This is a genomic window from Vibrio kagoshimensis (assembly GCF_050337535.1).
Lineage (GTDB): Bacteria > Pseudomonadota > Gammaproteobacteria > Enterobacterales > Vibrionaceae > Vibrio > Vibrio gallaecicus.
In genome coordinates, this window is record NZ_JAKJSZ010000011.1 from 115,343 (window position 1) to 173,013 (window position 57,671).

General features: G+C 40.2%; 57 protein-coding genes (2 of these 57 running past the window's edge). 30 read left to right on the forward strand and 27 right to left on the reverse strand.

Annotated elements, in window-relative coordinates:
* Positions 1-153, forward strand: partial view of a transporter gene (locus tag L4C37_RS12250; protein ID WP_137372675.1) — the 3' end only. The gene continues 225 nt to the left of window position 1, outside the view; only the last 153 of its 378 coding nucleotides appear in the window; the start codon falls outside the window, past its left edge; the stop codon is at positions 151-153.
* 126 nt (positions 154-279) lie between these two features.
* On the opposite strand, the gene L4C37_RS12255 is transcribed toward L4C37_RS12250, so the two are convergent.
* The 7 genes from L4C37_RS12255 to L4C37_RS12285 all read right to left on the reverse strand — a co-directional run bounded on the left by L4C37_RS12255 (position 280) and on the right by L4C37_RS12285 (position 6,380).
* Complete coding sequence (locus L4C37_RS12255) at positions 280-1,383, reverse strand: phosphoribosylaminoimidazolesuccinocarboxamide synthase (RefSeq protein WP_137372676.1); 1,104 nt, start codon at positions 1,381-1,383, stop codon at positions 280-282.
* Positions 1,384-1,581: 198 nt separating this feature from the next.
* Positions 1,582-1,986 (reverse strand): hypothetical protein, encoded by a 405-nt coding sequence (locus L4C37_RS12260; protein ID WP_137372677.1) that lies wholly within the window; start codon positions 1,984-1,986, stop codon positions 1,582-1,584.
* A 421-nt stretch (positions 1,987-2,407) separates the two neighbouring features.
* On the reverse strand, positions 2,408-2,596 hold the full coding sequence (locus L4C37_RS12265; RefSeq protein ID WP_137372678.1) for a hypothetical protein: 189 nt from the start codon (positions 2,594-2,596) through the stop codon (positions 2,408-2,410).
* Between the two features lie 168 nt (positions 2,597-2,764).
* Positions 2,765-3,769 (reverse strand): tetratricopeptide repeat protein, encoded by a 1,005-nt coding sequence (locus L4C37_RS12270; RefSeq protein WP_429768746.1) that lies wholly within the window; start codon positions 3,767-3,769, stop codon positions 2,765-2,767.
* 58 nt (positions 3,770-3,827) lie between these two features.
* On the reverse strand, positions 3,828-4,496 hold the full coding sequence (locus L4C37_RS12275) for a YiaD family glycine zipper/OmpA-like lipoprotein (protein ID WP_171736243.1): 669 nt from the start codon (positions 4,494-4,496) through the stop codon (positions 3,828-3,830).
* Positions 4,497-4,622: 126 nt separating this feature from the next.
* On the reverse strand, positions 4,623-5,312 hold the full coding sequence (locus L4C37_RS12280; protein ID WP_137372681.1) for a DUF2786 domain-containing protein: 690 nt from the start codon (positions 5,310-5,312) through the stop codon (positions 4,623-4,625).
* Positions 5,313-5,690: 378 nt separating this feature from the next.
* Positions 5,691-6,380: a DUF3334 family protein gene (locus tag L4C37_RS12285; protein WP_137372682.1), complete on the reverse strand. Its 690-nt coding sequence runs from the start codon at positions 6,378-6,380 to the stop codon at positions 5,691-5,693.
* A 226-nt stretch (positions 6,381-6,606) separates the two neighbouring features.
* Between L4C37_RS12285 and ydiJ the strand changes: the two genes are divergently transcribed.
* The 3 genes from ydiJ (at position 6,607) to L4C37_RS12300 (ending at position 11,965) form a co-directional block, all read left to right on the forward strand.
* The gene (ydiJ, locus tag L4C37_RS12290) at positions 6,607-9,642 is read left to right on the forward strand and encodes a D-2-hydroxyglutarate dehydrogenase YdiJ (protein WP_429768747.1); all 3,036 of its coding nucleotides are present in this window, start codon (positions 6,607-6,609) and stop codon (positions 9,640-9,642) included.
* A 112-nt stretch (positions 9,643-9,754) separates the two neighbouring features.
* Positions 9,755-10,216, forward strand: a complete 462-nt coding sequence (locus L4C37_RS12295) for a methyltransferase family protein (RefSeq protein ID WP_137372684.1) — start codon at positions 9,755-9,757, stop codon at positions 10,214-10,216.
* A gap of 135 nt (positions 10,217-10,351) precedes the next feature.
* A complete protein-coding gene (locus L4C37_RS12300) occupies positions 10,352-11,965 on the forward strand; it encodes a S1 family peptidase (protein WP_429768748.1) in 1,614 nt (537 codons plus the stop codon).
* 91 nt (positions 11,966-12,056) lie between these two features.
* Here L4C37_RS12300 and L4C37_RS12305 read toward each other — a convergent pair whose 3' ends face one another.
* The 6 genes from L4C37_RS12305 to hutC all read right to left on the reverse strand — a co-directional run bounded on the left by L4C37_RS12305 (position 12,057) and on the right by hutC (position 19,572).
* Complete coding sequence (locus L4C37_RS12305) at positions 12,057-12,782, reverse strand: DUF3581 domain-containing protein (RefSeq protein ID WP_137372686.1); 726 nt, start codon at positions 12,780-12,782, stop codon at positions 12,057-12,059.
* Between the two features lie 290 nt (positions 12,783-13,072).
* Entirely contained in the window at positions 13,073-14,605 is a 1,533-nt protein-coding gene (hutH, locus tag L4C37_RS12310) for a histidine ammonia-lyase (RefSeq protein ID WP_273293430.1), read from the reverse strand.
* Positions 14,606-14,622: 17 nt separating this feature from the next.
* Complete coding sequence (hutU, locus tag L4C37_RS12315) at positions 14,623-16,317, reverse strand: urocanate hydratase (RefSeq protein WP_429768749.1); 1,695 nt, start codon at positions 16,315-16,317, stop codon at positions 14,623-14,625.
* A 104-nt stretch (positions 16,318-16,421) separates the two neighbouring features.
* On the reverse strand, positions 16,422-17,531 hold the full coding sequence (locus tag L4C37_RS12320) for an arginase family protein (protein WP_429768750.1): 1,110 nt from the start codon (positions 17,529-17,531) through the stop codon (positions 16,422-16,424).
* A complete protein-coding gene (hutI, locus tag L4C37_RS12325) occupies positions 17,524-18,744 on the reverse strand; it encodes an imidazolonepropionase (protein ID WP_429768751.1) in 1,221 nt (406 codons plus the stop codon). The genes L4C37_RS12320 and hutI overlap by 8 nt, the downstream gene beginning before the upstream one ends.
* A gap of 114 nt (positions 18,745-18,858) precedes the next feature.
* Positions 18,859-19,572: a histidine utilization transcriptional repressor HutC gene (gene hutC / locus L4C37_RS12330; RefSeq protein WP_273293425.1), complete on the reverse strand. Its 714-nt coding sequence runs from the start codon at positions 19,570-19,572 to the stop codon at positions 18,859-18,861.
* 184 nt (positions 19,573-19,756) lie between these two features.
* On the opposite strand from hutC, the gene L4C37_RS12335 reads away from it, so the two are divergent.
* Complete coding sequence (locus L4C37_RS12335) at positions 19,757-20,500, forward strand: sporulation protein (protein ID WP_429768752.1); 744 nt, start codon at positions 19,757-19,759, stop codon at positions 20,498-20,500.
* A gap of 134 nt (positions 20,501-20,634) precedes the next feature.
* Here L4C37_RS12335 and L4C37_RS12340 read toward each other — a convergent pair whose 3' ends face one another.
* From L4C37_RS12340 to L4C37_RS12350, 3 genes are all read right to left on the reverse strand, one after another.
* Positions 20,635-21,696 carry a DUF3187 family protein gene (locus tag L4C37_RS12340; RefSeq protein WP_429768753.1) on the reverse strand — a complete coding sequence of 354 codons (1,062 nt, stop codon included), beginning with the start codon at positions 21,694-21,696 and terminating at the stop codon, positions 20,635-20,637.
* Positions 21,697-21,940: 244 nt separating this feature from the next.
* Entirely contained in the window at positions 21,941-22,168 is a 228-nt protein-coding gene (locus L4C37_RS12345) for a hypothetical protein (RefSeq protein WP_137372693.1), read from the reverse strand.
* A gap of 155 nt (positions 22,169-22,323) precedes the next feature.
* Complete coding sequence (locus tag L4C37_RS12350) at positions 22,324-23,073, reverse strand: helix-turn-helix domain-containing protein (RefSeq protein WP_137372694.1); 750 nt, start codon at positions 23,071-23,073, stop codon at positions 22,324-22,326.
* A gap of 252 nt (positions 23,074-23,325) precedes the next feature.
* Between L4C37_RS12350 and L4C37_RS12355 the strand changes: the two genes are divergently transcribed.
* The 3 genes from L4C37_RS12355 to L4C37_RS12365 are packed head-to-tail and all read left to right on the forward strand — an operon-like array spanning position 23,326 to position 25,455.
* Positions 23,326-23,799 carry a putative pterin-binding protein gene (locus L4C37_RS12355; protein WP_137372695.1) on the forward strand — a complete coding sequence of 158 codons (474 nt, stop codon included), beginning with the start codon at positions 23,326-23,328 and terminating at the stop codon, positions 23,797-23,799.
* Entirely contained in the window at positions 23,789-24,901 is a 1,113-nt protein-coding gene (locus tag L4C37_RS12360) for a GGDEF domain-containing protein (protein WP_273293420.1), read from the forward strand. Before L4C37_RS12355 ends, L4C37_RS12360 begins: the two co-directional genes overlap by 11 nt.
* A 35-nt stretch (positions 24,902-24,936) precedes the next feature.
* Positions 24,937-25,455, forward strand: coding sequence for a DUF2058 domain-containing protein (locus tag L4C37_RS12365; protein WP_137372697.1), 519 nt, complete (start codon positions 24,937-24,939; stop codon positions 25,453-25,455).
* 198 nt (positions 25,456-25,653) lie between these two features.
* Here L4C37_RS12365 and L4C37_RS12370 read toward each other — a convergent pair whose 3' ends face one another.
* Positions 25,654-26,535, reverse strand: a complete 882-nt coding sequence (locus tag L4C37_RS12370; protein WP_137372698.1) for a LysR family transcriptional regulator — start codon at positions 26,533-26,535, stop codon at positions 25,654-25,656.
* Positions 26,536-26,701: 166 nt separating this feature from the next.
* Here L4C37_RS12370 and L4C37_RS12375 point away from each other — a divergent pair, with 166 nt between their 5' ends.
* Complete coding sequence (locus L4C37_RS12375; RefSeq protein WP_429768754.1) at positions 26,702-27,694, forward strand: aldo/keto reductase; 993 nt, start codon at positions 26,702-26,704, stop codon at positions 27,692-27,694.
* Positions 27,695-27,743: 49 nt separating this feature from the next.
* Entirely contained in the window at positions 27,744-28,136 is a 393-nt protein-coding gene (locus tag L4C37_RS12380; protein WP_429768755.1) for a GlcG/HbpS family heme-binding protein, read from the forward strand.
* Between the two features lie 182 nt (positions 28,137-28,318).
* Here the strand turns inward: L4C37_RS12380 and L4C37_RS12385 are convergent, their stop codons facing one another.
* Both L4C37_RS12385 and L4C37_RS12390 read right to left on the reverse strand, forming a co-directional pair.
* Positions 28,319-29,692 (reverse strand): L-cystine transporter, encoded by a 1,374-nt coding sequence (locus L4C37_RS12385; RefSeq protein WP_429768757.1) that lies wholly within the window; start codon positions 29,690-29,692, stop codon positions 28,319-28,321.
* Positions 29,693-29,876: 184 nt separating this feature from the next.
* On the reverse strand, positions 29,877-30,575 hold the full coding sequence (locus L4C37_RS12390) for an NAD-dependent epimerase/dehydratase family protein (protein WP_273296436.1): 699 nt from the start codon (positions 30,573-30,575) through the stop codon (positions 29,877-29,879).
* Positions 30,576-30,813: 238 nt separating this feature from the next.
* On the opposite strand from L4C37_RS12390, the gene L4C37_RS12395 reads away from it, so the two are divergent.
* The 9 genes from L4C37_RS12395 to btuD all read left to right on the forward strand — a co-directional run bounded on the left by L4C37_RS12395 (position 30,814) and on the right by btuD (position 39,815).
* Positions 30,814-31,425 (forward strand): flavin reductase family protein, encoded by a 612-nt coding sequence (locus L4C37_RS12395; protein WP_429768758.1) that lies wholly within the window; start codon positions 30,814-30,816, stop codon positions 31,423-31,425.
* Positions 31,426-31,477: 52 nt separating this feature from the next.
* On the forward strand, positions 31,478-32,602 hold the full coding sequence (cobT, locus tag L4C37_RS12400) for a nicotinate-nucleotide--dimethylbenzimidazole phosphoribosyltransferase (protein ID WP_429768759.1): 1,125 nt from the start codon (positions 31,478-31,480) through the stop codon (positions 32,600-32,602).
* Positions 32,602-33,396, forward strand: coding sequence for an adenosylcobinamide-GDP ribazoletransferase (locus L4C37_RS12405; protein ID WP_273296431.1), 795 nt, complete (start codon positions 32,602-32,604; stop codon positions 33,394-33,396). Before cobT ends, L4C37_RS12405 begins: the two co-directional genes overlap by 1 nt.
* 12 nt (positions 33,397-33,408) lie before the next feature.
* Positions 33,409-33,951 carry a bifunctional adenosylcobinamide kinase/adenosylcobinamide-phosphate guanylyltransferase gene (cobU, locus tag L4C37_RS12410; protein ID WP_429768760.1) on the forward strand — a complete coding sequence of 181 codons (543 nt, stop codon included), beginning with the start codon at positions 33,409-33,411 and terminating at the stop codon, positions 33,949-33,951.
* Positions 33,952-34,060: 109 nt separating this feature from the next.
* Positions 34,061-34,672, forward strand: a complete 612-nt coding sequence (gene cobC, locus L4C37_RS12415; RefSeq protein ID WP_429768761.1) for an alpha-ribazole phosphatase family protein — start codon at positions 34,061-34,063, stop codon at positions 34,670-34,672.
* 147 nt (positions 34,673-34,819) lie between these two features.
* A complete protein-coding gene (locus L4C37_RS12420) occupies positions 34,820-36,616 on the forward strand; it encodes a M3 family oligoendopeptidase (RefSeq protein WP_429768762.1) in 1,797 nt (598 codons plus the stop codon).
* Between the two features lie 236 nt (positions 36,617-36,852).
* Positions 36,853-37,881 carry a succinylglutamate desuccinylase gene (locus L4C37_RS12425; RefSeq protein ID WP_137372709.1) on the forward strand — a complete coding sequence of 343 codons (1,029 nt, stop codon included), beginning with the start codon at positions 36,853-36,855 and terminating at the stop codon, positions 37,879-37,881.
* Positions 37,882-38,059: 178 nt separating this feature from the next.
* Positions 38,060-39,055 (forward strand): vitamin B12 ABC transporter permease BtuC, encoded by a 996-nt coding sequence (gene btuC, locus L4C37_RS12430; RefSeq protein WP_137372710.1) that lies wholly within the window; start codon positions 38,060-38,062, stop codon positions 39,053-39,055.
* A complete protein-coding gene (gene btuD, locus L4C37_RS12435; RefSeq protein WP_429768763.1) occupies positions 39,042-39,815 on the forward strand; it encodes a vitamin B12 ABC transporter ATP-binding protein BtuD in 774 nt (257 codons plus the stop codon). The genes btuC and btuD overlap by 14 nt, the downstream gene beginning before the upstream one ends.
* Positions 39,816-40,012: 197 nt before the next feature.
* Here btuD and L4C37_RS12440 read toward each other — a convergent pair whose 3' ends face one another.
* A complete protein-coding gene (locus L4C37_RS12440) occupies positions 40,013-40,588 on the reverse strand; it encodes a nucleoside triphosphate pyrophosphohydrolase family protein (RefSeq protein ID WP_372266365.1) in 576 nt (191 codons plus the stop codon).
* 225 nt (positions 40,589-40,813) lie between these two features.
* Between L4C37_RS12440 and L4C37_RS12445 the strand changes: the two genes are divergently transcribed.
* A complete protein-coding gene (locus L4C37_RS12445; RefSeq protein WP_429768764.1) occupies positions 40,814-41,884 on the forward strand; it encodes a sensor domain-containing diguanylate cyclase in 1,071 nt (356 codons plus the stop codon).
* Between the two features lie 120 nt (positions 41,885-42,004).
* Here the strand turns inward: L4C37_RS12445 and L4C37_RS12450 are convergent, their stop codons facing one another.
* Positions 42,005-42,574, reverse strand: coding sequence for a DUF1415 domain-containing protein (locus tag L4C37_RS12450; RefSeq protein WP_137372714.1), 570 nt, complete (start codon positions 42,572-42,574; stop codon positions 42,005-42,007).
* A 72-nt stretch (positions 42,575-42,646) separates the two neighbouring features.
* Complete coding sequence (locus L4C37_RS12455) at positions 42,647-43,858, reverse strand: MFS transporter (protein WP_429768765.1); 1,212 nt, start codon at positions 43,856-43,858, stop codon at positions 42,647-42,649.
* A 108-nt stretch (positions 43,859-43,966) separates the two neighbouring features.
* On the opposite strand from L4C37_RS12455, the gene L4C37_RS12460 reads away from it, so the two are divergent.
* Complete coding sequence (locus L4C37_RS12460; RefSeq protein WP_429768766.1) at positions 43,967-44,839, forward strand: LysR family transcriptional regulator; 873 nt, start codon at positions 43,967-43,969, stop codon at positions 44,837-44,839.
* A 142-nt stretch (positions 44,840-44,981) separates the two neighbouring features.
* Here the strand turns inward: L4C37_RS12460 and L4C37_RS12465 are convergent, their stop codons facing one another.
* Positions 44,982-46,316 (reverse strand): hypothetical protein, encoded by a 1,335-nt coding sequence (locus L4C37_RS12465; protein ID WP_429768767.1) that lies wholly within the window; start codon positions 46,314-46,316, stop codon positions 44,982-44,984.
* Positions 46,317-46,440: 124 nt separating this feature from the next.
* Positions 46,441-46,671 (reverse strand): glutaredoxin family protein, encoded by a 231-nt coding sequence (locus L4C37_RS12470; protein WP_429768768.1) that lies wholly within the window; start codon positions 46,669-46,671, stop codon positions 46,441-46,443.
* A gap of 218 nt (positions 46,672-46,889) precedes the next feature.
* Between L4C37_RS12470 and L4C37_RS12475 the strand changes: the two genes are divergently transcribed.
* From L4C37_RS12475 to L4C37_RS12485, 3 genes are read left to right on the forward strand one after another with little or no spacing between them, the layout of a single operon-like run.
* Positions 46,890-47,387 (forward strand): M48 metallopeptidase family protein, encoded by a 498-nt coding sequence (locus L4C37_RS12475; RefSeq protein ID WP_429768769.1) that lies wholly within the window; start codon positions 46,890-46,892, stop codon positions 47,385-47,387.
* Between the two features lie 4 nt (positions 47,388-47,391).
* Positions 47,392-48,735, forward strand: coding sequence for a 23S rRNA (adenine(1618)-N(6))-methyltransferase RlmF (gene rlmF / locus L4C37_RS12480; protein ID WP_429768770.1), 1,344 nt, complete (start codon positions 47,392-47,394; stop codon positions 48,733-48,735).
* A 35-nt stretch (positions 48,736-48,770) separates the two neighbouring features.
* On the forward strand, positions 48,771-49,031 hold the full coding sequence (locus L4C37_RS12485) for a hypothetical protein (RefSeq protein ID WP_429768771.1): 261 nt from the start codon (positions 48,771-48,773) through the stop codon (positions 49,029-49,031).
* Positions 49,032-49,035: 4 nt separating this feature from the next.
* Here the strand turns inward: L4C37_RS12485 and pilW are convergent, their stop codons facing one another.
* Together pilW and metA are read right to left on the reverse strand one after the other, a co-directional pair.
* Positions 49,036-49,767, reverse strand: a complete 732-nt coding sequence (gene pilW, locus L4C37_RS12490; RefSeq protein ID WP_372266372.1) for a type IV pilus biogenesis/stability protein PilW — start codon at positions 49,765-49,767, stop codon at positions 49,036-49,038.
* A gap of 225 nt (positions 49,768-49,992) precedes the next feature.
* Positions 49,993-50,934, reverse strand: a complete 942-nt coding sequence (metA, locus tag L4C37_RS12495) for a homoserine O-acetyltransferase MetA (RefSeq protein WP_137372722.1) — start codon at positions 50,932-50,934, stop codon at positions 49,993-49,995.
* 263 nt (positions 50,935-51,197) lie between these two features.
* Here metA and L4C37_RS12500 point away from each other — a divergent pair, with 263 nt between their 5' ends.
* Together L4C37_RS12500 and L4C37_RS12505 are read left to right on the forward strand one after the other, a co-directional pair.
* Positions 51,198-51,584 (forward strand): ATP-binding protein, encoded by a 387-nt coding sequence (locus tag L4C37_RS12500; protein ID WP_429768788.1) that lies wholly within the window; start codon positions 51,198-51,200, stop codon positions 51,582-51,584.
* A 30-nt stretch (positions 51,585-51,614) separates the two neighbouring features.
* The gene (locus L4C37_RS12505) at positions 51,615-52,037 is read left to right on the forward strand and encodes a DUF3859 domain-containing protein (protein ID WP_137372723.1); all 423 of its coding nucleotides are present in this window, start codon (positions 51,615-51,617) and stop codon (positions 52,035-52,037) included.
* A gap of 204 nt (positions 52,038-52,241) precedes the next feature.
* Here L4C37_RS12505 and L4C37_RS12510 read toward each other — a convergent pair whose 3' ends face one another.
* Positions 52,242-53,348, reverse strand: a complete 1,107-nt coding sequence (locus tag L4C37_RS12510; protein ID WP_137372724.1) for a M20/M25/M40 family metallo-hydrolase — start codon at positions 53,346-53,348, stop codon at positions 52,242-52,244.
* A gap of 698 nt (positions 53,349-54,046) precedes the next feature.
* Between L4C37_RS12510 and hppD the strand changes: the two genes are divergently transcribed.
* The 4 genes from hppD to maiA all read left to right on the forward strand — a co-directional run.
* Positions 54,047-55,120, forward strand: coding sequence for a 4-hydroxyphenylpyruvate dioxygenase (hppD, locus tag L4C37_RS12515; RefSeq protein WP_429768773.1), 1,074 nt, complete (start codon positions 54,047-54,049; stop codon positions 55,118-55,120).
* Positions 55,113-56,243, forward strand: a complete 1,131-nt coding sequence (locus L4C37_RS12520) for a homogentisate 1,2-dioxygenase (protein ID WP_429768775.1) — start codon at positions 55,113-55,115, stop codon at positions 56,241-56,243. Before hppD ends, L4C37_RS12520 begins: the two co-directional genes overlap by 8 nt.
* Before the next feature lie 79 nt (positions 56,244-56,322).
* Entirely contained in the window at positions 56,323-57,339 is a 1,017-nt protein-coding gene (locus L4C37_RS12525; RefSeq protein WP_273294941.1) for a fumarylacetoacetate hydrolase family protein, read from the forward strand.
* Positions 57,329-57,671 carry the start of a maleylacetoacetate isomerase gene (maiA, locus tag L4C37_RS12530; RefSeq protein WP_429768776.1) on the forward strand. 443 nt of this gene lie beyond the right edge of the window, so 343 of the gene's 786 nt are visible here — the first part of the coding sequence; the start codon lies at positions 57,329-57,331; its stop codon lies beyond the right edge, outside the window. Before L4C37_RS12525 ends, maiA begins: the two co-directional genes overlap by 11 nt.

Here is a 57,671-nt window from a genome sequence, read left to right on the forward strand (position 1 = left end):
ACTTTACTTAAATTGGCGAAGCTGGAAGGGATAAACGAACTTAAAGTAGTGATGCCTTACTCGCTAGAAGATGAGCAGATTGAGTATATTGAATCGAAAAGTCACCTTGTCATTGCTAATAAATCATTAGAAGAGTTTACGATTCGCTTATAAGTATTGTCCTTATAAAGACTTCGCTTATCAATACTTGAAGATAGCCTAATTGAATACTGAAAGGACCTCATAAATGAGGTCCTTTTTTATTTGTTTCTTTCTTTCTAGCACTTAGTCATATGGTGCTTAGTCAATCAAATCGTATTGCGAACGCAGAATATCCACAATCTCTTGCTTCGGATTTTCGCTAAGAACGATCTTATTACCAGTGATTTTTTCTGCAATATCAGTATAAGTTCGAGATACAGACATTAAAGCATCAAGCGGTAATTCATTGTTCTGAGCTAATGCTTCACGTTCTGGCATGCGCTCTTTATTGAGAAGAATATCTGGATCAGGGAAGTAGTTTAGTAGGAACTGACGGAACCCTTCTTTAGAGTTTTCAACAATCTTACCGTTATTATATTCTGAAGTATCCCAAATACGAGATGAGTCAGGTGTACCCACTTCATCCATGTAAATCAGCTTCTCATTGCCTTTAGCATCATTGACATAGCCAAATTCAAACTTTGTATCAACAAATGTTTGTTCAACATTTTCCAGTGCTTGGCTGATAACAGTAAACCCTTCCTTCAGCAGTTTTTCGTAATGCGAAATGTCACTTGCCTTAGTGAAGTTGAATGCTTGATAGTTATCTTCAATGTTTTGACGGGTGATATTAACGTCATCGGCTTCAGGAACACCTGGAATACCTTTGAGAATACCTTTAGTTGATGGAGTGATAAGTAGTTCTGGTAGCTTCTTATCTTTCTCTAAGCCCTCTGGCATTCCAATGCCACAGAACTCTCGTTCGCCATTAGCATAAGCTCGCCACATTGAACCTGTGATGTATTGACGGCAAATCGCTTCAATCATGACTGGACGAGCTTTTTGAACTATCCACACGAACGGGTGAGGAATATCGAGAATGTGGCTATCAGCTAAACCATTATCTTGGAATAATTTAAACCAATGATTCGAAATGGCATTCAGTGCTGCACCTTTCCCAGGGACTCCTTTTAAATTCCCTTCACCTCGCCATATACAATCGAAAGCCGAAATACGATCACTAATTACCATGATAGCTAAGGGTGCATCAGGTGCTACGTCATAACCTTTTTCTTGGATTAGTCTTTGGCTATCTTCTTCGGTTAACCAATAAACAGAACGAACTTTGCCACTATGGACAGGTTTGTTAGTACGAATTGGTAGATCATCATTTACGGCAAGAACTTGATCAGCGAGGCTCATTTAGACATTCCTATCTTTTATCAAACGTCATACAGAGAGTGCGAGTACGCACGAGATTAGACGGGCATTATACCCAAACTAATTTTTGCTGCCACATGAAAAGCAAACGTTTGCTATTGTTTTTTTATAATAAAAAAACTCTATCCGCGATATGCGCGAATAGAGGCTAAAAAGGCAGGTTCTAAAAGTTGAATAAATTTAGTGGATACGGTCTTGTTCAGATGAAACGAAAAACACTTCACATTGGTACTGAGTCGCTAATTTTACTAATTGGGCTTGTTCAAATTGGCTGATGTTATTACTTGCCACAATAGCACTCGCATTTCTTGAAAGGATGGCTCTTTTGACTATTTCCGCTTCAGAGCATACTTGAGATGGCTTCATATGAATGACTCGTTCACAGCAGACGTTGTGCTTTCTTAACTGCGAAGCCTCAGGGCGTGGTGTCTCAGCGGTAAAAAGAAGCCATTGTTGTTGATTAGACAGCAAAGCGATTCTTGAGAAAAGCGAGTGATTGCTTTTATGCGAAGATCGAATTGAAGAAGTTAATGAGCAGTGAAATAGCTGGCTAGGGTTTTGAGTCTTAACGTGTGCTTGAATCATTTTGCTGTCCTTATATACATGCTGTATGTGTATACAGTAGTTTTTGTTGTGTATAAGATCAAGCAGTTTTTGCTGTTAAAATAATCGCTATTTTATGATGGTTAGTGGGTTATCGAATTAAATGTTTGATTTTTAATGGATATTTATTATTAATCGGAAAGGTATGATTAAGGTGAAATGTGATAGAAGGCATACTGCAGATTTAAATCTATACAGTAGTTCGCTTGCTATACAGTACTTTTGGAGGCTGTACAGTAGTTTGAGAAAAGCTATCTAGATTTTTTTGGGAGATAGTGGTTATGCTTGAAATTTATAGTTTGTGTTGAGCTGGCGAGTACAGCACTTAATTCTGAGCCAAAACACAAAAAAGCGCTCAAGGCGCTTTTTTATGTCTTATGGTACTAATGCTTGTTTCGATGACTTATCTTAGATTCACTTGAGAAAGTTTCGATCTCATCTCTAATTCGCCGATATTGAATTGGCGAACGTCCATTGTTGCTAAGTCATTACATTTTTCGCATGAGTGATGGTGTTTTCCATCAAGATAATCATGCTTCATTACTAGGCTTGGCTGCTTACACCAATCACAAATGCCTTCAATTGTGAACATATCAAATCTCCTCACCTGTATATGTCAGGTGTATTTTCGCGGCAGATTATGACACAACTAGACATTAAAAGTTAATTCTTTGTTACTCGTTTTTGAGAGCGATATCGTTTGCTAGGCTAATAAAAATAAGAGTAAAGGAGAAATTGAGTAATTTACCCTATCTTAAATTCACTTTTTGGTAACATTTTGTAATATGGTTTTTAAAGACGCATTCAATCGTTTCATCTCATCATCACTTCCATGCAGATCTGGGTGGTAAATTTTTGATAATTGCTTATATCTAATTTTTATCGACTTAGGAGGTGGAATAGAATTCGCGCTATAGCCAAATAGTGCGCAAGCAATCTTTAGTTTTTGGACATCTTTAGAAGCTTGATATTTTTTGACTTCCCGGAACATTGCTTCTAATTGGCGCTTCTGTTGTTTAATAGTGAAGTTTTTGGATTTGATCTGAGCTTCTAATGCCTGATTTTGTTCATTTTCTTTGTGTGAGCGTTTAGCGCGGACCTTTGTGACAGTGATGGCTAACCCACAAAGTAATATCAATAATGCAGATATTGATAAATAGTCAGAGGTGACCAGCAAGGGGGCTGAAATTGGTGCTCGATTTGGATCAATTAGTTCATCTGATGATTCTTCTTCACTAAAGGCACTATTGAGCTGTTCGATTTCTGATATCTGCTTCTCACGCCTAGCGTTAAACTTCGCTTCTAATACACGGCTGTAGCCGTCTTGAGCCTTGTCATCGTAATAAGTGGCAACTTGATACCATACTTCAGCTAAATCAAGAGGACTTAATGTTGAGGAAGGGTAGTGCTCATAAATCTTTGCGAGTTCTAGTGGTGCTGTGGGGTTACCTCTACTGGCAAGTTGGCTATACCAGCGAATAGCGGCTTGTGGATTTTTCTCTGTTCCTATTCCTGACGCAAGAAAGTTAGCCAGTTTTAACTGAGCTTTTATATGACCATTTTCAGCAGCTTGAGAATACCAGTAAAAAGCATTGTCAGCGTTTGCTTCTACATCAACTCCAAGATCATACGATTGAGCAAGCAAATATTGAGATTGGGGATCTTGCTGTTGCGCTTTTTCAGTCAAACCAGTAATCGTGTCTGCTTGTGTAAAAGAAGCGGAGAAAAAAAATAGAGCGGTGATGATTCGTACTATTATTGACATAATAAATAATTATCTAATTCTAATAAAAAGGCTCAGTAATGATACTGAGCCTTTTTGATTATTTCAGAGGAAGAATCTGAATTTCTACGCGGCGGTTACAAGAACGACCTTGAGAAGTTTTATTATCACATATTGGGTAACGTTCACCATTACCACGTGCAATGGCACGTCCAGGGGCAACATCTTGTGAGATGAAGAATGAACGAACTGATTCAGCGCGACGCTCTGATAAAATTTGGTTTGATGATTCGCTGCCAGTGCTATCTGTATGACCGTCAATGACTAAGCTGGTATCTGGGTATTCAACAAGAATACGAGAAATACCACGAAGGGTTTTGTGAATGCTTGGCTCAAGAGCATAAGAGCCGGACTCAAAGCCAATACCATTTTCTAAGCGAAGCAATAATTGGTTTTCACCGACACGTTCTACTTGCACGCCTGAATCTAATAACTCATTACGTAAAGCTTGTTCTTGCTGGTCGAAGTAATAACCAACACCACCACCAACAGCACCACCAGCAGCAGCACCAATAAGTGCGCGTTTGCGGCGATCTTTAGAGTCATCACCGGTAGCTGCGCCTGCAACCGCGCCGGCAATAGCACCAATTAGAGCCCCTGTTGTTGCTGAGTTTGTTTCAGATTCACCAGTTGTTGCGTTTTGACGCTGAGTAGCCTGACAACCAGTCAAGGCGATGGTAAGGGCAAGTGCGAGAGTGATTTTTTTCAAGTTTTAATCTCCGTATAATAATGCTGTGTCTAGCCATAAATAACCTTTCTTATGGTCAAAATATCATTGCTTATGGCTAACATATTATTCTGTATAACAATGAGGCTAGACATTGTAAAGTTTTGGTTAAGCTTTACTTATGCGTTTAGCGGCTTGCGCCCCTGCAACTGGACGATTAACAGACAGTTTACGCCCTTTTTTTAATCCAACCTCATAATCAGCTGTTAAGTTCTTCATTGCTTCACGTAACTGCTGTTTAAATGTTTCACGATCGATGTTTTTAAATTCTTTATCAATATAGTTATTGATTTTATTATTGGACTCGTCGTCTGGAGTGATAGTGGGTAGCTTTTCAAGTGCGCCTTCAACCCAACCCGAAACAAACGAATTTACACGACGTGTCACTTCCAAGGTGCTGGTTCCAGAACCTGCAAATCCATTTCTAAATTGACCGGTATGTTCATTCAATTCACGGTAGACAATATCAAAAGCAAAAGCGGCAAAAATAGCTCGGTCTGCTTCACCGATAAACTCAACACGCTTTAATCCTTTATGATTGAGCAAAACCGCTTCAACACCAAATTTGGTATTGATGCCGCGGATAACACGCAAAACTGTCGAACTGATATTTGCTGGTAATAAATGGCTAGACTGGGTTTTTCCCATCTTGATGAATTCAATATCGTCTTTCTCAAGACCATATTTAAGCATTAAATTATGGGCCATTTTAATCGCATTGGCCGCTTCATTTACGTTCGCTGAATTACCTAATTCAAGGCATTTAGCAATTTTTTTAAGAGCTTTTTTCTTATCCATCGACTAACTATTCATTTCCGCAAATTTAGAAAAGTCCGACATTTTACCTGTTTTCGTTAATAACAGAAAGCCCTAACTATTGAGAGGTGAAAAGAGTAAACACAAATTTGTACTTATCAGGGATGGAAAGTATAAATGTTGAAGTGCAGGACAAATCGATTAGCTGATGATTTTAAAAGTGATTATATTGTGTGTTAGGTAGGAAGTTTGATTGACAATACAAGGGGTTGAGTAAAAAGTAGAGCCTCAGTCAGGGGGCAAATATAACGCCATCACATGTTGTGGATGGCGTTTTGTAGAATAGTAAATTAATAAAGCGCTTATGCTAAAGAACTAAGAACTAAGAACTAAGAACTTATGAGAAGCTTAGCTTTGGAATTAAATACCAAGCTCATCAAGCAGGTCCGCAGCTGAATCATTCTTGCTTGTTTCCGCTGGTTCCTGTTTATTTGTAGCCTGCATTTGTTTTTGTGTTGCTTCTAAAATGCTGTCTGGACATTCATCTTCAGCAACTTCAAATTCTTCAAGTTGTATAAACTCAGTTTTATCCATTGCAAGTTCAAGGTAGAAGATATTGTTGTTTGCTGTTGAGAATGTTACGCGTCTCGCTTGAGGGCGATCTAGGTTGGTATCAACAGACAAATTTACTTGCTTGTTTAAAGCCAGCATCTTTGGTTGGTTTTGCGTAATGTTGGTTTGTAGTTCTTTACGAATTTTATTGGTGAAATCGCCAACAAGTTGGTTCATTAACTCGCCTAAAACGTCGCCAACTTCATCTGAGGTGTGAAGTACAGCAAGTTCGTCTTCTGGCATGCCCATGTTACGCATGTAGTTTGTGTAAATTTCTAATGCGGCTTTTGATGTGAAATTGATCACCACCAAACCAGAGAAACCACCATCAAATAATACAAAGCAACCAAAGTCTGGCTTAAGGCTAGTTTTGTTAATCTTTTGAACCATAGCTGAATACGATACTTGAGAAGCAGTGGCTGAAGTCAGTACGCCAGATACCGATTGGCAAAGCTTAAGTAGGATATCTTCTGTTGTGACTGTCTTGTTTTTTTTCATTGTTATATGCTCTTGAGGGTTCGTATTAACGAAATGTTATTCAGTATACTTCCTGATAAAATAAGAGGAAAGAGACCATTTCTTTCATTCTTGCATTGAGATTCTTATTTGATCACCTTTTTATATGAACTTATTAGTAGTAAAGTGACGAAATTCAAATAAATATATTAAAAACCACTCATTACCCATTGCTGATAGGATCAGCGAAGTAGGGGGCAGGAAGCAAATGTTACCAAGACTTCAACTCAATATTGATGTCGATCCAGTAGTTGTAAGCTTTTTACAGGAGTTAAAAGCGGCTGGCTTTACTGGCGATATCGAATCTCAATATTCTAGCCGCTTAGCGGTTGCCACTGATAACAGTGTCTATCAACAATTACCTCAAGCAGTTGTTCATCCTCGAACGACTAAAGATGTCACGCTTATTGGTAAGATTAGCTCACAATCCACTTATGAGAGAGTTACTTTTTCTCCGCGTGGCGGTGGGACGGGTACGAATGGACAATCACTGACAAAAGGTGTTGTTGTTGATTTGTCTCGTCATATGAATCAAGTTCTTGAAATTAATGAAAAGGAAGGCTGGGTTCGTGTTCAATCTGGGGTTGTTAAAGACCAGTTGAATGATGCTGTTCGCCCATTCGGTTATTTTTTCTCTCCAGACCTTTCTACCAGTAATCGTGCAACGCTAGGTGGGATGATTAACACAGATGCTTCAGGTCAAGGTTCGTTGAAATACGGCAAAACATCCGATCATGTATTGTCTTTACAAGCGGTTTTTGCTGATGGGTCGTGTTTAGAGTCTGATCTATCGCATGGGTTGCCAAGTGACGGTGAATTTGCTTTCCAAGCTCTAGCTGTAACAGAAACTGTTTGCCGAGAAAAACGAGCGGAAATCCTTAATAAATTCCCTCCACTTAACCGCTTTCTAACGGGTTATGATTTAAAAAATGCCATTGATGAACAAGACGACAGTTTCAACCTAACTCGTGTTCTGTGTGGTGCTGAAGGCTCACTTGCTTTTATTACTGAAGCAAAACTCAATTTAACACCCATTCCTAAAGCCAGAACTTTGGTGAACGTGAAATACAACTCGTTTGACTCAGCATTGCGTAACGCTCCCTTTATGGTCGAAGCGAGTGCACTGTCTGTTGAAACGGTTGATTCAAGAGTTTTAAATTTAGCAAAACAAGATATTGTTTGGCATACCGTAAGTGACTTGCTGACCGACGTTCCTAATAAGGAAATGCTTGGTATCAACATGGTTGAATTTGCGGGGCAAAATGAAGCGGAAGTTGAAGCGCAAGTTAAAGCTTTGACTGTGCAGCTTGAAACTATGCTAGAGACAGAACAAGCCGGTGTCATTGGTTTTCAGGTATGCAGTGACCTCTCCAGTATTGGTCGTATTTATAACATGCGAAAGAAAGCTGTGGGTCTGCTAGGAGCTGCAAAAGGCAGTGCTAAACCTGTGGCTTTTGCTGAAGATACTTGTGTTCCACCAGAGAACCTTGCCGATTTTATTGTTGAGTTCCGAGAGCTACTTGACAATAAATCGCTTAATTACGGCATGTTTGGACATGTTGATGCAGGTGTACTTCATGTTCGTCCCGCTTTAGATCTCTGCGATCCAAAGCAAGAAGCGCTAATGCATGAGATCTCTGATGAAGTGGTCAAGCTGGTGGCGAAATATGGCGGTTTAATGTGGGGGGAGCACGGAAAAGGCTTCCGTTCAGAATATGGTCCTGACTTCTTTGGTGATGAACTGTTTACTGAACTGAGAAGAGTGAAAGCAGCATTCGACCCTCATAATAAGATGAATCCAGGTAAGATTTGTACACCACTTGATAGTGATGCTGAATTGGTAAAAGTTACTGATACTAAGCGTGGGTACTACGACAGACAAATAGATGTAAAAGTACGCGATAGTTTTAAACAAGCCATGGAATGTAATGGCAACGGTTTGTGCTTTAACTATGATACGAGCTCTCCAATGTGTCCTTCAATGAAGGTGACCGCTGATCGCCGTCATTCTCCGAAAGGACGAGCTGGGCTGGTAAGAGAGTGGCTACGCCAATTAACGGAACAAGGTATCGATATACTCGACTTAGAAGCGCAGGCTCTTAAGAACGATACACCGGTTAAAACGATGATCGATCGAATCCGCAATAGCGTAAATAAGCGTCATGAGTATGATTTTTCACACGAAGTGTATGAAGCCATGAATGGCTGCCTAGCTTGTAAGGCTTGTGCGAGTCAGTGTCCTATTAAAGTGGATGTCCCAAGTTTCCGCTCACGCTTTTTGAATATTTATTACTCTCGTTACCAACGTCCTGCAAAAGACTACCTTGTAGCAAATATTGAAACCATGCTTCCATTGATGGCGAAAGCACCCAAAGTGGTGAATACCGTTATTTCACAGAAGTGGGTAGCAAGCTTAACTGCAAGTACGGTTGGTTATATAGATACGCCCTTAATGTCTGTACCGACCTTATCTAAGCGTGTATCGAATAAAAACCTTCAACTGTTCGATTTACAATACCTTGCTGGTTTGTCTTCAGATGAAAAACAGCAGCATGTTTTGATTGTTCAAGACCCATTTACCAGCTTTTACGATGCAGAAGTGGTCGATGATTTTGTCACCTTGGCACAAAAATTAGGTAAAACACCGGTTCTTTTGCCATTTAAACCAAACGGAAAAGCTCAGCATATTAAAGGCTTCTTAAGTCGATTTGCTAAGAATGCAAAAAGTACGGCTGACTTTTTATCAATGGTGGCCGAGTTAGGGGTACCTTTGGTGGGCGTTGACCCTGCTTTAGTTCTTTGTTACCGAGATGAATACTTGGAAGTGCTTGGTGATAAGCGAGGAGAATTTGATGTATTAACGGTGCATGAGTGGCTATACCCAAGATTAGAGGAGTTTGACGTTCAGTCGAGTGACTCAGAAGCTTGGTATTTATTTGCACACTGCACTGAAAAGACAAAAATGCCCAACGCTGAAAAAGAGTGGGGGGCCATATTTACTCATTTCGGCGCAACGCTAAATACAGTACCTGTTGGTTGCTGTGGTATGGCAGGTACCTTCGGTCATGAAGTGGATAAATTTCAGATGTCGAAAGACATCTACGGTTTAAGTTGGAAGCCTCGATTGGAAGACTTACCGAAAGAGCGTTGTCTAGTTACGGGCTATTCTTGCAGAAGCCAAGTCAAACGTTTTGAAGGTGAAAAGCTCGCACACCCGTTGCAAGTGCTTGCTAAACTCATTTAAGATATTTATTAAGCCTAGCTCCTTGCTAGGCTTTTTTATACCGATTGATTAGCCCTGATATGCCTTTGCGTTTCGAGGGTTAGTTTTAAACACATCAAAGCAAGGATGTTAGATGAAGACTCTTGAATTAAAAATTCCCCCGGTAGCTGTATTCTTGTTTATTTTGTTATGTTCATATGGATTTAGCCAATATGTTGAATTCGGTGGTGTAGAACTACCGCTCCCTACTAGCTTATTGCTCGTAGGGATTATTATTAGTGCGGTTATCGGTCTGTCTGGTGTCTGGGAGTTTAGAAAGCATAAGACGACAGTAAATCCAACGAAACCAGATGGGGCTTCTACTATCGTCGATTCAGGTGTTTACGGATACACCCGCAACCCAATGTACTTAGGGCTGTATATTCTTTTGTTTTGTATTGGTTATTATTTTCAAAATCTAGTGAGTATGTCGTTCAGTTTTCTGTTTGTCACATACATGAATCAGTTTCAAATAAAGCCTGAAGAAAAAACGTTAGAGCAACTATTTGGGGCGAGCTATGTTGATTATAAGCAGAAAGTAAGACGGTGGATTTAGAAGGTTTAACCAGTGAATTGATAATAATTGTCATTTATAAAGTATGGATCACATTTATTTATTAGCGAGCTTTTACGTGTTTGTTGTATGAATTAGATTTCACCTGAATTTATAATAAATATATAAGGTTAGGTTATGAAAGGTTTGCAAGCTACATTGCTCGCTCTTAGCATTTCGGTCGCAGGTTTATCGTCAGTATCTGCACAAGATGCTTCTTCAAGAATTATCAATGGTACGGAAGCCGCTGAAGGAAGCTGGCCATTTATAGCTGCGCTTGTTATGAAAGACGCAGACCCGTATCAAGGTCAATTTTGTGGCGCTAGTTTTATTGGTGAACGCTATATTTTGACTGCAGCTCACTGTACTGAAGGCTTGGAGTCACAAGACATTGATGTGGTGGTTGGGTCTTCGGATCTGTCTGCTTCTGATGTTGAAGGTTCGCGTTATGCAGTTAAGCATATTTATACGCATGAGTCCTATGTCTCTGCATCATCTGGTCATGACATTGCGGTAATTGAGCTGTCTGAAGCCGCATCAAAAGTAGCGATTCCCCTAGCTGATCAATTTTTAAGAAGTGATTTACCAACAGGTGAAAGTTTAACTGTGATGGGGTGGGGTAATCAGAATAACCAGTCTGATCAATTTGTCAGTTCTAGTAAACTTCATCAAGTGAATGTTCCCCTTGTCTCTCAAAGCGTTTGTCGTACTGCATCGCACCCTTTATACCGATCCATTGGCGATGACGCATTTTGTGCTGGATTTCCACAAGGTGGGTATGATTCATGCCAGGGTGACAGCGGTGGACCAATCGTTGTAAATCATGGTGGAACGACAAAACAACTTGGCATCGTAAGTTGGGGGATCGGCTGTGCAGATGAAAACGCATACGGCGTTTATACGAACTTGAGCCACTTTACGGATTGGATTGCTACAGCTACTGGTGGTTTTAGTTACAACCAACAAAAAGATTTAGGAGTAAAACCACCGGGTTCAAATACTCATACCTTTGACTATACGAATAATACCGATGTCGCAATTAAGATTAGTAACATTTTTGAAACTTCGGGTTTAGCTGTTCAAAGTTCAAATTGTTCAAATTTACTAGTGGGTGAAACTTGCCAAGTTACGGTTGATTTTAATGTAACGAAGCTTGATTTCGACTCTATTAATATTGAGCTTACAACGGATCATCCTTTGTATTCTAAAGTGAAATCGAAAGCTTCATTTATTGGTGCAACAACGGCGGTGCAAAGTGTAAGCAGCTTAGTTGATATTACGAATTCTGGTGTATTTAATACGGCACAGTGGGAATCTAGAGATGGTTACATTGCTTCTTCAGAAATTGGTGATAATGAGAAAACGGCATTAATTATCGAAGGTGTTCCAAGAGGTAGATTAACAATACAAATCGGTGTATCGACTGAAAGCGGTGCTGATTTTATGAAGCTATATGCAAATGGTACTCAAGTCGCTCAAATGTCGGGGGAACTAGTAGAATCGCAGGATATATACCTTTCTAAAAAGCTAAATACTATTGTGGTTTTTTATGAAAAAGATTTAAGTTTATCTCGAGGAACGGATGACGTTAGGCTTTTAGATTTCCAGCTTACAGAAAGCTCTGATAGCTCACAAGGTGGTGATAACGTAGCAAGAAGCTCAAGTAGCGGCGGTACATTTGGTCTTTATGGCTTGTTTATGATATTTGGTTTTACCGTGTTAAGAAGTATTCGCTCACGTATAACTAAATAAAATTGAGTTAAATGAAAAAGGTCTACTTAGTAAGTAGACCTTTTTTGATTCTATTCTTAAGCATTAAGCATTAAGCATTAAGCATTAAGCATTAAGCAGCGGCAGCGAACTGCGCTAGGAACATTTCTTTACGTTCGTTGAATCGATTCACTAAGTCATCAACAGATGCTTGATCATATGGCTTAAGACCACTTGCAACCATACGCTTAATTCCAGTGCCAACTACTTCACCATCTTCTTTGAAATCAAAGTTCAGTGTTACCACGCCACGTTTCCCATCAACATCGAATGTTGCACCAGAAAAAGTAAGTTCAGGGTTAGTCAGGTCTAGGCGTGAAAATTCAATTTCCATGCTTTCGTAAATAACCAGAGGACGTTGGCAATTGATCATCATTTGTTGTTCTTCCATAAGAGGAACCATGATGTGAGGAAAGTTCATGCCTGAAAATTGCACATAATTTGTTACTACATGCTCTATGAATGCAGGGTCATGGCTCTTTTCACCTTCAGAGCTCATATGAAGGTATTCTTTTCCGTTATTATCGATTAACGCACTTTCAGTATTGCACTTATCATCAACTCTTAAAGCAATCCCATCATTAACCATCCCAGAAAACTTGAAACGCATTTTTTGGCTAATGCCTTCTTTTTTCAGAAGTACAGCGAACAGAAGATCACCCGGTACGCAAAAACGTTTATTGTCTTCGTCGTGTATTGGATTGAAGTCAGCGGCTACTTTTTTTGCAAAGTGGCTTGCTTGTTCACGAGTGAATTGGAATTGGTTGTCTTGAGTCGAAAAATACGGTGTCAGAAACATAGAATCGCTATTAGTAATCAAATCTGCGGCGGATTATATCCAACAATGGTCATTTCAATGGTCTATCCAGTTGGTAAGGTTGCATAAGTGACTATTTAATATGGTGATTTTCTAAATATGTGAGATGCCTATAACGTGTAAAATAATTTTTTAATGATAGCTGGTGTTTATATTTGTTAGAAAGGGCTAAAAATAGCCCTCATATATTATGCTGCCAGGGTATTCGATCATTACTAGATAGTGGTTGAATACCCGCTAGAGGCTAGAGGCTAGAGGCTAGAGGCTAGAGGCTAGAAGCTGCACATCAGTCCCTCAGGCATGAGATGGTTATGGACTGAAAGCTTTAGTAGTAAGTTGGCTTTTTCGATATCCGGAGCGAAGTATCGATCTTTATCATAGAAGCTTACCTTCTCACGTAAAATCTGTTTAGCTTCTTCAATTCGAGCAGAGGACTTATTCGGTGCTCTGAAGTCGATACCTTGAGCTGCCGATAAGTACTCTACCGCTAAAATTCCTCGAGTATTCTCACTCATATCACGTAGACGACGACCTGCGAAAGTTGCCATAGAAACATGATCTTCTTGGTTCGCAGATGTCGGTAAACTGTCAACAGAGGCAGGGTGAGCGAGTGTTTTATTTTCACTAGCAAGCGCCGCCGCAGTTACTTGAGCAATCATAAAGCCTGAATTAACCCCGCCATTATCAACAAGGAAAGGGGGAAGCTTACTTAGAGCACTATCGATAAGCAAAGCCATGCGACGTTCAGAAAGGCTGCCCATTTCTGCAATAGCTAAAGCTAGATTATCCGCCGCCATAGCAACGGGTTCTGCATGGAAATTACCCCCAGAAATAATGTCTCCATCATCTGCAAATACGAGTGGATTATCAGACACAGAATTCGCTTCGACTTGTAGAATGTCGGCGGAATTTCTTATCTGCTGTAAGCAAGCACCCATGACTTGAGGTTGGCACCGTAGTGAGTAAGGGTCTTGCACTTTTTCACAAGCAGTGTGTGATTCACCAATCTCACTGTTTTGATCAAGCATATAGCGGTACGCCATAGCAGCATCCATTTGTCCTCTATGACCACGTACACGGTGGATTCGTGGATCAAATGGACGTCGGCTACCAAGTGCAGCATCAACCGACATTGCACCGCACACGGTTGCCGATGCAAAAAGGTCTTCACTCGCAAACAAACCTTCTAAAGCAAATGCAGTTGAAGCTTGCGTACCATTTAACAGAGCAAGCCCTTCTTTTGGTGCTAGCGTGATCGGTTCTAACCCTGCAATCTGCATGGCTTCTAAACCCGAAATGATTTTCCCATTATGGCGAGCTTCACCTTCACCAAGTAATACAGTGCTCATGTGTGCAAGAGGCGCTAAGTCACCAGATGCGCCAACTGAACCTTTTTGTGGCACACACGGGTAAACCTGTGCGTTAACCAAGTCAATCAAGGCATTAATTACTTTAAGACGAATACCCGAATAGCCGCGTGAAAGGCTATTAATTTTTAGCACCATCATCAGGCGAACGGTTTCGTCTGACATGAGTTTGCCAATGCCTGCAGCATGAGAAAGTACAATGCTTTTTTGCAAGGTTTCTAAATCTTCAGGGGCAATCTTAGTATTAGCCAATAAGCCAAAACCGGTATTAATACCATAAACGGTGCGATCTTCAGCAATGACTTGCTCGACCACTTTCATGCTAGCTTCGATATCTGGAATAGCGGCAGGGTCTAGAGATAGATTGACCGGACTACGGCTAATTTTACGAAGTTCAGGAAGGCCTAGCTGCCCAGGTTTTAGTAGTAAATTCAACATGTTTTCATCTCCAGACATTAAAGGCGGCTTAGTTCTTCGTTTAGCATTGGTAAATCAAGTTTTTGGTCTTTCGCGCATTGTTTTGCAATGTCATAACCGGCATCAGCATGACGCATGACACCTGTTGCTGGGTCATTATGTAAAACACGTGCAATGCGCTGTGAAGCGTCATCGGAGCCATCACAACAAATAACCATTCCTGAGTGTTGAGAGAAGCCCATACCAACTCCACCGCCATGGTGAAGTGATACCCATGTTGCGCCACCCGCTGTGTTAAGAAGGGCATTCAGTAGTGGCCAATCTGATACCGCATCTGAACCGTCCATCATGCCTTCTGTTTCTCGGTTAGGACTTGCAACAGAACCTGAATCTAAATGGTCACGCCCAATCACAACGGGCGCTTTAAGCTCACCATTCTTTACCATTTCATTGAAGGCTTGTCCTAGACGTTCACGATCTTTTAATCCAACCCAACAAATACGAGCCGGTAAGCCTTGGAACTGAATACGTTCACGGGCCATATCTAGCCAGTTATGTAAATGCGGGTTGTCTGGAATGAGTTCTTTCACTTTTTGGTCTGTTTTATAGATATCTTCAGGATCGCCAGATAAAGCAGCCCAACGGAATGGACCAATGCCTTCGCAAAATAAAGGTCTTATATAGGCCGGGACGAAACCTGGGAAATCAAAGGCATTCTCGACACCTTCTTCTAATGCCATTTGGCGAATGTTATTGCCGTAATCAACGGTTGCTGCGCCTTTATATTGAAGATCTAGCATTGCTTGAACTTGAATTGCCATAGATTGCTTTGCCGCTTTAACGACTTTAGCTTCGTCAGCTAAGCGCTCTTGTGCTGCTTTCTCCATTGACCAACCTTGTGGTAGATAACCATTTAGAGGATCATGAGCTGAAGTTTGATCGGTTACCACATCTGGAGTGATATTACGTTCTACAAGTTCAGGGAATACATCAGCCGCATTACCGAGAAGACCAACTGAAATCGGTGTGTCTGACTCTGTAATCATTGCTATTGCTTCATCTAAACTGGTGGCTTTTTTATCCACATAGCCAGTACGAAGTCGGTAATCGATACGAGATTCATCACATTCAACTGCGATCATCGAAAAACCAGCCATCGTTGCTGCTAAAGGTTGAGCACCACCCATGCCACCAAGCCCACCAGTTAGTACCCATTTACCTTGCGCTTGACCTTGGAAGTGCTTTTTAGCAATCGCTACAAATGTTTCATAAGTACCTTGGACAATCCCTTGAGAGCCAATGTAGATCCAGCTTCCCGCGGTCATTTGCCCATACATCATCAAGCCTTCTTTATCTAGCTCATTGAAATGCTCCCAATTTGCCCAGTGCGGCACAAGGTTTGAATTTGCAATGAGTACGCGCGGTGCATTTTTATGTGTTGGATATACACCAACCGGTTTACCTGATTGAACCAGCAGAGTTTGGTCATCTTCTAGTCGCTCAAGTACCTCTACAATTTTGTCGTAACATTTCCAATCTCGAGCAGCGCGACCAATACCGCCGTATACCACAAGAGCGTGTGGGTGTTCTGCTACATCCGGGTCTAAATTGTTCATTAACATACGCAGAGGCGCTTCGGTTAACCACGATTTAGCTCGTAGTTTTGTACCATGTGGTGCTCGGATTTCACGAGTTGTATCGAGGCGAGGGTCACTAGAGTGATGATCCGTCATTTGAAACTCCTTATTTTCACGTATTGGTTTATGTCGTTATTTTTATAAATGATGAATTAACGATGCATTGATGATCGTTTTATAAGTAAATGAAACTTGTAGGTTTATTCTTTGTTTTGCATTGCATTGACGATATCCCAACATAGTCGAGCAGCTAAACGCGCGGTTTGCCCATCTATGTCGAAATTTGGATTGTATTCGGCGATATCTGCGATCAAGAGTTTTGATTTTTCCTGCAATATTCGAGTGAATAGGGGAGCGATACTATCGTAACTGACTCCTCGCGCAGCTGGAGCGCTGACTCCCGGAGCTGTTGCTGCAGGAAACACATCTAAATCAATGGTGAGGTAGATAAGATCACACTCACCAATGAAGTGTTCTAGCTGAGCCAAATGTTTGTTGGTATTTGGGAGTGATAACTCACTATCTTCTAAATACCACACACCAAGGTCATTGGCTTTTTCAAATAATGCGGCGGTGTTGCTAGCTCGGCTTACTCCCAAGCATGCATAGTTAAATGGCCAGCCATGCTGCTGACAGAAATGCTGAATTTGGTTAAATGGAGTGCCTGAGCTCGGCTTTACTTGTGCGATATCACTATCAAAAGCTCTTAGGTCAAAATGAGCATCAAAGTTAATGATACCAATCTTTGGTTGAGTGACTTCTTGGGAACTATTTCTAGCTAGAGTCCCTTGTTTATCAAGTGAGCTTTGCTTGCCCAAAAAGTTTTGTTGACCCAGTATGTATTGCGAAAGCCCTTGAAAGGAAGCCCAAGCAACTTCATGCCCTCCACCGAGAGTAATGACTTTAGTCTTTTCCAGAGCATGAGCGATTACGTTGGCACATTGCTTTTGGCTGGACTCAAGTTCATCTTCTTCACATTCTATGTCCCCTAAATCAAAGATTGGCGAATCTTGATGCCAAGCCATATTGGCTAAAGCTTGACGGATTAAATTTGGTGCTTGTTTTGCACCAATTCTTCCTTTGTTTCTTGCTACGCCAGCATCGCTTGCAAAGCCTAAAATTGAAACTGGCATACTAGCTTGACTGTCTTCATTTTTAGTAAGGTCGGAAACACACTTTATCTGCGTGATGTGGTGAAGACGAGTGCCTTGATCACCATCTTCTGCATCATGGCGACCTTGCCATGTGAAATTGTGTTGTGTTGTCGGTAAATCTATATCTGCTTTGTGTCCGTTAGGTAAATCAGTCATGACAAATCACCCCATTAACAATACGTTTGAAGAGCCTTGGAACACCTACTTGATAGCTTAAGTCAGCAGGGTGTTCGATATCCCAAATAGAAATATCAGCCTCCATTCCTACTTCTAAACGTCCTCTAGTTTGAGGATGACCGATTGCTTTGGCTGCATGGCATGTAACACCGCGAAGCGTTTCTTCTGGGGTGAGACCAAATAAAGTGCAGCCCATATTCATCATCAAAGTAAGGTCGGCGAACGGGGATGTCCCAGGGTTAAAGTCAGTGGCGATAGCCATTGGAATATCTTTCTCGCGGAGTAATTGAATGGGAGGCAGTTGTGTTTCACGCAAAAAGTAAAAAGCACCGGGTAGCAAAGTTGCGACAGTATTACTGTTGGCAAGCGCATTGACACCATCACTATCAAGATACTCAATATGGTCGACGGACAGTGCGTTATAGCTGGCAGCTAATGCACTACCACCTAAGTTAGAAAGCTGCTCAGTGTGTCCTTTAATGGCAAGACCATTGGCTTTAGCGGCACAAAAGACTTTTTCGGTTTGCTCTAAATTAAAGCCAATGGATTCACAAAAAACGTCTACTGAATCTGCAAGGTTTTCTTGAGCTGCTGCTGGAATAATTTCTTGGCAAACATAGTCGATATATTTATCAGGCTTACCTGCGTATTCAGGTGGCAGAGCATGGGCTGCAAGTAAAGTAGTGCTGACTTTAATTCGTTTGTGATCTTCTAGCGCTTTTGCTGCCCTAAGCATTTTGAGTTCATCATCAAGCGTTAGACCATAACCAGATTTTACTTCAACACTGGTGACACCACTTCGAGTTAGACCTTCTAGTCTTGGCAAGGCAAGTTCTATTAACTCACTTTCAGAGGCATTTCGGGTGGCTTTGACGGTTGAAAGAATGCCGCCACCTTGTTTTGCAATAGTTTGATATGGCACTCCGTTAAGGCGCATTTCAAATTCATTTGACCGATTACCAGCAAAAACAAGATGCGTGTGACAGTCAATTAAGCCTGGTGTCAGTACTCTATTTTGGCAGTCAATGACGGGATATTGAGCGTTAAGGTCAGGAATTGATACATCAGCATGACTAGAGATAGATTCAATTTTTCCAGAACTGATAACAACAGTCATTGGCTGCGAAGGAAGGTATCCTTCAGTCCCTTTAGACATTGAAACTATGCGTGCATTTTTTAGTATCAAATTCATTTTTAACCTAAAGTATTTGGATTGTTTAAATGTATATACAAATAAATAGGTTAAAAATGAGTTTGGATCAAGTTGATGTTACGAATATGTGATCAATAAATAGAATGAAATGCTTTAATCGAGCAATACTTTAGAGCTTAATTTGTATTTAGAGCCCGGGTGATAGAGTAATGCAAAGCTAATTAAGCGATCTTTACTCCATGTTCTTCTGTTCAACAGTAAACAAGGTTCTGTGCTAGATAACTGAAGAGTTTCTTTGATTTTTTCATCCGGAATGATCGCCTCAACCGTATGCTCAATTGCCGTCAAAGGGCAAGTTTCTGAGAGATACTGATTGGGTGTTTTCTTGGAAAAATCTTGTGTTAAATAGTCAGGCACTGAATGAATGTTTACCCAGCGAACTTCTAGTTGTATGGGCTTATCATCAGCATAGTGAATTATTTCACTATAAAAAACTTTAGAATTCAGCATGATGCCTAGGCGTGTTGCTGTGGTTTCATCAGCATGTGTTTGTATCTGACTGAGGACTGTATTCTTATATACCTGACCACGAGCCCTTACTTCCTGAGATATATTATTAATATCGAGAAGCGGAGATTCTGCTTTTTCAGTTGGTGAGCAGACAAAGGTTCCAAGCCTTGGCTTCCTTATTAATTTCCCTTCGCTAACTAAATCACGAATGGCTTTGTTTACCGTCATCCGACTTACATTAAATTGCTCCGTCAGTTCTAGTTCGGTTGTGATCTTATGACCAACAGGCCAGTGACCACTCTCAATTTTAGTGTCTATAAAGGATTTGATTTGTAGGTATAACGGTTTATTGGTCATAAGTTAACGCCTAATTGACTATACAATTAGAGTAACTGATTCATTATTAATTACAATATTTTCACTGTTAATGTCAGCCCTGCTCTTATAAATGCTGTAAATAACTTGCTAAGAGTGAATGAGTAAGGATATTTTGTAGCGGATAAAAGTGTTATGAAAAACATAGAATTAGAAAGGAAAAGTTATGCTTAACAAACTGAAAGCGTCATTAGGTATTGGTGCAGCGAAAGTAGACACTGTGTTAGACAGCATTGAAGTATTCCAAGGCGGTGAATTGTCTGGAACCGTCAATATTGTTGGTGGTGATGTGGAGCAGCAGATTGATGCGATTAACATCGTTCTTAATACTGAAGTAAAAGTGGAAACAGAAGACAGCACCAGTTATGAAAATTTTTCGCTTGGCAGAATTCAGGCAGTAGACGCATTTGTTATTCAACCAGGTGAAACAAAGCAAGTACCATTTAGAATGTTGCTTAATGATGAAACACCAGTAACCGCTCTAAATGCATTAAAGAATCAAAGCCATGTTTGGGTAGAAACAACGTTAGACATTGATTTTGCGATTGATCCGAAAGATCGTGATTTTGTTGTAGTGAAACCTTTACCGGTTGTAGCGAAAGTCATCGAAGCGATTGAAGCGTCTGGTATGTCGATGGTAAAAGCTGACGTTGAGAAAGGTTTCCTTAATGGCAATACTTTTGCTTCACGCTCTGGTTGTTACCAAGAAATCGAATTCCGTTCAGGTGGCTTCGTTAACACAAAAGAGATTGAGCTTTCATTTATTGTGGAAGGGCAGGTGATTCATTGTTTAGCTGAAGTTGATCGCTCAATGAGCTTCCGTGGTGATCAATTTATTTCATTCAGCTTGCCTGTTAATGCTTCAGACTCTGATATTCGCAATGCAGTTTCAAGAGTGCTTAGTGTTTAAATATGCCATCGATTTAGAGGGCTGTTCACAGCTCTCTTATTATTTTCAAAGTCATCAAGAGACACACTTATAAAGCTGTACTCTCGCCAACGCTAATATTAAAAGAGTAACTAAAATATCCTAGAAGTCAGGGTTCAGTTACTTCGGAATTGGTATCGATATCCTATTTGAAAGGCAATATCAGTAGAGTTATCCATATTCACGACATTCTCTACAAATAGTAACTCAATCGCCGAATTTCCCATTCGATACCGGTAACCTGCTAGTATTTCATGCACAGCAAAAGATAGATCAGAGATCCCATTTTCTGCTCCTTCATATAAACGATACTCAAGATGAAGTTCGTGATTTTCTATAAACTGAAATTGATAGCCTCCCGCCCAAGAATACCTCAAAGTATTGTGTGGTAAATCTCCAATGGTTTGCGCATCATATTGATATACCACACCCATATTGGTGAACAAACTATGGTCAGCCACTCTGAATTCATAATTTAATTGAAGAGATTGTTCTAGTTGGTGACCTTCAAATGCACCGTTTGGCACTCGGTTATAAAAAATTGATGTCCCAGCAGATAAGCCATGATGTTCAACTGCTATTAGTTGGTACTGCGCATAAAAGGTGAATGCACTACTTATAGTATCCCCTTCAAAATCATCCACCCTGATATTGTACTTTGGTACAGCAATATTGAACTGATGATCATCGACTTGATCCCTGCCATTATGTTGGATGCTAAAGAAGTCATGGAAACCTTCAATTGGACCATCTAAATAATTATTTGAGGCGTAGTTCCAACGGTAGTGGAGGTCTAACTGAAGTTGAGGTGTAGCTTGCCATTTCGTACCGATGAAAAGTTGATTTTGATAATAATCGGCTCGGTAGTCACGAGTTTTTATCCAAATACTTGCAGCTGTTAAAGCTGAATACACCTCAGTTGAACCGTTTTCCATCGAATAACCGGAACGTAGTTGGGGGGTGAGGCTGTTTGTTTGAAGAGGAGCTTGAGCGTAACTGAGTAACGGACCAAAATTTGGTGTTGAATGTGGCTCGGAGGCTGATAGCTCGTCAATCGCAAAACTTTGGCTTGTGTAGAAAAAGGATAGTGCCGCGAAGATGAAATGCCTGATGTGAAGTGTCATCTTGTTTATATCGAGAGTAATCAAATCATAATCCGACTCAACGACTTTTCTCATACTAGCCTCCATGCAAAGCATAATTACTAATATGAAAAGTCTAGTTAGATAAATGATAGATATCTAATTAATTACGTAAACTGTTTCTTAGTATCTATATGTTGCTAGTAGACCGAAATTTGGGGCGTCAATTGAAAGAGGCGTGTAAATAGAGGGTATTTAGAAAGGAGAGTGAGGCAGTTGAAAGTTCTGTTCGATAGCTTTCCCGAGGCGGAAAGCTATCAATAGCTTATTAATTAAATCGTTAATTAGAAAGAACAATCTTAGGTGAAATGACGACAGGTTGCGCCAAAGTGAGAATCACTGGAGTAAGCGCTTTAGTTACATTAGTAAGGGTGTTGATGGTAGGGGCTAAGTTAATGCTTTTGATCGGTGAAGCAATCATCAAATTTGGAGCATATCGTGTACTTGTACATCCAACAGTAGAAGTTAATGCGATAGTAGCTAATAGTAACTTATTAAAAATGTTCATAGTTTCGTCCTTTATCTATGTAATCTATGTAAAGGAGATAAAGTATTTAGAATGCATCTCCTCTGACCTGTGAGGTAACAATGCATCTGTATTAGTTATAATTAAAGCTCAAACATTCAAGTTTATAATGTTGAAACTTGAAGTCGCATATTATGTTACTTGCCGTTGATAGAACCAATAGTATCGAACATATCGAAATGCCAACGCCTTAAAGCGATGACAATTGAGGTGCCATTCCTGTCTTTTATGTCAAGCTTAGAGTCGTCTTGGCATTCTTCATGGAAATCATCAATCAGCTTTTGAATTTTCTTCTGAAATTTTTGGTTGGTATGAGGAGACATAAGCCCAGTTGCCATGACTAATTTTTCATCTTGTCGATCAAAATGGCTATTAAAAAATTGTGGTAAGACTTCGTTAAGGAAGAAAGATTGAATCGGACCGCCTGCAATCCAATTAAAAGTAGGGGAAAGTAACAATCGAATACGATTCTCAGGCAATAATTCAATAATCCCAATGCGATCAAGTTCAGCAAGCTTTTGGATTAACATGCTTTTATTTATATTGTAACGATCCAATATTTCATGAAATTTGAAACCGTTCATTACGCACACAGAGACCATTAGTAATGCTTTATCGTCAACGATGTTCTGTTCTTGAGCGAGAGTTAGTGTTTGCAGCCCCGTTGTCGATAGAGAAGCGAGTCGAAACAGTTCCGCTAAATCGAACTGCATCAGTTCGCAAATTCTGTTTAGCCTAGACAAACTGATATTACTTCCATCAGCCAGAAGACGTTTAACTGAGCCTTCACTTAGATCCAATTGGACGGCAATGTCTTGATATTGAATTTCATGTAGTTTGAGCTGTTTTTTTAGTTCTTTAATGACAAATTTTGTACCGGCAGGCATATCGACTCTATATATTTATAAAACCCATTAAATCAATAAATAGAACTTAACAAGTAACTGAATAAAATAAAACTTTTGATGTGGATGACAAAGCATAAATTTGAGAAACTTTGCTGATTTCTACTTTTAAAGTTAAAGCTAGATCAATGTTTAGGCTCAGTAATACAGTTGTCTTATGCATTTAATTAACGAAACTAACATTTTTATTTATACTATTGTTATTAGATGAAGCAAAAAATTAAGGACTTTTAGATGAAATTGTTGGTTTTTATATTTGCTTTAGCACTATTTCCAATTGCTCAGGCTGAGCCTATGCAAATTATTTGGAAAAACAATCAGCAGCCCCCGATTATTTTGGAGATTAAAGATCTTCAAAAAATGCCCAATACATCTTTTACAACTGACTTACCTTGGCTCAACGGTGAATCCAAATTTACGGGTGTTTCCGTGTCTGATTTGTTCGATGAACTGGATGTTGAGCTTCCTGAAGTCATGACCGTACGAGGTTTGAATGACTATTCAGTTGATGTGCTGAAATCTGATATTGAACAGTATCATCCGATAATTGCTTTTCTGAAAGATGGAAACTTAATGCCTGTTAGGTATAAAGGGCCGTACTGGCTGATTTATTCGTTGAATCAGTATCCTGAATTAGACACTCCTGCTTACCATTCTCAAATGGTATGGCAGATAGAGAAAATTGAACTGATAGGCGATGACGAATAATTTTAAAATAATTCAACCTTTCTTACGTATAGCAAAAGTTATGTTGCTTACCATTTCATGTGTATTGCTACTTGCTAATATCTCTTTAATGAAGGAAACACGTCAGCTTGCAAAGTCGTATTCCGATCACCAAAACCAAGCTACATGGTTTCTTTTTCAATTGACGAAAGAGTTATCTGAACTTGTGGCTGAATCGAACCATATTGGAGACGGTGATGAGCATATGAAGTTTGTATGGTTGAAATATGATTTAGCCTGGAGCCGGTTCGATTTAGTGCTAGAGAGTCGTGAAGCTGATAATTTCCTTTCCAATAACCACACGAAGTCTTTCTTTACGAGTTTATTTGAAGATTACAAAGCACTGGAGCCTATGCTGCATGGAGTGTCAGATACCGACTTGGAAAAAGGGAAGTTATTCAACGAAGCGGTCAATGACCTTTATGTAAATATGATCGACTTTGTGAACCGAAACTTTAGAGTCGCAAGCCCGTTGTATCAAGAGCAACAGAGGAAAGCTAATAGACTTGAATCGTTACAGTGGGTTTTTCTAATTGGCTTTGTCTTTTGTATTTGTTTGATTAGTGGCACTTTCTATTTGGAAGCTAGGCACCATAAATATATTGCAATGTCTGACTCGCTTACTTCATTAGGTAATCGACTTGCTCTGTTTGAAGCCATAGGTAAGCTTAAACAGGATCAAAAAAACTTTACAGTTTATCTGCTAGATATGGATGGCTTCAAAGCTATAAACGACCAATTTGGGCATCAAGAAGGGGACAGAGTGCTTGTGGCTTTCGCAAAGTACTTAAATGGTATTACAGTTCCAAATTGTGAAGCTTATCGGATTGGAGGGGATGAGTTCGCAATTGTTCAAACTTTTAGTAACCCAACTTTGGAAGGCAGCGTGGTTAATTATGTGCGTTATCCTTCACAAGGTAATAACTACTTCAAATATAGCCAGCTCGCAGTCAGTGTTGGGGTATCGCATTACCCAGACGATGCCGAAGAGGTGGATGACCTTTTGGGTATTGCGGATATGAAGATGTATGAGATGAAGTTTTCTAATAAGCAGGATAAACAGAAGCGAAAAAAACAGGTATGATACGGCAGTTTTTTAAATCCTGAGTTGGGAAGGTCATGGCAAAGTTAACATTACAAGAGCAAATGCTAAAAGCTGGCTTAGTAAATGAAAAAAAATTAAAGAAAGCAAAGAAAGGCTCTAAAAAGTCTCGAGTACAAGCAAGAGAAGCAAAAGCTGCAGCTGAAGAAACAAAATTGACGCAGCAAGCGAAAGATAAAGAGTTAAATCAACAGCTAAAAGACAAGCAGTTGAGTAAAGAAATTAAAGCTCAGGTGAAACAACTGATCGAACTTAATAAGTTGGATCTTAAGAGCGGTGAGATCAAATATAACTTCACAGATGGTACTATCGTAAAATACCTTTATGTTGAAGAGTTGACTCGTAAGCAACTGAGCAGTGGTATTTTAAGCATTGCTCGCGAAGGTGAGGGTTATGCCGTTATCCCTACAGGTGTTGCAAACAAAATCGCGATGCGTGATGAAGAATCAATAATTGATACTCAGATAACGGAAGAAGTCTTAGACGAAGATGATCCATATAAAGATTTCGTAATCCCAGACGATCTAATGTGGTAATGCCTTTCATTAGAAAGTTTTAAGACAGTAAAGGCGTGCATAAGAGCTTTTCTTAAACATCTTAGGGCTATGCTGATAACTTAAAATATTCTTATTAAAAATGCAGCGGCTATTGATAAAGTAGCCGCTGCATTTTTGTATCTAGACAAGCAATGAATTGACTAAATGATTGATATAGCATGTCTTAATTCATCAGTGTTACGAGCGGTCTTTAAAGTAGTCTCGAACAAATTGAATGAACACTTTATGCTTTTGCGCTGGGTAAATCATCTGCGGGTGGAATAAATACACACTGTTATTCATTTCAATACATTCATCGGCAAGAACTAGTTCCAATTCTCCATTCATTACCTCTTTTTCTACGTAATAACTCGCAATACGAAGAATGCCATTCCCAGCTAGGGCTTGCTGTTTCAGCAAATGGTTTTCGTTGCTCGATACCCAGCCAGATACGGTAATATCTTCCGATAAAAGTGGCCATAACCTTTGATGTAAAGTTGCTAAGCATTGGTGGTTGTGAAGATCAGAGACTTGATTCGGTCTCCCAAACTCTTCTAGGTATGCCGGTGATGCTACTAAGTCATGCTGGTATGAGATAAGTTTGGTTGCCACCATGTTCTCTGGTGGAGTATTAGTAGCTCTGAAAGCGATATCAATACCGTCTTGATTTAGGTTGAATGTTGTATAGCTAGAGTTGATCTCAAAACAAATGTCAGGATAGATCTTCTTAAAACGCTGACAAATATCAAACAGAAAAACTTCAGCGAACATTTTAGTTGCGGTAAGCCTAAGCAAGCCACTGACTTTTTCATGCTCATCAGACACACTCCGTTCTAGGTCTAGCACTTGGCTGCGAATTGTTAGCCCCTGCGCAAGCACTCGCTCGCCTTCTTGAGTCAGGCGAACACTGCGAGTTGTGCGAACCAGTAATGGGCATTTTAATTCAGCTTCAAGCCTTTTTACTTGCTCTGATAAATAGCTTTTTGATATTCCTAATGTTTGAGCTGCCTTAGTGAAATTAAGCTGTTGAGCAAGTTCGACAAAAAGCATTAAGCGTTCTATGCGCTTGTGTTCATTCATCTTGTTTTCACCTTTCCCCTGAAATGCTGCGAAATTTGGATAGCAGCCATGGCTGACCAATATCTTGTTTGTTCATTATAGCGAACAATTAATTCGGAAATAGCCTATTTAGTTTCTTATAAAGAACAATATGATGTGAGGATATCTTTACGAATGAGAAACGATTATGAGTAAAAAATCCACTTCAAGCCAAGCGATTCCATTGTCGAACTATCTTCCAAACGTTAGCACTATTGCCTATGGGTGTATGGGTTTAGGTGGCGGTTGGAATTCAAACTCAACCTCTAAAGAGGATGTTAAGCAAGCTAATGACATTATTGAACTGGCATTAGAGTCGGGGATCAACGTGTTTGATCACGCTGATATTTATACATTCACCAAAGCTGAACAAGCATTTGGATCTGTTCTAAAACAGAGCCCTTCGTTACGTGACAACATGTTTATCCAATCTAAATGCGGCATCCGTTTTCAAGGAGAGGACAACGTGGGTCGTTATGATTTTTCTTCAGATTGGGTGAGTCAGTCAGTTGATAGCATTTTGCAGCGTTTAAATACTGAGAAGTTAGATGTACTTTTGTTGCACAGACCAGATCCTCTGATGAATTTAGAAGAGCTCGTAGAAGCACTTCATTCAATCCATAAGCAAGGAAAGGTCGACTTTTTCGGTGTGTCGAACATGAATAGTCATCAAATTCAGTTTCTTCAATCAGCACTTGAGCTACCCATTGTCGCTAATCAGATGGAGATGAGCTTAGCTAAATTAGACTGGTTAAATGAAGGCGTGATGGTGAATACCGAGGGCTACTACCAATCTGACTTCCCTGCTGGAACTATTGAGCATTGCCGTATGAATGGTGTTCAATTGCAGGCGTGGGGGTGCTTGGGTCAAGGTCGTTTTTCAGAGTTAGGTCATCATTCTGAACACGAAAATATACGTAAAACGGCTTATTATGTAACGCAGCTTGCTGATCAATATGGCGTAACAAGTGAAGCTATTGTGTTGGCATTTTTACTAAGGCACCCAGCGAATATCCAGCCAATAATCGGTACTACCAATTTAGATAGGATCAAAGCCTCTTCACGGGCTACCGATGTGAGGTTAAGCCGAGAAGAATGGTACAACCTTTACGTGTATTCTCGCGGGCAAGCGTTGCCATAGCGATGTTTGAAAGTTCATCGAAGAAAGTTCATTGAAATAGGAATTATTTATGCTGAATTTAAGCCTTGCACAACACTTAGTGAATACAGCATTAGATCTTGCTCGAAGTCGTAATCAATCAATCGCAGTGAGTATTTGTGATACTCATGGTGAGTTGATTAGTTTTTCTAAAATGGATGAAGTTAGTGTTCAAGCTGGGCTATTAGCTAAGAACAAAGCCTATACATCGGCAAGAGATCGGCAGCCAAGTGGTAACCTAGGCGCGTGGGCAAAAGAAACAGGGAAGGACATGAGTTACTGGACTGACTCTAGGATAACTGGCTTCAAAGGTGGTATTCCTATTGAAAAGGGTGAACAGATAATTGGAGCGGTTGGTATCAGTGGTTTAAGTGAGCAAGAGGATGAAGAGCTTGCTAAAGAAGTGATTGTTCGTTGCCTTTAATATTTACTCATTCCCAAATATTTTCTGATTACCCAAGTAATAATCCGTATTCAGTTTGGCGATTTGAAATGCGAGTAAACTGAATGATAAAAAACCGACGTCTATAGCGTCGGTTTTTTATTATGGATTAGATGAGTAATCGTTTAATCACTCATCTAATTTAGCCAATTAGAAGTAAGTATTTAAGCGTTCGCTTCTTCAAGCTTAGTTTCAGACTCTTTCTCACCTAATATACGGCTAGTGATTGTACCTGCAGTCATTGCTCCTGATACATTAAGTGCAGTACGAGCCATATCGATAAGTGGCTCGATAGAAATAAGCAGTGCCGCAATAGTCACTGGAAGCCCCATAGCAGGTAGTACGATAAGTGCAGCGAAAGTCGCGCCGCCACCTACACCAGCAATACCAAATGAGCTCACGGTAATAATAGCAATCAGGGAAAGAATGAAGTTGATGTCCATTGGGTCAATGCCCACAGTTGGAGCAACCATTACTGCTAGCATTGCAGGGTAAATACCCGCACAACCGTTCTGACCAATTGTTGCACCGAATGAAGCAGAAAGGTTAGCAATTGCTGGTGGTACGTTTAGCTTGGTAATTTGAGCTTCAACATTCAGTGGAATAGTGGCTGCAGAACTACGAGATGTGAAAGCGAACGTTAAAACAGGCCAGATTTTTTGGAAGTACTCTTTCGGGTTTACGCCAACAAAAGAGACTAATACACCGTGCACGACAAACATCAGAAGAATAGCTACGTAAGACGCGACGATGAACCCTAGCAAACTTAAGATATCTGAAGCACTTGATGTTGCTACAACCTTAGCCATTAGAGCTGCGATACCGTAGGGCGTGAGTGCCATGATCATCTTAACCAAGCGCATTACGATAGATTGAGCTGCTTCGACAAAAGTGCGAATTGGTGATTCAAGTTCTTCTTTTTCTGCCATTACTTTACGTGCAGCAATACCTGTAAGCACACCAAAGATAACAACCGCAATGATTGAGGTAGAGCGAGCGCCTGTTAAATCTGCAAATGGGTTGGTTGGAATAAAGCTAACCAGCATTTGAGGAATTGTTAAGTCAGATACTTTACCAATGCGGCTTTCAAGCGCAGCAATACGAGCGGTTTCACGTGATCCTTCTACCAGCCCTTCAGCAGACAGTCCGAACGCTTGTGTTACGATAATGCCAACAATCGCAGAAATAGCAGTTGTAGCAAGCAACACCGAAATCGTAAGACCTGAAATCTTTCCTAACGATCCTCCTTTTTCAAGTTTAACTACCGCAGCAATCATTGAAACAAGTACAAGTGGCATGATGACCATTTTAAGCAAACCAACGTAACCGCGGCCAACCACATTCACCCAATCCAATGTTTCTTTTATTACTGCGCTGCCTTCACCAAATATCAGCTGCAAGCCTAGACCAAACGAGCTACCAAAAACTAAACCAAGTAGCACTAAGCGTGAAAGAGTGTGTTCTTTTTTCTGCTGTCCGTAGAGAAAGAATAGAATACCAATGAATATCGCTAACGCCGCGATAGCTGGAAATGACATTTGACGTCCTTATGAATTACTTAATTTTAATGAGCTGAGTTATATATGGTCAGCAATACTGTTAGGTAAGATAGCGACCTGTAACAAAACGTAAAATAAGCAAAAGTAATTTAATAGAACGAATGGGAATAACTGATTTGGCTAGTGATTATGCATTCACCAACCTGATGTTTAACTGAACATATTAACGATATTTTGAAAGTAAATTGAGCATTTCAGTCGAGTCATACATTTCAATTGGGTGATAATTAATTTCAAATAATTTAAACAACATGGCTTGCGCAACGTCGTATGCTGCAATAGGGCGAAGGTTTTTAAATTTCCCAAGTAAGAATGGGGAGAAAATTGGCATTAACTTTTGAAGAAGCTGCTCATCGGATCGGCTTTGTTTTCTTTCACCGGTTAGGGGACCTGGCCTCATGAATAGTACTTGTTTAAATCCCATCCTCATTAAGTTCTGCTCCATGTTGCCTTTGCAACGTAAGTAATGAGAATAAGATTGAGTAGAAGCGCCGTAACTAGATACAACCGCCACTCTTTCAACCCCAAGTAATTTCATGGTCTGTGCCACTTCGCAGACAAGCTCCACATCTACTTTTCTTAATGCTTCCTTTGAACCTGCTTGCTTTAATGTTGTACCTAAACAGATCAATCCAAGTGTTGGCGGAGGTAAAGTATCTTCCCACTGGTTAATGTGTAAATCAGCATTAATGATATTAGTTAATTTACTTTGGTCGATTGAGCTATCGAAAAGGGACGATCTCGACAGCGCGTAAACGTGAGATATAGCAGGCTCTATCACTAATAGCTTTAACGCATGACCTCCAATTAATCCTGAAGCTCCTGCAATGATTACGGAAGTGTTGTCACCTGAGATAGTCATTAATTATAAATACCTTGTTTCCTGTGTGAATTCGAACCTAATATGCTTATCTAGTGTAGTGGTTTGTTATAGAGCAGTCTGTGATGTTTAAGTGTTTATTTTTATTGAATTATCATTAGTTAATAATAGATAGAGACTGACTTAGCGAGTAAACTAATTCGAGCTTGGTTCACCTAATAATCATTAAGTTGTATATAGAACCTTCTATTGAATATCAAACATAGACCAAGGATGCGCTATGAATATCAAATTTGATACGCTTGCACCAACGCAAATTTATCACCTAATGACTCAAACTATTGTCCCTCGTCCAATTGCATGGGCACTGACTGAATCCTCCCCAGAAAATTATAACCTCGCGCCATTTTCTTATTTCACGCCTGTTTCAAGTAATCCACCATTACTGATGCTGTCTGTAGGCAAAAAGCCTAATGATGAAATTAAAGACACCACACGAAATGTGCTAGAAACAGGGAAAATGGTGGTTCATATTGCGTCTGCTCATTCTTCTGAAGCGGTCACTGCCACTGCCGCAACGCTTGACCACGGGGAATCAGAGATCTCTACCAATGGTATTGATCTTGTCGATTTCGAAGGTTTCGACTTACCAAGGCTAAAAGAATGCAGTATTGCTTTTGGCTGTAGCCTGTTTGAAGTGAAAGAGCTAGGTGCCACGCCTCAGAGCCTAATTTTCGCTCAGGTTGAGTGTGTCTACATCTCTGATGACATTCTAGACAAAGACAGTGAAAGGTTAAAAGTTGACGCTTTGGCGCTTGATCCATTATCTCGATTAGGTGGTGGTGAATACGCGACTTTATCAAACGTGTTTTCTGTCGCTCGCCCAAAATAACGGTACATTAACTCATTACTACCGCCTAAGAACCCCAATTAATAGAACCTTTATGCTAAACACAAAATACTCGCAAGATATCCAAAATCATATTGACCAAAAAACAAAGCCATTAGGGGCGCTGGGTCAATTAGAGCAAGTCGCACATCGATTGGCATTGATTCAAAGCCAAGGAAAAGATCAGGCGGTTACAACCATTGAAATTAGAAAGCCGAGCCTAATTATCTTTGCTGGGGATCATGGTATTGCAGATGAAGGCGTGAGTATTGCACCCAGTGCGGTGACACAACAAATGGTTCTAAACTTCTTAAATGGTGGAGCCGCGATCAACTGTTTTTGTACGATGAACGACATTGATTTAACCATTGTTGATACCGGAATACTATTACCTATAGATCAAGAGCTTGTAGAGCAAGCATCTGTACAGAAAGAAAACCCAACATTGGTAACTCAACGTCTAGGTCGACGAACTGCAAATTTTGCTAAAGAAGCGGCAATGGCAGATGAGCAAGTTGAACGTGGTCTGGTTTTAGGTGGGCAGATAGTTTCTACAAAAGTGTCTCAAGGTTCTAACTTGATCATGTTTGGTGAAATGGGGATCGGAAATACCAGTAGTGCTTCGGCAATTCTAGCGGCTTTAACAGGCTGTGACGTTGAACATTGCGTTGGGTTAGGTACGGGTATCAGTTCCGAACAACTAGCACTTAAAACTCAGTTAGTATCAAAAGGCGTTGCACGTTGCGTGGAATTGTCTGAGCAAAGTGACTTATCTCATAAAAGTGTGCTGACTTCGCATAACTTATCGCCACAAAACTTGTGCCCACATAAGGTGTTAGCTGAGGTTGGTGGCTTCGAAATAGTACAAATGGTGGGAGCTTTTCTTTCTGCATATCAACATAAAACACCAGTCTTAGTTGATGGCTTTATTGTTTCTGTCGCAGCTTATGTGGCAACACTTATTGAGCCTAATGCACGTGAATACATGATATTTGCACATCGTTCAGAAGAGTCTGGTCATAAAATTGTTTTACATAAATTGAATGCTGAACCACTACTGGATCTTGGGCTACGCCTTGGTGAAGGGACTGGCGCGGCATTGGCACTACCAATCATTAAAGCTTCCGCTCAGTTTTATAATCATATGGCGAGTTTTGAAAGTGCTGGAGTGACTGTTTAATGGCCGAAGAGAATACGCTTACATTAACGCAGCGCATTAAATACCAATGGGAGTTGTTTGCTCTGGCGCTAAGCTTCTTTTCACGAATTCCTATCCCAGCGAGCACACCATATTCAGAAGAAAGAATGAACCGTGCGGGTCGATATTTTTCTCTGGTTGGCTTATTACTTGGTGCATTATGCGGGATAAGTTATGTATTGCTTGAACTGGTATTCCCTGCAACTGTCAGTATTTTTCTCACTATGGCTTTTAGTTTGATGCTCACAGGCGCATTTCATGAAGATGGTCTAACCGATATGGCTGATGGTGTTGGTGGCGGCATGACGCTAGAGCGCCGTTTAACCATAATGAAAGATAGCCGAATTGGTACATATGGCGCATCTGCTCTTGTTATGGCGTTGCTAGGTAAGTGGCTGCTTCTCAATGAGTTATCCTCCGTTACATCTCTTTTCGGCATTTTGGTTGTCAGCTACGGTCTTAGCAGAGCAGTTGCTGCATCTCTAATTTATGATATGCCTTATGTAAGTGATTTAGATACAAGTAAGAGTAAGCCATTGGCAAGTAAGCAGACGCTGGGCGAATTAGTGTTTCTAATGGTTATTGGAGTTTTTCCTGCACTTTGGTTTGGTCTTGAGATTGCTTTAGCTCTCCTAGTTTTAGCTTTTATCTTTCGATTCTTCTTCAAAAAATGGTTGTTAGCACGTTTAGGTGGCTTTACTGGTGATTGTTTAGGCGCTGGGCAGCAGTTGATGGAGTTATTGATCTATCTCTTTTTCATTGCGATGTTTAACTAAATGGATTCAAAAATGAACAACCATCATCTTATTCTTGGTGGAGCCCGTTCTGGAAAGTCAGGCTTTGCGGAGCAACAAGCGATTGAACTTGCAAACAGTTCAAATGACCTGAGGCTTAACTATGTTGCGACGGCTATTTGCTTTGATGAAGAAATGAAGGAGCGAATAGCACACCATCAACAACGACGAAATGAACGTTGGATTGAGCATGAAGAATCGAGTGCTTTAGATACCTTGTTCAGTGGATTTGACCATAATGATATTGTGCTGGTGGACTGCTTAACACTGTGGCTGAACAATGTCATATATAACTTAGGTGAAGAAGCAACGAATGAACAAGTTGAATTAGAAATTGAACGCCTTGTTTCAAGCGTGAACCAATCCAATGCTCAATTTATAATGGTTTCAAATGAAGTCGGTCTAGGCATTGTGCCAATGGGAAAGGTCTCACGTTTGTTTGTTGATAATGCAGGTAGAATGAACCAAGCACTTGCAAGAGTCGTCGCTAATGTCACTTTTATTGCCGCTGGTTTACCGATGAAGTTAAAGTCTTGAAATTAATTAATTTGGCGTTATTGGCTTTAAATTACTAAAGAGAAACCATCAGTTAGGCAGTAGTCGTGATGGAAAAATACAGCTGAGCAAGGTCAAAAAATAAGACAGAATGTTGAAGACGAAGAATATTTATTTAGTAAGGCACGGTAAGGTGAAAGGGAAACCTGCATTGAATGGTTCCACCGACGTGCTTGTTACTACTGAAACGCAACAACAAATCAAACAGGCATTACAGGCTTATCCTGTCGAGTTTGATCAAGTTATTACTTCGCCACTAAAGCGTTGCTACGATGTCGCGACTCTGTATTCGAAAGACTTAAATGTTGGCATGTCCAGCGACCCTAGATTTCAAGAAATGAACTTTGGTGATGTTGATGGTGTTCCTTTTGATGATTTAACTCAGCAATGGAATGAACTAGAACAGTTTTGGCAAGATCCGGCAAACCATGCGCTATCTGGTGCGGAAAGTTTACACTCATTCAGAGAACGGGTTCTTAGTGGTTGGTCGCACGTTTTAGAAAGCTCAGGTGACAATATATTACTCGTTACGCATGGTGGCGTCATTCGAGTTCTATTGGCTCATGCTCTGAATATTGATTGGACAAACCCCAGTTGGTATTCAAATTTATCGATTGCTAATGCATCGATAACTCATATTAAAATTACTCACGCAGACCAAGATTTTATTAGCGTGAAATCTATTGGTTTAGCGCTTCTTTAGGCGTTTAGCTCGTTTCGCATACTTTCATTGCGATGGGGTGTGTTTTTGATTGAATCTCATTTTGATTAAAACATAGTCTCGGTTGAACGTTATTAGCACAGATTAAACGTTGTTAATATAACTACAACGGTAAAAAGGAATTATCAAATGACAGCTCCTAGTTGGGACTTAACGATCGCTTATCGTGATTTAGACGATGCAAAAATTGAACAAGATATTGAACTGATTCAGCAATGCATAGAGCTTATGTACCTGCATGTCGACAAGCGAGATACGGTTATCGCAATGCAAAATGCCATTCAAACTTCAGAAGCGGCAGGCACATTGCTAAGCACCATTAACACATTTGCTAATTGTTACGCATCGGTAGACGCGACTCATACTGAAGCTAAAGCTTTGCTCGGTCGTGTTGCTAAATTGAATTCAGAAATGTCTCAAGCTTTCAGTCCATACGAGGACACGTTAATTCACGCTCAGCCAGAATTTATTAGCGATGTATTGGACCACGAAAGCCCAGATGTAGCGGGGCAGTCATTCTTAATTGAAAGCAGCCGTAAATTAGCGGATAGCCGATTAAGTGTTGTTGAAGAGCAACTATTGTCCGCTATGGAAGTAGATGGTCGTGATGCTTGGGGACGTTTATACAATAACTTAACCGGTTCGCTAAAACTGTCACTGAAATTGGATGGAGAAGACGAAGTGCTTGGTTTTTCACAAGCTGCCAGCCTTCTATATGGCAGTGAATTTGATAAACAAGAAAGTGCATGGCGAGCAATACAAGGTGCGATGCAAACGCATCAAGAATCTTTTGCCTCAATCTTGAATGCTTTAGCTGGTTGGAGACTAACGGAAAATAAAAAACGTTCAAATGTAAAAGACGTTCACTTTTTAGCGCCAAGCTTGCATGGCAGCCGTATCGTCCCTGAGACGCTAGATAGCATGATGACAGTTGCCAAGGCAAACCGAGGTGTGGGGCAAAAAGCCGGAAAGCTAATGGCACAAGTACACGGTCTAAATGAAATGAAACCGTGGAATCACTTAGCGGCAATGCCGCCATTAGGGGACTCAGAAGCCAAAGTTTACCCATTTGAGGAAGCCATTGAGCTAATCAAAACAGCTTTTGCGGAAGTCGATGAAGAAATGGCGCAATTCGTACAACTCATGGTAGATAACGGTTGGGTTGAAGCTGCACCAGCTTCGAACAAACGCTTAGGCGCATATTGCACTAAATTTGCCGCGACCCGCACACCTTTAGTCTTCATGACCTGGAGTGGTAGCCGCTCTGATTTGATGACATTAGCTCATGAATTGGGTCATGCTTTCCATAACTGGGTTATGCGTGATATGCCACTTTGCCAAACACGATACCCAATGACACTTGCGGAAACAGCGTCAATCTTTGCGGAAAATATTGTGCGTGATTACTTGCTAAAGCAGGCGAAAACAAAAAATGAAAAACTAGAAATGTTGTGGGAAGAGCTTTCTTCTTCATTAGCGTTAATGGTGAATATTCCGGTACGATTTGAATTTGAAAAAGCCTTCTACGAACAGCGTGAAAAGGGTGAGCTTACCGCAGAACAGCTTTGTTCTTTGATGGAAACAACGTGGAAAGATTGGTACGGCGAAGCAATGACAGAAGCTGATACATACTTCTGGGCAAGCAAACTTCACTTCAGTATCTCAGGCGTGAGTTTTTATAACTACCCATACTTATTTGGCTACTTATTTAGTAAAGGTGTATATGCGCAAAGAGAAGCGAAAGGAGAGCAGTTCTATGGGGATTATGTGTCGCTACTTCGTGATACTGGCAGCATGATGGCAGAAGAAGTCGTAGAAAAGCACTTAGGAATGGACCTTACTCAAGGTGATTTTTGGCAACAGAGTATCGATATGGTTAAAAATCAAATCGATGAATTCGAAAGCCTGCTCAACCAACCCGATTAATTGATCTCAGTCGGTTCATCTATACCGGGAGCTATGTTAGGTTACGTAGCTCTTATTTATATGAAAACTCAACGAGTTAACAGAATGAGTTACTGCAATATCTATCTGCTCAATATTCGTTCAAAGGATGGGTTTTTGTGAGTGATAATTTAATTTCTGTTGATAAGTGCGATCCTAGCAACAATATTTGTATGCACAATTTATTAACATACGGCCGTGCAATTAAGGAGTAGCGCATGACGAAATCTCTCTTTCGCCAATCATTTCTTTTTGACAGCCTAGATCTTGAACAGGAAATGCCGGCAGGACGCACCGTTTTATCAAATGGTGTAGAACTTAAGCTCCACCAACGCGGTGTACTTGAAGTGATCCCTGCTGATTATAGCGATCAAAGTAAAAATATAATCTTCTCTTGCGGTGTACATGGTGATGAGACTTCGCCAATGGAACTGGTTGACAAGTTGATCGAAGATATTGAAACGGGTTTTCAAACGGTAGAAGCTCGTTGTCTATTTATCATTGCTCACCCAGAAGCAACGAATGCACATACTCGCTTTTTAGACGTAAACCTAAATCGTTTATTCGATGAAAAAGAGCGAGAGTCTAACCGTGAAGTTGAGATCGCCAAGTGGCTTAAAAAATCTGTAACGGATTTCTACGAAGGAACACAAATAGAGACTCGTTGGCATTTAGATCTACATTGTGCCATTCGTTTGTCTAAACATTATTCGTTTGCTGTCAGTCCGAAAGTTAGGCATGCCGTTCGTAGCAAAGCATTAGTTGAATTTATCAACAGTGCGCACGTAGAAGCGATTTTACTTTCTAACTCGCCATCAAGTACTTTTAGTTGGTACAGTGCTGAAAACTTTGCAGCTCAGGCACTAACGATGGAACTAGGGCAAGTTGCTCGTATTGGTGAAAACCAGTTAGATAAGTTAACTGCGTTTGATTTAGCAATGAGAAACCTTGTTTCTGAAATTGAACCAGAGCATTTACCTAAACGTACGATTACTTACCGCGTAAGTCGCACGATTGTTCGTTTACACGATGACTTTGATTTCATGTTCACTGATGATGTCGAAAACTTTACGAGCTTTAAGCACGGCGAAGTTTTCGGTCATGATGGGGATAAGCCCTTAATGGCAAAAAATGAAAACGAAGCAGTAGTGTTCCCTAATCGTAAGGTTGCGATTGGTCAACGTGCTGCTTTAATGGTGTGTGAAGTTGAAACTCGTTTTGAGCATGACCAATTAGTGTACGATTAATGGGTTAGAAGATTTTTAGTTTACGATTAATCTAATTATCACAGCGAAGGTTATACATACGGAAGGGTATAAATACCGCTCAACCGTTTGAAATATCAAGGTTCATGGCTTGCTGTGAACCTTGAGTTTGTTTTGGGATAAAGGTAAGGTTACGCGAACATTGATAAAGTAGCGTGATATGGATTTCCAACAACTCATTCTTCAAAAACAGACCAGATGGAAACGTGCCATTTACGCCATGGTCGCATTGCTCGTCATACTGAGTAGTATATATTTAATGGTAGGCGACTTGTTCATCTCTCCCCTAGAGTCCCTATCTCCACTTCAAGAAAAATTACTTGTCGATCTAAGACTTCCTCGCTTACTCGCTGCGATAGCGATTGGTTCAGCGCTGGCTGTTTCAGGCGCAAGCCTTCAGGTGCTGTTAGGTAATGTATTGGCTGAGCCTGGTGTGCTGGGTATATCAGGTGGTGCCAGCCTGGCGATGGTCGTTGTTTTATTTTTCCTCCCGTTTGCTCCCACACCTGAATTATTCATGATAGCGGCCATTGTAGGTTCACTCTGTTTTACTATTATTTTGGTCAGTATGGTCAAAATGATGCGCTTAACCACGACTAAACTCCTGCTGGTAGGTGTGGCTCTGGGTATATTGTCCGGGGCAATGGTGACGTGGGCATTCTATTTTAGTGATGATCTGAGCTTACGTTTATTAATGTATTGGTTAATGGGTAGTTTAGGTGGCGTCACTTGGTATCAGCACTCATTAACTCTTGTTATGGTTCCAGTTATCATTTGGTTATGCTTACAGGGCAGTAAGCTCGATAAATTGATGATAGGTGAAACTCACGCTGCTCAGCTTGGTATAAATGTAGATTCGCTACGTTGGCGTTTAATTGTCGCTGTCTCGATTTTAGTAGGTTGTGCTGTGGCTCTAGGTGGTGTGATTAGCTTTGTAGGCTTAGTGGTACCTCATTTATTGCGGTTAGCTATTGGCACCGATAATCGGTTTTTACTGCCTCTTTCTGCTGTTGCTGGTGCTGCGCTGCTGGTGTTTGCCGATATTTGTGCCCGTACACTGTTAGATTCTGCTGAGTTACCTTTAGGTGTGATGACGACCAGTATTGGCGCCCCAATCTTTATTTGGATGTTGATAAAAAACCATGATTCGAATTAAGAGTTTACAGGTTGATTCTCGTTTACTGCCTCTGTCATTTGAGCTTAAAAAAGGGCAGGTTACGCATGTTATTGGTCCTAATGGCAGTGGAAAAAGTACGTTACTTACGGCTTTATCGGGGATCAGTGACAGTTATAAAGGTGAAGTTTGGCTTGGCGAACGTCTATTAGCCGATGTGACACTAAATGACTTAGCGTTATACCGCTCTTATCTTAGCCAAAGTGCCAGACCTGCTTTTAATCTTGAAGTCTTCCAGTTTTTAGCGCTGTCATTGCCGAGTACTTCTTCTGATACAAATAATGAAGTACAAGTGAAAGCCGTGACACAAGCGATTGATGAAATTTGTCATATGCTTGAAATTAGCGACAAATTACACCGTTCAATTCAAGCATTGTCTGGCGGTGAGTGGCAAAGAATCAGGCTGGCAGGCATGTGCTTACAAATTTGGCCGACCTTAAACCCATATTCAAATCTACTGATTTTGGATGAGCCTGCCGCTCCATTAGATATAGCTCAAGAAGCATTGCTCTATAAATTAATTCAAAGAGTGGCAGAGCAGGGCATTGCAGTCATTATGGCGAATCATGATCTGAACCGGACATTAAGACATGCAGATCAGGTATTGCTGCTTGATAATGGGGTGTTACAAGCGCTGGGTAGTGCTAAAGAAGTCATGACTCCAAAGCAACTCGCTTCAGTGTTTAAGACGGAAGTGAAAAGTGTCACAGTAGATAAGCAAGATTACCTACTATTTGGGTAAGCTTTTTTACTTTTGGTATTTTTGTTGAACAAAACTTATCCAAAATACACGCTTAGTTAGGTGTCCCGGAAATAAAAATGCCACGCTATTTAACCTATTGGTTAGTGGCGTGGCATTTTTGTATTTGCTGTTTGTGTTTTCCAACTTTGTGTCGGCAGTTTAACTTTGAACTATTCCGCAGTTAAACAGTTAAACAGTTAAACAGTTAAAGCCTTTAGGTCCGCAGGGCGGTAGTAAACTGACTTTAATACTTTACCTTGGCGGATAGTTTTTCCTTCAGACACGAAGTCTTCTGCACATTTAGCAATAATGTAATCGCCTTTTTGGACAGCCATCAGCTTAATGTTCTGCTTCGCGTAAAAAGCTTCAGTATCGGCAAACTCTTCTTGGTTACGGCAGACTTTGCTCATGTTGCTTGAGTGCACTTCATCCCAACAAGGAATGAAATCAATATTGCGGTTTTTAGCCACGTTCAATAGAAGATCAATGAGGTAGCTAATGGCAATATTGTCTTCAATGTTTTTCTGACCCAGATGAACAAGACGGCCCATTAACACGTAAACACTATCTACAATAGCGTCAGCCTGTTCCATTTTACAATCGGCTTCAGCAAGCTCTGTCAGTTCTTCAATAGCAAGGGAAGTGTGTAGAGTGTCGGCTTTATCATCTAAGGTTTGAGGCGCGGCAACAGGTAAATCAAAAGTGCTACGAAACTCTTCTATATCGCTATAAAGGTGGCTGTAGATTTCTTGGCTCAGTTGAGAAAGGGTCATAATCCTATCCATTTTATTTTGGTAACTGACATTTTATCAAAGCTGATATCTTGGTGCTAACGGTTATCAGTTAATACCAATAATAATCGAGCTATTTTCTTGGCAGACATACTAATAACTGACCAAAGTAATTGATTTAAGATGGAAATTGCACTTTACTCAAAGGGTAATGTTGATTGGGCTTTTATCGAAGAGCTCTAAATACACAATGTTGAGATAGCATTTATGCATGAAGCGAGTGAAAGTGAAGTTGTGATACGTCGTTTGTATCAAATCACAAATGATTATCAGAAAGGTTTTAATATCCAGATAAGTGAACTGCTTATCATGGGGTTAGAACGTTTCAACTTAGATATAGGGATACTTTCTCGGATTGATGGTGATGTATACACCGTTCTTCACTGTGTTACTCCTGAAGGTGTGGCTCTTGAGGTTGGTGATACGTTTGAATACTTTGCTACTTATTGCCAAATTACCTGCGAAGCTACAGGACCAGTTTCTATTGAACATTGTGGTAAAGATGATGCGTATGCGACTCATCCTGCTTATCAAGCATTTGGTCTTGAGTCTTATATTGGTATCCCAATTTACGTTGATAATGAAATTTACGGCACATTGAATTTCTCTAGTGCAACCCCTTATCCAAGAACATTTAAAGAGTTCGATATCGATGTAATGAAGCTTATGGCTTCTTGGATTGAAGTTGAAATTGTTCGAAGAATACAAGAGCGAAAGCTGGTTGAGCTGAACGAAAAGCTAGAGTATCAAGCGCTTTATGATCCCCTCACTAAATTGCCGAATCGACGTTGTTTATTTAGAACGTTGAATATGGAAGTGGACAAGCTGAAAGGACATAAAGGTTTTGGCACATTAGCTATGGTAGATATCGATTTATTCAAGTTAGTAAACGATAACTACGGTCATCAAATCGGTGATGACGTGCTGAAAAAAGTGGCACAGATATTATCAGTTAATGCAGTGGAAGAAGAGTTTGTTGCACGGTTTGGTGGAGAGGAGTTCTTACTATGGTTCCCTAGTCTTTCACCAACAGTTGTTGAAAATAAACTTGCAGAATTATTAAATGCAGTTAAATCTATCACTCTAGATCGTAAGCCGATTACGGTATCCATTGGTGCTTGTCATTTCCAACTGACTTCTGACAATGTAGATGATAATAGAAAGACAACTCTTGATACGCTTATCAGCTTAGCGGATGAAAGTCTTTATGAAGCAAAAGGTAATGGTCGAGATCAATATATGACCTGCACCTACCAATTTTTAGAGCAAGTAGATTAGGGTCATAATTACATAAAGTAAGGGCTTGTAGTGACAAATCACTACAAGCCCTTTTTTATTTCTTACTGACATTACGACTCACCAATATGTGGTGAGTCGTGATAGGTATGTCAGTTCAATCTATCTGAATAAATAAGGGAATAATTTACGGCGTTCTTCGTTGTTTAATGATTCAACACGCGCAATGTTAGTGTCAGGAATCGCTTCAGGGTTAGGGTAGTGCTTCAAAACCTTTTCCATGCTTGCTTCCCTAATTAGATGATAAACAGGGTATGGTGAGCGGTTCGTTAGGTTCTCATCATCTTCTGGGTCTGCGCCGCCAAAGCAGTAGTCAGGGTGGAAAGTAGCAACTTGATAAATACCTTCCCAATCTTGTTGCTTAATCAGGGCTTCAATCCAATCAATAAACATGTTGTAGTCGAAGAAATCTTGCAGCATGTTAGGTACAACAACGAGTGTCGTTTCTAGTTCGGCTACAGGTGTTTTATCGAGTTCAACAAAATGAGTCATAATATCTTCAAGAAGTGACTCTTCCGTTTCGGCTTGGCTTACAAAGATCTTAATCTGTTTATTACGCTGTGGTTTCGCAGCAAATGGGCATAGGTTTAACCCAATAACAACATCGTCTAGCCATTGCTTGACTTGGTCGTGGATGATTTGAATATCAGGTGTTGTATTGGTTAGAGACATGACCGCTTCCATTGTAATTTTTGCGTAGGATATCAGAACATGTACTAATCAAAAGGAATAATTCGCTGCTCCTTAGGCTTTAACTGGTTGAGTAACTTTCACACTCTGATTTTTTTGGTTTTTAGATAACTGATATAAACCAATAAAAATACCAGCAAAGAATACTAATCCCCCAGCAATAACGCCTTGCCATGCAAACTTTTGCCAGCAGTAAAGTAAGACAAACCCTCCTAGACTTCCCCCTATATAGTAATGAACTAAGTAGAGCGCAGTTGCGGTAGCCTTGGCGGTAGTAGCTTTTTGACTGACCCAAGAGTATGCCAGCGTGTGAGTGAAGAATGCCCCAAAGCTAATCATTAACAGACCAATCAACATGAAAGGGAGTTGATCAATCGCCGAGGTCAACATTCCTATTAAGCTGACGCAAGTGCCGAAAAACATCCCAGTTAAAGGGCTAAAAGAACTTGCCCATCGTCCTGATAGTTTGGAACTGATGGTCCCGGCTAGGTAACAAAGGAATATCAGTGAGGCTAATCCCACTGGTATCGAGTGTGGTTCCGCGACTAATCGAAAGCCCATGACTGAGTAAAGGTTTACGAAAAGTGCGAAGTTTGCTCCGCCAATTAACATAGCAAACCAAATGGTACGGTTGTTGAGGTGCTTAATCACCGCTCTGTTATGGTGGAAGAACAGACCGCGTTGAGGAGAGAACTTACGTTGTTTAGGTAATTGAAAGTAGATGAAGAGTGCACCTATAAATGAAAAGACAACGAAAATAAGAACCGCGATCCTCCAATCAAACAAATCAGTAAATAAGCCCCCAAGAATTCTCCCTACAATGCCTCCAAGTGAGTTGGCTGCAATGTACCCGCCAATCGCAATGGAAAAGGCTTTTGGTGAAAGCTCTTCCACCATGTAAGCGACGGCAACACCAGCAAATGCAGCAATGGCAACACCCATAAAGGCACGGGTAATGACAAGCTCAAGTAGAGATGTTGTAAAAAACATCATCAGCCCAACAAAAGGAATAGAAAATAACCCGAACAAAATGACAGGCTTACGTCCGAAGCTTTCGGAGGCAATTGCCCAAGGTACTAAGCTAATAGATAAGCCTAACGTTGATGCTGCAAATAACCAGTTTATCTGCGTCTCACTTACTTGAAAATGTTCCGACATATGTGGAAGTAAGGGTTGGAACAGGTACAAGTTGCAGAAAATAATGAATGACCCAATCGCGAGTGAGCGGGTGATTTTTTTGTATTGAGGTGTACCAGTTTCAATCATGCTTTGATTTCACATAGTCAACGTAAGGATTTGTGAACAAAGTAACAGTGCTATTGTAATTAAAGAAATATATTAAACTTATCACTTCGATATATTATTTTAATAGCCATGCTTGAATCGAAACCCTTAAGACACTTCTTGGCTGTTGCTCAATCTGGCAATTTCACAGCAGCCGCTAAAACACTTCACATCGCTCAGCCTGCGTTAAGTATTTCAATCAAGAAATTGGAACAAACATTAGATACAACTTTATTTCGTCGAGGTGACAAACAAGTGTCATTGACCGAAGAAGGTAAGGTGTTGTTCGATCATGCTAAGCGAATATCTCAACAATTTGAAGATGCTCAATTAGCCATGAATGAGCTCAAGGGGCTAGAGAAAGGGGAAGTGAGGTTAGGTGCTCCAAGTATGATGGGCAGTTATTTCTTTCCACAAATTGTAATGGCTTTTAAAAGCCAATATCCTAATTTAAAGTTATCCATCATTGATGCGGGAACTGAATCAATTAGAGAAATGCTCTTAAATGGCGAACTCGATATTGGCGTAATAAATAATGATAATGTGCCAGATGATCTTGAAATTGATCATCTGTTGTCTTCTGAAATGCTTGCAGTTGTAGGTAAAGAACACCCATTCGCGAGTTTATCGGAGCTGTCGTTTGAAGAGTTTTTTAGCCAAGATCTTGTGATGTTTAAACCTGGCTATTTTCACCGTGATTTCATTGATTCTGTCTGTGAAAAAACAGGTTTAGACATGACGATTGCCTTTGAAACTAATTTATTAGCGATGATTCTTTCGATCGTAAAACAGGAATTTGCCGTTACTGCATTATTGGGCTTGGTGACAGAACATGAAAAAGATGTGGTGGGCGTGCCTTTTTCTACACCAGTAAAACTTAATCTAGCCTTGGCCTGGCGCAAAGAAGGCTACCTGTCACGAGCAGATAAAACCTTCATTGAGTTTGTTAAACGCTACGTTTAATAAAGAATGTATTGGTTATTGGTTATTGGTTATCTGCTTTGAATTAAAAAAAAACCGTCTAGACTACAAAACTACTAAGTTTAATCTAAACGGTTTATTACTGAATATCTGGCGTGATTGTTAAGCTTATATAGTGAATTAACTAGTTAATTGGTTTAAGCTCGATTACTTTATCACCTTCATAAAAATGCTTTTCAACAGTTTTCTCACCAGTTTGCATATTGATAGTGACATGGTCAGTTTCGTAGACACTCTCAACCGTATCTGAATACATAACAAATGGTGCAGTCATTCGTAAAGAACTTTGTGTGTTTTCATTTGATGGAATATCTACATTGTGTAAAACTTGATGTGTCACTAAATCAAACGAAGTTGCACCCATATAGCTATTGTAGTTATCCATACAATAGAATTTGTTATCAACAACTTCTGTTACTCCACCACCGGATGAAGGTTTTACTCTGTATTCCACCCAGTTTGCCATGTCCCAAATAGTACATCTATCCCCAATGATGTATTGGTCATTAATTACATGATTTACAGCCCAATTATTCCCACCTTCAATAAGTGGTAAAAGAAGTTGTTCACCAAAAGTACCATCTGGGTTCATTTTGATAAAATGATCACCATACTCACCTGTATACATGTCCCCTTTATAGTTAAAAGGAGTCATCATACTTTCATTACGCTCCGTCACCCATGTTTGCAAAACGATACCAGTACCGATCTCAATTTTTCGTGTTACTTTGCCATTTGGATAATAGAAAAATTCATTTTCAGTGTACAAAAAATCATTATATTGCCAGTCAGAAACATTTACATTTGGCATCAACATTTCAAGCTTCGCACCATTTTCAATTGATTCTTCAATCAAAAAGTACACAGACTGTTCGTAGTCGATATCATTTCTTAAAACTAACACAGGGTTATCCGTTTTATTAAATGTGGTTCTTGGCTGAATGACTTTTAGCTTCACATCATTGTGGGTATAGGAATAATCTAATTGATAACCATCAGGGAAGTTATAAACTTTGCCGTTATTTTCTAAGTATGTTTTTGTTTGGTACTCATCAAACTCACATTGAGAGTAATGAACCGGTACATGTGCTTTGATTACACGCCAGTCATTTGAAATTCGATCAATATTTTGAATGTGGACGGTCGGGAAAGCTAAACAAGATGGTGGTGTAATCACACCAAAATCAGGGTTAATATCAGGGATAATACCAATTTCCGGATTAACAATAGATACGTTACCGGAATTTGTAATGCCAACGGACTGTAAATCACCGCTATTGCTGGTGATAATACCTAGTGAAGTAAAGTGAGAGATGTTTAAATCACTAATGATTACATCACCGCTATCATTGTTAATCGGAGGAAGGCTTGGATCTGCAGGGGCATCTGAACCAGAAGAGGAACCACCGCCACATCCACTAATTAAAAGGGTAGTAGCAAAGACAATAAACTTTTTCATAAAACAACTAAAACATGGCATACGATTAGTTGAGTATGCCATACTGCTAGGTGGAAATAAACCCATTTACAGCTTGTCGTGCTCTAAAAGAGTTATCGCCTAAACTTACTGTGTTGGAGCTTGTTTAGTTTCCATTATACATCTTATCGAAATTTTTCTGATTCCAGCCAACCATGACTTGGTCACCAATTTTCAGTACAGGAATTGAGCGGGCGCCCATGGCCTGTAATTCCTTACGACCACGCTGCATCTTTGCGTTTGTTAGCCTGTAAGTGATTTTTTTAGAATCTAAGTAGCGCTGTGCATCTTTACAATGCGGGCATTTGTCTGCGACATATAAAACAACACGTTTCATGTTTATTGCTCTTTTCAATACTTAACTGTAGTTACTTATTTACCGTGCTTGGTGGAATACAATATTCAATGAAGCGCGGCAATACAGGAAGCAACCGATATTGCAGAGAAGTGTAGCGAATCTTAGGTGATTAGAAAAGTGTGATCAGTTACACTGTGCGCCCTTAAATACAGCTATTTTGTCTGTTAGCGGCTTTAAACTATTGGTGACATTAACTAATGCATCCTTCTTTACGTTTTATCCAAGGTTATCCCGAGCATATTGTAACTCCAGTGAGTCAGTTGATTGAGTCAGGTCGTCTGGTAGCTTGGTTTGAGGCTCGGTACCCTGAAAATCACACAATAAAAAGTGAAAAAGCCATATTTGACTACGCAATAGACATTAAAAATCGCTATATGAAAAAGACACCGCCTATCAGTAAAGTAATTTATGATAGTAAAATTCATATTATTAACAACGCATTAGGTCTACATAGCTATGTAGCGAAGAATCATGGTGGGAAAATAAAATCCAAGAATGAAATTCGCATTGCTAGTGTATTTAAAGATGCACCTGAATCTTTGTTAAGGATGTTAGTTGTTCACGAGCTCGCACATATAAAAGAAAAAAACCACGACAAAGCGTTTTATCAATTATGTTGCCATATGGAGCCGGACTATCATCAGCTTGAGCTGGATGCTCGTTTATTTATGATTTATCTAGATTTGAAGAAGTAACCTCATGAGCCAATCTGAAAATAAAAAAACATTGAGCCTACCTAAGCGTAAGCCTGCTAGCCACTCTAATGCTGACAAAACGCCTAAAGTTACTAGTAAATCAAAGCCTGTTAAAAAAGGAAGTACTTCAAATAAAAATGAAGACAGTTCCAGTAAGTTCAAATCAACGAGCAAACCAAACGCTAAGAAGACAGCCAATAAGCCTGCGAATGCGGGTTCTTATAAACAAAATAAAAATAAGAGCGGCTTTACAGGCAAGAAAGGTCAAAAAGGCTTCAAAGATTCGAAGAAACAAAGTAAGCCAAGCGGTCTGCATCCTCGTAATCAGCATACGGGGCGTTATGATTTCAGCTTACTAGTGAAAGCTTTGCCGGAACTAGCGGAACATTTGATAAAGAACCCGTCAGGTGAAGATACCGTCAACTTTTCAGATCCTGTAGCAGTCAAGTTGCTCAACAAAGCTTTACTTGCTCACCACTACGGCGTGAAACATTGGGATATTCCAGTTGGTTACCTTTGCCCTCCTATTCCGGGAAGAGCCGATTACATCCACCGAGTCGCTGACCTTCTAAACTCTGAATGCGAAGATGGGTTGTATCCACACAAATCAGTGAAAGCGTTTGATGTTGGAGTAGGGGCTAACTGTATTTACCCAATCATTGGTGCAACTGAATACAATTGGAAGTTTACTGGTAGTGATGTTGACCCGCTTTCAATTAAAGCGGCTAACTTTATTGCAGAAAGTAACCCAACTTTGAAAGGTAAGATTCGCTGTAAGCTTCAACATAGTGAAGATTTTATCTTTAAAGGAATAATTGCTCACAATGAACGTTACGATGTCACAATTTGTAACCCGCCATTCCATAGTTCCTTAGAAGAAGCCGAAAAAGGCAGCCAACGTAAAATAGACAACTTGGCAGCCAACCGAGCGAAGAAATCAGGTCAAGCTACGGCTAATTTTGATAGAAGTAATCTTGATAGTAACAAGCTTGGTAAAAATAAGTTTGGCAAAAACGCTGCTCCAATGACGAATAAAGAGCAACCAATTTCTGGTAAACCAGTGCTGAATTTTGGTGGTCAGAAATCTGAGCTATGGTGTGAAGGTGGAGAAGCTGAATTTGTATCTAAAATGGCTCGTGAGAGTCGAAAATTCTCGACACAAGTGCTTTGGTTTACCACTCTGCTGTCAAAAAAGGACAACGTAGAGATCTTACGTAAAGAGCTGGATAGACAGCAGGTAAAGCAAGTAAAGGTGGTTGAAATGTCCCAAGGACAGAAAGTGAGCCGCTTTGTTGCGTGGACATTTATGGACAAGCAACAACGTCAAGAGTGGATTAAACTGAAATAAAGATTAAGAACTGACTGGATTACAGGGGGAATGATATGGATATTGAAATCTACATGCCTTGTAATCCTGTCTGGTTTTGTGAAACGTTAGAAGTACTCTTCGCCGTTCTTTTTTTTGTTGGCGCTTTATTTTTCATTAGGATCGTATGGAAAGAGTACCAGCGGATTTATGGAAAAGCCAAACGATCTTCAACTTCAGCCAGAAAGCATGCTTCCATATCTAAGTCCACTTCTAAGCATAAACCCGTATCTAAGCGCAAACCTACCTCTAATAAAAATGATCTTAACGAAAAATGAAGCACTAGCTTGCTTGTAACTCTTCTAACTTAGCTTGATATTTTTTCTGTAAAGCTGAATTGCCGGCTTTAGACTCTAGCTCAACTAAAATTTTCAGAGATGGAATTTGATACCCGTAACTTTGATGGAATTTTAGAAGTCGAATTCTTGCATCTAAAAACTTGTTGTTGGTAACTTCTATCTTCGAGAGTTGAAGAATTGATCTAACGCGATTTGGGTCATGATCAAGTGCTCGAGCAAAGTAATTTTGCGCTTGGTCGATATTTCCAGCTTTTACCGCACATAAAGCCGCATTCTCATAACTGGCTGAAATCAAATAGTAATAGGGTTGCTTGATCGCTTGGTTGAAGTATTGGTCCGCTTTTTTGTAGTCACCTTGTTTACATAAAAAAGTACCGTAATTATTCAATACGTTACCGTTTCGAGAGTCATACCTTAATGCTTTCTTATAGGTCGCTTCTGCTTGTTTAGGTTCTCCGACCTTTTCGTAATAATGCGCCATTGAAAGGTGTGCTCGGTAATAAGTGGGATCATGTTTGATAGCTAATTCGAGGTTTTCCCTAGCTCGAACCATATTCCCTTGCTCCATATAACCAAGCCCCAGCGCAATACGAGATTCAGACATCGCCTTAGGTTCGGCTTCAACTTGAACGGGACCATCTGTAACAGAAACACAGCCAACCATAGTTAATGATGACAATAACACTAGGTGAGATAATGATGTTTTTACAGGCATGTTTCGACTCCTTATGAACATGTGTCCATCATATGAAATCGAATGTGGTAGCGGGTTAAGTCAGGTGCATAATGCGACTCATACGCCACAAAAAAGCCGTGTCTTCAAATCACCAACTTATGAATCACTTGGCTTTGAATAACACGGCTGAGTAGATGGCAATGAGTTAAAAACTATGTCGCCATTAATACGATGTTTACACTGACACTATGTTGGAATTGTTAGCTAGTCATCTTTTGTGAAGTTCTCTTCGCTAAACTTATCAAGGTCATAAGGTGTTTGTTGGTATACACAGTAATTTAGCCAGTTTGAGAACAGCAGGTGACCGTGGCTACGCCAACTTGCTACTGGCTTATTGTCGGGGTTGTTATTCGGGTAATAGTTAATAGGGATGATAGGTTCCATACCTTCCCCAAGATCTCGAATGTATTCGTTGTGTAGGGTGTGAGCGTCATACTCTGGGTGACCAGTGACAAACACATTACGTTTATCTTTCGTAGCCGCTAAATACACTCCTGCATCATCAGATGTAGCCAGAATATCCAAGTCCGTGTGCTCAGCAAGAAATTCAGACGAGAAGTCAGCGTAACGAGAATGAGGTGCTAAGAAGGTGTCATCAAAACCGCGTAGAACTGGGTGGTATGGCTGGTGGATTTTATGATGATAAACACCCGACAACTTTTCTTTGCGCGTACGTTTTGGTAAGTCGTAAAGTAATTTCAAACCAGCTTGCGCAGCCCAGCAAACATAAAGGGTAGAGGTAACGTGCTTGTTTGCCCAATTCATGATGGTTTGTAGATGTTCCCAATAAATAACATCTTCAAATTGAACCAAACCAAGTGGGGCGCCTGTAATGATCAAACCATCAAAGTTTCGTCCTTTTACCATTTCAAACTGGCGGTAAAAGTTATCTAAGTGCTCCGTCGGCGTGTTTTTGCTTGCGCGATCATCAATTCGAAGCAGTTCAATATCAACTTGCAGTGGGCTGTTAGATAAAAGGCGTAAGAATTGAGTTTCAGCTTCAATTTTCTTAGGCATTAAATTTAGGATCAACACTCTCAGTGGACGGATTTCCTGAGTTGATGCTCTTGAAACAGGCATTACGAAGATGTTCTCTTCGCGAAGAACATCGGATGCCGGTAGTTGATCTGGAATACGAATAGGCACAGCTTTCTCCCTAAGCTAGATATTTAGACGTCTATACTTCTGAACTTATCGCATATTGATCTCTATGTCGATATAGAATTACATTGAGATCACATTTCTTTCATAGCTAAACCTCTGTTAGTAAGTAAATTGAAGCTAGGTATTCGGTTGAGCTTGTCATCTAAGTATTTGCTAGATGGACTAAATGTAGGTAATCAAGGTAAGAAAAATAAGGCGAGCTGCGTTAATATTACTGTGGTTATAACGTAAATAGAGTTTTCATGGTGAAACTGATACTTATTAGGGGGCTTCCTGGTTCTGGAAAGTCAACGAAAGCTAAATACTATGTTGCTGAGCAACCCAATCGAACTAAACATATTGAAGCCGATATGTTTTTTGTTGGAGACGATGGGCACTATCGTTTTGATGCCAGTCAGCTACAGCATGCTCACAGTTGGTGCCAAGACACCACCGAGAAATGGCTCAGAAGTGGTATTAATGTAGTCGTTTCAAATACATTTGTGAAGCAATGGGAAATGAAGTTTTATAGGCAGTTGGCGTTAAAATACAAAGCTGAATTGGTCATAGAGACCTGCCGTGAACAGTATCAAAATATTCATGGTGTTGAGGACTCCGTCATTAAACGTATGAAGCGCGATTGGCAAGAATAGCAAGGCAAGAAGAACAAGGTAGAGAGAAACATGGCAAAACGTTCAGTCATTGTTGATATGACTTCTTACGGTGTTTATACAAAGTGGGATTCCCGCTCTAAACAGTTACCGAAAATTCAAGAATTCACGACTCAAGTGGATGCAGAGATTGATGTTGAATTTGGCTACATTATCAACATTAAAAAAGCGAAAGGTGAGAAAATTCGTTACTGTATTTACCACCCCAACATTACTACTGAAGATGGTGAAGTTCTTGAACCGTTCGATGGTGAAGAGTACGTTGGCAATAATGATTGGGATTTTTATCTTGGTGATACTATTTGGGAACCGATTTCGAATAAAACCGGGAAATGGCGTATGACCATAGAGTTGCAAGGTAAGATCATTGCGGATAAGACCTTTGATCTCATTGCAAAAGATGAAGCCCAATTTTGGAAGCGCCGAGGTTTTTAGCCTTAGCTACTGAGCCTACTTTTACCTTTACTTAGTTAATAGTTAATAGTTAATAGTTAATAGTTAATAGTTAATAGTTAATAGTTATTCGTTAGCCTGATTATACGTGAATATAAAAAGCCGAACTGTTTGAGTTCAGCTTTTTTATTGTAAGAAACGTGGCGAGTTATTGAAGTCGCCACGAATTCATATCGAGACTTTAAATTAGTTAGTTACGTATGAAATAACAAATTCAGTGATAGAAACCATGTCTTTCACAGCAATGTATTCTTCAGTAGTGTGGACTTTAGCCATACCAGTAGATAGGTTTACAGTCGTTAGACCTTTTGCATTGAAGTTATTCGCATCACTACCACCACCAGTACGTTTTGTATTCGCCGTAATGCCTAATTTTTCAAACGCAGATTTAATAGCAGTAATGTGTTTATGGTCATCTTCGATAACGAAAGCATCATAAGCGCGAGTAGATTCAATTTCGACTTCTGCGCCAAACTGCTTCGCACTTGCTTCGAAAGTTTCAATCATGTGATTAACTTGATTGGTTAACTTCTCACCATTTAGAGAACGCGCTTCCGCCACAACTTTGATTTCAGGCATGACGATATTCGTTGCTTGCCCACCTTCAACAATCCCAACGTTTGCTGTTGTTTCTTCGTCAATGCGAAGTAGGTTCATTTTTGTGATGGCGTCTGCAGCCACTTGGATAGCACTGATGCCTTCTTCAGGTGCAAGACCAGCATGTGCAGGGCGTCCTTTAATTGTCGCAACGATTTTTTGTTGACCAGGAGCGGCATTTACAATCGTGCCAATAGGACCGCCAGTATCTAAAACAATAGCGTGTTCAGATTGGATGAATGACATGTCGAAGTTTAAAGAGCCAAATAAGCCGCCTTCCTCAAATACAGTGAAAGCGATCTCAATAGTGTTGTGTTCTAGACCGTCGGCTTTGATGCAGCGAACGGCTTCCATGATTGCTGCAATGCCAGATTTGTCATCACCACCAAGGATAGTGTTACCTTTCGAGCGGATAATGCCATCTTCAATGATAGGTTCAATACCAATGCCAGGGGTGACGGTATCCATGTGGCAACTGAAAACAGTGCTGCCTGCTAGTGAGCCTTCAAGCTTCGCGTAGATGTTAAAACCATTTGATACTTCAGCTGGTACAGGCAATTTATGTACTTCAAAGCCTAGTGCCCCAAGTTGCTCAGCCAGTGTTTCGGCAATAGCTTTTTCATTGCGAGATTCGCTGTCAATTTTTACAAGATCACAAAAGTGTTCAACTAGGCGTTGTTCGTTAACTTTGGTCATTATTAAAACTCTCATTATATCTGCACCTATAAGAAATAGACGCAGTGTAGGAACAGGAAATCCAATATAACGCTAATGAACTAGTAGATTGCCTGAGTTAAATCAAAAAAAGCATATGATTGTGCTAAAAAATGCAGAGTAATTTGAAACATTCTATTTATTGATTGTTCGCAACATTAAATGATTATCGAGAGATATTGATTTGATATGGAAGTGTTTCAAAAAGACGTCAAATAGAAGAAAGCAATGAATGACGTTTGATCTGGTTATCCAGCGTTATTCCATTTCATTTATCGCTTATGAATACTATTTAAAAAACGGAGTGTTTTACAGTAGGAAATCTTCTTGTACATAAACAAGTACAAGCTGACGTAAAGTTAAGTGACTGATTTATAGTCTTTCTATAAAACCTTAAGGTAAATGTAACTTTAAATTTACGTTAAATATTTGTTAAATTTAGTTTTTATATTTCCTTTCTTAATATTCCCAATCTTGTCATTTTGAGCCAAGTTAGAACTACCTGATTCAAAGTGTTAATGGGCTGGATAACTAGAAATGCTTGGATAACTAGAAATGATTGATAACCAACATTGACTAGTAACTCATCCAGTTTTACGCATTAGCTTGAACTCATCAGTTATGAGTATGAGCAAGCTTTGAATAGAAAACTAAAAATGAACAGTCTAAGGGAGTAGAACATGTCGACGATATTTAACCCACTAGGTACAGATGGCTTTGAATTTGTTGAATATACCGCTGCGAATTCAGAAGGAATAGAACAACTTAAAGGGTTATTTGGTGATCTAGGTTTTGCTGAGATAGCTCAGCATCGCTCGAAAAAAGCATGGCTATATCGTCAAGGGGATGTGAATTTCATTGTTAACGCAGAACCTCACAGCCAAGCTGAGGCTTTTGCTGCTCTTCATGGACCTTCAGTATGTGGTATGGCTTTTCGCGTAACAGATGCAAAAGTCGCTCTTGATCATGCAAAAGAAAATGGTGGGCGAGAATACCAAACTCAAGTAGGACCAATGGAGCTGAGTATCCCTGCTATCTATGGCATTGGTGACAGCCTTCTTTACTTTGTAGACCGCTATGGCTCACAAGATATTTACGATGTTGATTTTTGTCTTTATGACGATGCAAAACAACGAATGGACAAGAAAGACGTTGGTCTTTTTGAAATTGATCATCTCACGCACAATGTGAAGCAAGGAAACATGGACGTTTGGTCTGGTTTCTATGAGCGCATTGGTAACTTCCGCGAGATTCGTTACTTTGATATTGAAGGCAAATTGACAGGGTTAGTCAGCCGCGCAATGACCGCGCCATGTGGCAAAATCCGCATCCCAATTAATGAATCTTCAGACGATAAATCACAAATAGAAGAATTCATCCGTGAATACAAAGGTGAAGGCATCCAGCACATTGCGATGTCGACCAATGACATTTACAAAACTGTACAGACACTTCGCAAACGTGGCATGGACTTTATGCCAACGCCAGATACCTATTATGAAAAGCTTGATGGCCGCGTTCCTGGGCACGGAGAAAATAAGTCGGAGTTACAAGACTTACGAATTCTTCTTGATGGCGCTCCAACAAAAGATGGCATTTTATTGCAGATCTTTACTCAAACCGTAATCGGCCCGGTTTTCTTTGAGATTATTCAGCGTAAAGGTAACGAAGGGTTTGGTGAAGGTAACTTCAAAGCTCTGTTTGAATCGATTGAAGAAGACCAAATAAGACGAGGAGTGTTAAGCGATGCGTAAAGCCATCTCTTACCCTCATAAAGAAGGTGTGTGCTCTAAACAAGCACATGCTGACTTTCCTGAAGGGGCAATTTTTGAACGGGAAGCGGGGCGAAGTGGTTTTTTTGGTCCTGCTGCACATTTCCATCATCAACATGCTCCAACAGGATGGAGCGAGTGGGAAGGTGAACTAAAGCCAAGAGCATTTGATTGTAATTTAGTAGAAAGTGCTGAACAGTTATCACCTTGGCTGGTTCCTAATTTGCTCGAAAACAGTGACTGCAAAGTAAAGGTCTGGAAAATTTCAGACAATATGGAATTTCTAGTAAGAAACGCAGATGGCGATGAATTACTTTTTATCCACCAAGGTAAAGCCGAGCTATTTAGTGATTATGGTCATTTAACCGTTGAAGAGGGAGATTATGTATTGATTCCTCGCTCGACTTCTTGGCGAGTAGAAGTACAAGAGCCGCTATTTGTGTTGATGATAGAAACGACAGACAGTGCCTACTCACTTCCAGAAAAAGGAATAGTAGGGAACCATGCCGTTTTTGATCCTGCTGTTTTAGAAGTCCCAAGTATTAACGAGCACTTCAAAGCGCAGTATTCGGAAAAGAGCACTCAAGTTCATGTGAAGCGACACAATAAAGTCAGCGTCATTACTTACCCATTCAACCCACTTGATGCGATTGGTTGGCATGGTGACTTGTCAGTCGTGAAATTGAATTGGCGTGATATTCGCCCGCTGATGTCCCATCGTTACCATCTTCCTCCTTCCGCACATACCACTTTTGTTGGTGGCAACTTTGTTGTTTGTACTTTCGTACCTCGCCCAATTGAAAGTGATCCGGGTGCGTTAAAAGTGCCGTTTTACCATAACAATGATGATTACGATGAAGTGCTTTTTTATCATGCGGGGGATTTCTTCAGCCGAGACAATATTGAAGCAGGCATGGTGACATTCCATCCTGCTGGTTTTACTCACGGCCCTCACCCAAAAGCTTTTAAAGCAGGGCAAGAATATAAGAAGAAATTTACAGACGAAGTGGCAGTGATGATAGACACACGCCATGCTCTGACACTAACTGAAGACGCGGCAAAAGTTGAAAATGAAGCGTATGTGTATAGCTGGCAAGAAAAATAGACTTTAGGGTTTCTAAAGCTATTAAAGCTATAAATAAAACTGGCTTAAAAAGGTATACACAGTTGAGCAAGGAAAGATTATGAAGTTAGCAACGTTAAAAAATAACACTCGCGATGGTCGTCTGGCTGTCGTCTCAAAAGACTTATCTCGATATGTGTTAGTTGAGCATATAGCCCTTACGATGCAGCAAGCATTGGATAATTGGGATTCAGTGGTCGTTGAACTTGAAGCAACATACCAAAGCTTAAATCGTCAACAGCTTGAACAAGCATTACCATTTGATGAGAGCTTATGTCATTCGCCACTGCCTAGAGCATATCAGTGGGCGGATGGCTCAGCTTATGTGAATCACGTTGAGTTGGTCCGTAAAGCTCGTGGCGCAGAAATGCCTGAAAGCTTTTGGCATGATCCTCTTATGTATCAAGGGGGTTCGGATTCTTTTATTGGTCCAACTGATGATATTGAAATGGCCGACGAATCTTGGGGAATCGATTTCGAAGGAGAAGTCGCCATTGTGACCGGTGACGTGCCTATGGGCGAGGAATCATCTGACTGTTTACAGCACATTCGTTTATTGATGCTGGTGAATGATGTTTCGTTAAGAGGGCTCATTCCTGGAGAATTAGCTAAAGGGTTTGGTTTTTTCCAGTCTAAACCGTCCTCTGCTTTTTCTCCGGTTGCCGTCACGCCAGATGAATTATCAGATAATTGGCTAGACGGGAAAGTGACTTTGCCTTTGGTTTCAACGTATAACGGTCAATTGTTTGGTCAGCCAAATGCCGGCGTTGATATGACGTTTAGCTTCACAGAGCTGGTGGCTCACGCTGCGAAGACTCGTCCATTAAGTGCTGGTGCTGTCATTGGCTCTGGAACAGTTTCAAACAAGCAAGGAACAGATTTTGGGACTTCTATTGAAGAAGGTGGTGTAGGTTACTCATGCATTGCTGAAGTGCGGATGATTGAAACCATACGAGACGGAAAGCCAACAACAAGCTTTATGAAGTTTGGTGACACAATCAAACTTGAGATGAACGATAGTAATGGTGAGTCAATTTTTGGTTCGATCAACCAAAAGGTTGTGAGATATGAGCGATAAGGTTGTTAATGACTTTCAAGTTCAAGCTAATGATCAGGGTTTGACGTTGTACGGTTATTGGCGATCCTCAGCGGCATACCGCGTTCGAATTGCTTTGGACTTGAAAGGGATGGATTATCAATACGTTCCTATCCATTTGGTAAAAGATGGAGGTCAACAGCATAGCGAAGGCTACCATCAACTGAACCCTTCTGAGCTGGTTCCTACCCTTGTTCATGATGGATTTGTACTGAATCAATCAATGGCAATCATTGAATATTTAGAAAGCCTAAGTTCAGATATCCCACTTCTACCTGAGTCGGGAGAGCTTCGTTGGTTAGTAAAATCTATCG

Excerpts from the sequence above, each read along its gene's own strand:
- rlmF (WP_429768770.1), top strand. The coding sequence starts at position 47,392 with ATGAGCCAATCTGAAAATAAAAAAACATTGAGCCTACCTAAGCGTAAG.
- btuC (WP_137372710.1), top strand. The coding sequence starts at position 38,060 with ATGGATTTCCAACAACTCATTCTTCAAAAACAGACCAGATGGAAACGT.
- L4C37_RS12405 (WP_273296431.1), top strand. The coding sequence starts at position 32,602 with ATGGCCGAAGAGAATACGCTTACATTAACGCAGCGCATTAAATACCAA.
- L4C37_RS12385 (WP_429768757.1), bottom strand. The coding sequence starts at position 29,692 with ATGTCATTTCCAGCTATCGCGGCGTTAGCGATATTCATTGGTATTCTA.
- L4C37_RS12425 (WP_137372709.1), top strand. The coding sequence starts at position 36,853 with ATGACGAAATCTCTCTTTCGCCAATCATTTCTTTTTGACAGCCTAGAT.
- L4C37_RS12390 (WP_273296436.1), bottom strand. The coding sequence starts at position 30,575 with ATGACTATCTCAGGTGACAACACTTCCGTAATCATTGCAGGAGCTTCA.
- L4C37_RS12305 (WP_137372686.1), bottom strand. The coding sequence starts at position 12,782 with ATGTTTCTGACACCGTATTTTTCGACTCAAGACAACCAATTCCAATTC.
- L4C37_RS12370 (WP_137372698.1), bottom strand. The coding sequence starts at position 26,535 with ATGAATGAACACAAGCGCATAGAACGCTTAATGCTTTTTGTCGAACTT.
- pilW (WP_372266372.1), bottom strand. The coding sequence starts at position 49,767 with ATGCCTGTAAAAACATCATTATCTCACCTAGTGTTATTGTCATCATTA.
- L4C37_RS12520 (WP_429768775.1), top strand. The coding sequence starts at position 55,113 with ATGCGTAAAGCCATCTCTTACCCTCATAAAGAAGGTGTGTGCTCTAAA.
- L4C37_RS12340 (WP_429768753.1), bottom strand. The coding sequence starts at position 21,696 with ATGAGAAAAGTCGTTGAGTCGGATTATGATTTGATTACTCTCGATATA.
- L4C37_RS12455 (WP_429768765.1), bottom strand. The coding sequence starts at position 43,858 with ATGATTGAAACTGGTACACCTCAATACAAAAAAATCACCCGCTCACTC.
- L4C37_RS12470 (WP_429768768.1), bottom strand. The coding sequence starts at position 46,671 with ATGAAACGTGTTGTTTTATATGTCGCAGACAAATGCCCGCATTGTAAA.
- L4C37_RS12280 (WP_137372681.1), bottom strand. The coding sequence starts at position 5,312 with ATGGATAAGAAAAAAGCTCTTAAAAAAATTGCTAAATGCCTTGAATTA.
- cobU (WP_429768760.1), top strand. The coding sequence starts at position 33,409 with ATGAACAACCATCATCTTATTCTTGGTGGAGCCCGTTCTGGAAAGTCA.
- ydiJ (WP_429768747.1), top strand. The coding sequence starts at position 6,607 with ATGTTACCAAGACTTCAACTCAATATTGATGTCGATCCAGTAGTTGTA.
- L4C37_RS12375 (WP_429768754.1), top strand. The coding sequence starts at position 26,702 with ATGAGTAAAAAATCCACTTCAAGCCAAGCGATTCCATTGTCGAACTAT.
- L4C37_RS12380 (WP_429768755.1), top strand. The coding sequence starts at position 27,744 with ATGCTGAATTTAAGCCTTGCACAACACTTAGTGAATACAGCATTAGAT.
- L4C37_RS12350 (WP_137372694.1), bottom strand. The coding sequence starts at position 23,073 with ATGCCTGCCGGTACAAAATTTGTCATTAAAGAACTAAAAAAACAGCTC.
- L4C37_RS12345 (WP_137372693.1), bottom strand. The coding sequence starts at position 22,168 with ATGAACATTTTTAATAAGTTACTATTAGCTACTATCGCATTAACTTCT.
- hppD (WP_429768773.1), top strand. The coding sequence starts at position 54,047 with ATGTCGACGATATTTAACCCACTAGGTACAGATGGCTTTGAATTTGTT.
- L4C37_RS12445 (WP_429768764.1), top strand. The coding sequence starts at position 40,814 with ATGCATGAAGCGAGTGAAAGTGAAGTTGTGATACGTCGTTTGTATCAA.
- btuD (WP_429768763.1), top strand. The coding sequence starts at position 39,042 with ATGATTCGAATTAAGAGTTTACAGGTTGATTCTCGTTTACTGCCTCTG.
- L4C37_RS12300 (WP_429768748.1), top strand. The coding sequence starts at position 10,352 with ATGAAAGGTTTGCAAGCTACATTGCTCGCTCTTAGCATTTCGGTCGCA.
- hutH (WP_273293430.1), bottom strand. The coding sequence starts at position 14,605 with ATGTTGAATTTACTACTAAAACCTGGGCAGCTAGGCCTTCCTGAACTT.
- L4C37_RS12320 (WP_429768750.1), bottom strand. The coding sequence starts at position 17,531 with ATGACTGATTTACCTAACGGACACAAAGCAGATATAGATTTACCGACA.
- L4C37_RS12450 (WP_137372714.1), bottom strand. The coding sequence starts at position 42,574 with ATGTCTCTAACCAATACAACACCTGATATTCAAATCATCCACGACCAA.
- L4C37_RS12510 (WP_137372724.1), bottom strand. The coding sequence starts at position 53,348 with ATGACCAAAGTTAACGAACAACGCCTAGTTGAACACTTTTGTGATCTT.
- hutI (WP_429768751.1), bottom strand. The coding sequence starts at position 18,744 with ATGAATTTGATACTAAAAAATGCACGCATAGTTTCAATGTCTAAAGGG.
- L4C37_RS12265 (WP_137372678.1), bottom strand. The coding sequence starts at position 2,596 with ATGTTCACAATTGAAGGCATTTGTGATTGGTGTAAGCAGCCAAGCCTA.
- hutU (WP_429768749.1), bottom strand. The coding sequence starts at position 16,317 with ATGACGGATCATCACTCTAGTGACCCTCGCCTCGATACAACTCGTGAA.
- L4C37_RS12335 (WP_429768752.1), top strand. The coding sequence starts at position 19,757 with ATGCTTAACAAACTGAAAGCGTCATTAGGTATTGGTGCAGCGAAAGTA.
- L4C37_RS12505 (WP_137372723.1), top strand. The coding sequence starts at position 51,615 with ATGGCAAAACGTTCAGTCATTGTTGATATGACTTCTTACGGTGTTTAT.
- L4C37_RS12485 (WP_429768771.1), top strand. The coding sequence starts at position 48,771 with ATGGATATTGAAATCTACATGCCTTGTAATCCTGTCTGGTTTTGTGAA.
- L4C37_RS12295 (WP_137372684.1), top strand. The coding sequence starts at position 9,755 with ATGAAGACTCTTGAATTAAAAATTCCCCCGGTAGCTGTATTCTTGTTT.
- cobC (WP_429768761.1), top strand. The coding sequence starts at position 34,061 with ATGTTGAAGACGAAGAATATTTATTTAGTAAGGCACGGTAAGGTGAAA.
- L4C37_RS12270 (WP_429768746.1), bottom strand. The coding sequence starts at position 3,769 with ATGTCAATAATAGTACGAATCATCACCGCTCTATTTTTTTTCTCCGCT.
- L4C37_RS12440 (WP_372266365.1), bottom strand. The coding sequence starts at position 40,588 with ATGACCCTTTCTCAACTGAGCCAAGAAATCTACAGCCACCTTTATAGC.
- cobT (WP_429768759.1), top strand. The coding sequence starts at position 31,478 with ATGCTAAACACAAAATACTCGCAAGATATCCAAAATCATATTGACCAA.
- L4C37_RS12465 (WP_429768767.1), bottom strand. The coding sequence starts at position 46,316 with ATGAAAAAGTTTATTGTCTTTGCTACTACCCTTTTAATTAGTGGATGT.
- L4C37_RS12255 (WP_137372676.1), bottom strand. The coding sequence starts at position 1,383 with ATGAGCCTCGCTGATCAAGTTCTTGCCGTAAATGATGATCTACCAATT.
- L4C37_RS12525 (WP_273294941.1), top strand. The coding sequence starts at position 56,323 with ATGAAGTTAGCAACGTTAAAAAATAACACTCGCGATGGTCGTCTGGCT.
- L4C37_RS12475 (WP_429768769.1), top strand. The coding sequence starts at position 46,890 with ATGCATCCTTCTTTACGTTTTATCCAAGGTTATCCCGAGCATATTGTA.
- L4C37_RS12460 (WP_429768766.1), top strand. The coding sequence starts at position 43,967 with ATGCTTGAATCGAAACCCTTAAGACACTTCTTGGCTGTTGCTCAATCT.
- hutC (WP_273293425.1), bottom strand. The coding sequence starts at position 19,572 with ATGACCAATAAACCGTTATACCTACAAATCAAATCCTTTATAGACACT.
- L4C37_RS12260 (WP_137372677.1), bottom strand. The coding sequence starts at position 1,986 with ATGATTCAAGCACACGTTAAGACTCAAAACCCTAGCCAGCTATTTCAC.
- L4C37_RS12365 (WP_137372697.1), top strand. The coding sequence starts at position 24,937 with ATGGCAAAGTTAACATTACAAGAGCAAATGCTAAAAGCTGGCTTAGTA.
- L4C37_RS12285 (WP_137372682.1), bottom strand. The coding sequence starts at position 6,380 with ATGAAAAAAAACAAGACAGTCACAACAGAAGATATCCTACTTAAGCTT.
- L4C37_RS12355 (WP_137372695.1), top strand. The coding sequence starts at position 23,326 with ATGAAATTGTTGGTTTTTATATTTGCTTTAGCACTATTTCCAATTGCT.
- L4C37_RS12420 (WP_429768762.1), top strand. The coding sequence starts at position 34,820 with ATGACAGCTCCTAGTTGGGACTTAACGATCGCTTATCGTGATTTAGAC.
- L4C37_RS12360 (WP_273293420.1), top strand. The coding sequence starts at position 23,789 with ATGACGAATAATTTTAAAATAATTCAACCTTTCTTACGTATAGCAAAA.
- L4C37_RS12395 (WP_429768758.1), top strand. The coding sequence starts at position 30,814 with ATGAATATCAAATTTGATACGCTTGCACCAACGCAAATTTATCACCTA.